Origin of the sequence: Trichocoleus sp. DQ-A2 (genome assembly GCF_039961915.1) — a bacterium.
Classification (GTDB): Bacteria; Cyanobacteriota; Cyanobacteriia; order Cyanobacteriales; family FACHB-T130; genus FACHB-T130.
In genome coordinates this window covers 57,672-115,342 of record NZ_JAMPKD010000017.1, presented here as the reverse complement: position 1 = coordinate 115,342, position 57,671 = coordinate 57,672, and the positions used below count along the sequence as shown (strand labels likewise).

General features: G+C 48.1%; 42 protein-coding genes and 1 pseudogene (2 of these 43 cut by a window edge). 16 read left to right on the top strand and 27 right to left on the bottom strand.

The features are described 5' to 3' along the window. The 4 genes and pseudogenes from NC997_RS17890 to NC997_RS17875 form a co-directional block, all read right to left on the bottom strand. Nucleotides 1–3,185, bottom strand: partial view of a PAS domain S-box protein gene (locus NC997_RS17890; protein WP_190528182.1) — the 5' portion only. The gene continues 808 nt to the left of window position 1, outside the view; 3,185 of the gene's 3,993 nt are visible here — the first part of the coding sequence; it begins with the start codon at nucleotides 3,183–3,185; its stop codon lies beyond the left edge, outside the window. A gap of 940 nt (nucleotides 3,186–4,125) precedes the next feature. Continuing rightward, a pseudogene (locus NC997_RS17885) lies at nucleotides 4,126–5,019 on the bottom strand (glycosyltransferase family A protein); the annotation flags it as partial. Between the two features lie 175 nt (nucleotides 5,020–5,194). Then, complete coding sequence (locus NC997_RS17880) at nucleotides 5,195–6,715, bottom strand: carotenoid oxygenase family protein (RefSeq protein WP_190528178.1); 1,521 nt, start codon at nucleotides 6,713–6,715, stop codon at nucleotides 5,195–5,197. 273 nt (nucleotides 6,716–6,988) lie between these two features. Then, complete coding sequence (locus NC997_RS17875) at nucleotides 6,989–8,437, bottom strand: folate/biopterin family MFS transporter (protein ID WP_190414685.1); 1,449 nt, start codon at nucleotides 8,435–8,437, stop codon at nucleotides 6,989–6,991. A gap of 514 nt (nucleotides 8,438–8,951) precedes the next feature. On the opposite strand from NC997_RS17875, the gene NC997_RS17870 reads away from it, so the two are divergent. Together NC997_RS17870 and NC997_RS17865 are read left to right on the top strand one after the other, a co-directional pair. Continuing rightward, nucleotides 8,952–10,922, top strand: coding sequence for an adenylate/guanylate cyclase domain-containing protein (locus NC997_RS17870; protein WP_242031403.1), 1,971 nt, complete (start codon nucleotides 8,952–8,954; stop codon nucleotides 10,920–10,922). A 292-nt stretch (nucleotides 10,923–11,214) separates the two neighbouring features. Next, nucleotides 11,215–12,060: a universal stress protein gene (locus NC997_RS17865; RefSeq protein ID WP_190414684.1), complete on the top strand. Its 846-nt coding sequence runs from the start codon at nucleotides 11,215–11,217 to the stop codon at nucleotides 12,058–12,060. Nucleotides 12,061–12,171: 111 nt separating this feature from the next. Here NC997_RS17865 and psbM read toward each other — a convergent pair whose 3' ends face one another. Continuing rightward, entirely contained in the window at nucleotides 12,172–12,288 is a 117-nt protein-coding gene (gene psbM, locus NC997_RS17860; protein WP_190414683.1) for a photosystem II reaction center protein PsbM, read from the bottom strand. A 70-nt stretch (nucleotides 12,289–12,358) separates the two neighbouring features. Between psbM and NC997_RS17855 the strand changes: the two genes are divergently transcribed. Continuing rightward, nucleotides 12,359–12,730 (top strand): hypothetical protein, encoded by a 372-nt coding sequence (locus NC997_RS17855; protein WP_347276126.1) that lies wholly within the window; start codon nucleotides 12,359–12,361, stop codon nucleotides 12,728–12,730. 283 nt (nucleotides 12,731–13,013) lie between these two features. On the opposite strand, the gene NC997_RS17850 is transcribed toward NC997_RS17855, so the two are convergent. From NC997_RS17850 to NC997_RS17840, 3 genes are all read right to left on the bottom strand, one after another. Continuing rightward, entirely contained in the window at nucleotides 13,014–13,313 is a 300-nt protein-coding gene (locus NC997_RS17850) for a 2Fe-2S iron-sulfur cluster-binding protein (protein WP_190414681.1), read from the bottom strand. A gap of 127 nt (nucleotides 13,314–13,440) precedes the next feature. Next, on the bottom strand, nucleotides 13,441–15,132 hold the full coding sequence (locus tag NC997_RS17845) for a TolC family protein (protein WP_242031402.1): 1,692 nt from the start codon (nucleotides 15,130–15,132) through the stop codon (nucleotides 13,441–13,443). 259 nt (nucleotides 15,133–15,391) lie between these two features. After that, a complete protein-coding gene (locus tag NC997_RS17840) occupies nucleotides 15,392–15,958 on the bottom strand; it encodes a PadR family transcriptional regulator (protein WP_190528174.1) in 567 nt (188 codons plus the stop codon). A gap of 229 nt (nucleotides 15,959–16,187) precedes the next feature. On the opposite strand from NC997_RS17840, the gene NC997_RS17835 reads away from it, so the two are divergent. Both NC997_RS17835 and NC997_RS17830 read left to right on the top strand, forming a co-directional pair. Then, entirely contained in the window at nucleotides 16,188–17,573 is a 1,386-nt protein-coding gene (locus NC997_RS17835) for an efflux RND transporter periplasmic adaptor subunit (RefSeq protein WP_190429053.1), read from the top strand. A 109-nt stretch (nucleotides 17,574–17,682) separates the two neighbouring features. Next, nucleotides 17,683–20,874: an efflux RND transporter permease subunit gene (locus NC997_RS17830; RefSeq protein ID WP_190528172.1), complete on the top strand. Its 3,192-nt coding sequence runs from the start codon at nucleotides 17,683–17,685 to the stop codon at nucleotides 20,872–20,874. Between the two features lie 154 nt (nucleotides 20,875–21,028). Here NC997_RS17830 and NC997_RS17825 read toward each other — a convergent pair whose 3' ends face one another. The 3 genes from NC997_RS17825 to NC997_RS17815 form a co-directional block, all read right to left on the bottom strand. Beyond that, nucleotides 21,029–22,858 carry a ribonuclease J gene (locus NC997_RS17825; protein WP_190429051.1) on the bottom strand — a complete coding sequence of 610 codons (1,830 nt, stop codon included), beginning with the start codon at nucleotides 22,856–22,858 and terminating at the stop codon, nucleotides 21,029–21,031. 204 nt (nucleotides 22,859–23,062) lie between these two features. Then, nucleotides 23,063–23,947, bottom strand: a complete 885-nt coding sequence (gene dapA, locus NC997_RS17820; RefSeq protein ID WP_190528170.1) for a 4-hydroxy-tetrahydrodipicolinate synthase — start codon at nucleotides 23,945–23,947, stop codon at nucleotides 23,063–23,065. Nucleotides 23,948–24,053: 106 nt separating this feature from the next. Then, nucleotides 24,054–25,097, bottom strand: a complete 1,044-nt coding sequence (locus NC997_RS17815) for an aspartate-semialdehyde dehydrogenase (protein WP_190528167.1) — start codon at nucleotides 25,095–25,097, stop codon at nucleotides 24,054–24,056. Nucleotides 25,098–25,545: 448 nt separating this feature from the next. Here NC997_RS17815 and tig point away from each other — a divergent pair, with 448 nt between their 5' ends. From tig to NC997_RS17795, 4 genes are all read left to right on the top strand, one after another. Further along, on the top strand, nucleotides 25,546–27,000 hold the full coding sequence (gene tig / locus NC997_RS17810; RefSeq protein WP_190414674.1) for a trigger factor: 1,455 nt from the start codon (nucleotides 25,546–25,548) through the stop codon (nucleotides 26,998–27,000). 157 nt (nucleotides 27,001–27,157) lie between these two features. Further along, nucleotides 27,158–27,850: an ATP-dependent Clp endopeptidase proteolytic subunit ClpP gene (gene clpP, locus NC997_RS17805; protein ID WP_190528165.1), complete on the top strand. Its 693-nt coding sequence runs from the start codon at nucleotides 27,158–27,160 to the stop codon at nucleotides 27,848–27,850. A 9-nt stretch (nucleotides 27,851–27,859) separates the two neighbouring features. Further along, entirely contained in the window at nucleotides 27,860–29,200 is a 1,341-nt protein-coding gene (clpX, locus tag NC997_RS17800; RefSeq protein ID WP_190414672.1) for an ATP-dependent protease ATP-binding subunit ClpX, read from the top strand. Nucleotides 29,201–29,314: 114 nt separating this feature from the next. Next, entirely contained in the window at nucleotides 29,315–30,232 is a 918-nt protein-coding gene (locus NC997_RS17795; RefSeq protein WP_190528163.1) for an alpha/beta hydrolase, read from the top strand. A 73-nt stretch (nucleotides 30,233–30,305) separates the two neighbouring features. Here the strand turns inward: NC997_RS17795 and NC997_RS17790 are convergent, their stop codons facing one another. The 3 genes from NC997_RS17790 to NC997_RS17780 all read right to left on the bottom strand — a co-directional run bounded on the left by NC997_RS17790 (nucleotide 30,306) and on the right by NC997_RS17780 (nucleotide 32,798). Further along, nucleotides 30,306–30,548, bottom strand: a complete 243-nt coding sequence (locus NC997_RS17790; RefSeq protein WP_339380768.1) for a glutathione binding-like protein — start codon at nucleotides 30,546–30,548, stop codon at nucleotides 30,306–30,308. Nucleotides 30,549–30,874: 326 nt separating this feature from the next. Further along, nucleotides 30,875–31,489: a hypothetical protein gene (locus tag NC997_RS17785; protein ID WP_190414670.1), complete on the bottom strand. Its 615-nt coding sequence runs from the start codon at nucleotides 31,487–31,489 to the stop codon at nucleotides 30,875–30,877. Between the two features lie 43 nt (nucleotides 31,490–31,532). Further along, complete coding sequence (locus tag NC997_RS17780; protein ID WP_199306224.1) at nucleotides 31,533–32,798, bottom strand: glycoside hydrolase family 10 protein; 1,266 nt, start codon at nucleotides 32,796–32,798, stop codon at nucleotides 31,533–31,535. A 367-nt stretch (nucleotides 32,799–33,165) separates the two neighbouring features. On the opposite strand from NC997_RS17780, the gene NC997_RS17775 reads away from it, so the two are divergent. Further along, a complete protein-coding gene (locus NC997_RS17775) occupies nucleotides 33,166–33,663 on the top strand; it encodes a pentapeptide repeat-containing protein (RefSeq protein WP_190528218.1) in 498 nt (165 codons plus the stop codon). A gap of 122 nt (nucleotides 33,664–33,785) precedes the next feature. Here the strand turns inward: NC997_RS17775 and ftsY are convergent, their stop codons facing one another. From ftsY to NC997_RS17745, 6 genes are all read right to left on the bottom strand, one after another. Continuing rightward, entirely contained in the window at nucleotides 33,786–35,666 is a 1,881-nt protein-coding gene (gene ftsY, locus NC997_RS17770; RefSeq protein WP_190528161.1) for a signal recognition particle-docking protein FtsY, read from the bottom strand. Nucleotides 35,667–35,729: 63 nt separating this feature from the next. Next, nucleotides 35,730–36,368, bottom strand: coding sequence for a transcription antitermination factor NusB (gene nusB / locus NC997_RS17765; protein ID WP_190434112.1), 639 nt, complete (start codon nucleotides 36,366–36,368; stop codon nucleotides 35,730–35,732). A gap of 168 nt (nucleotides 36,369–36,536) precedes the next feature. Next, nucleotides 36,537–37,259 (bottom strand): DUF502 domain-containing protein, encoded by a 723-nt coding sequence (locus NC997_RS17760; protein ID WP_190414695.1) that lies wholly within the window; start codon nucleotides 37,257–37,259, stop codon nucleotides 36,537–36,539. A gap of 305 nt (nucleotides 37,260–37,564) precedes the next feature. Continuing rightward, nucleotides 37,565–38,464: a glycosyltransferase family 2 protein gene (locus NC997_RS17755; protein ID WP_190528159.1), complete on the bottom strand. Its 900-nt coding sequence runs from the start codon at nucleotides 38,462–38,464 to the stop codon at nucleotides 37,565–37,567. 272 nt (nucleotides 38,465–38,736) lie between these two features. Next, entirely contained in the window at nucleotides 38,737–39,543 is an 807-nt protein-coding gene (locus tag NC997_RS17750) for an HpsJ family protein (protein ID WP_206753364.1), read from the bottom strand. A gap of 587 nt (nucleotides 39,544–40,130) precedes the next feature. Next, a complete protein-coding gene (locus NC997_RS17745) occupies nucleotides 40,131–41,237 on the bottom strand; it encodes an adenylate/guanylate cyclase domain-containing protein (protein WP_190528157.1) in 1,107 nt (368 codons plus the stop codon). Nucleotides 41,238–41,464: 227 nt separating this feature from the next. Here NC997_RS17745 and dnaG point away from each other — a divergent pair, with 227 nt between their 5' ends. Beyond that, nucleotides 41,465–43,474, top strand: a complete 2,010-nt coding sequence (gene dnaG / locus NC997_RS17740; protein WP_190528154.1) for a DNA primase — start codon at nucleotides 41,465–41,467, stop codon at nucleotides 43,472–43,474. Between the two features lie 68 nt (nucleotides 43,475–43,542). On the opposite strand, the gene NC997_RS17735 is transcribed toward dnaG, so the two are convergent. Next, nucleotides 43,543–44,784, bottom strand: coding sequence for an FtsX-like permease family protein (locus NC997_RS17735; protein WP_190528152.1), 1,242 nt, complete (start codon nucleotides 44,782–44,784; stop codon nucleotides 43,543–43,545). A gap of 59 nt (nucleotides 44,785–44,843) precedes the next feature. Here NC997_RS17735 and NC997_RS17730 point away from each other — a divergent pair, with 59 nt between their 5' ends. Further along, complete coding sequence (locus NC997_RS17730; protein ID WP_190528150.1) at nucleotides 44,844–45,605, top strand: ABC transporter ATP-binding protein; 762 nt, start codon at nucleotides 44,844–44,846, stop codon at nucleotides 45,603–45,605. A 17-nt stretch (nucleotides 45,606–45,622) separates the two neighbouring features. Here the strand turns inward: NC997_RS17730 and NC997_RS17725 are convergent, their stop codons facing one another. The 5 genes from NC997_RS17725 to NC997_RS17705 all read right to left on the bottom strand — a co-directional run bounded on the left by NC997_RS17725 (nucleotide 45,623) and on the right by NC997_RS17705 (nucleotide 52,160). Continuing rightward, a complete protein-coding gene (locus NC997_RS17725; RefSeq protein WP_190528148.1) occupies nucleotides 45,623–46,594 on the bottom strand; it encodes an NAD-dependent epimerase/dehydratase family protein in 972 nt (323 codons plus the stop codon). Further along, nucleotides 46,591–47,742: a hypothetical protein gene (locus NC997_RS17720; RefSeq protein WP_190528146.1), complete on the bottom strand. Its 1,152-nt coding sequence runs from the start codon at nucleotides 47,740–47,742 to the stop codon at nucleotides 46,591–46,593. The genes NC997_RS17725 and NC997_RS17720 overlap by 4 nt, the downstream gene beginning before the upstream one ends. An 82-nt stretch (nucleotides 47,743–47,824) precedes the next feature. Next, a complete protein-coding gene (locus NC997_RS17715; RefSeq protein WP_190528144.1) occupies nucleotides 47,825–49,402 on the bottom strand; it encodes a B12-binding domain-containing radical SAM protein in 1,578 nt (525 codons plus the stop codon). A 69-nt stretch (nucleotides 49,403–49,471) separates the two neighbouring features. Further along, nucleotides 49,472–50,752: an aminotransferase class I/II-fold pyridoxal phosphate-dependent enzyme gene (locus tag NC997_RS17710; protein ID WP_190414659.1), complete on the bottom strand. Its 1,281-nt coding sequence runs from the start codon at nucleotides 50,750–50,752 to the stop codon at nucleotides 49,472–49,474. A 208-nt stretch (nucleotides 50,753–50,960) separates the two neighbouring features. After that, the gene (locus NC997_RS17705; RefSeq protein WP_190528215.1) at nucleotides 50,961–52,160 is read right to left on the bottom strand and encodes an aromatic ring-hydroxylating dioxygenase subunit alpha; all 1,200 of its coding nucleotides are present in this window, start codon (nucleotides 52,158–52,160) and stop codon (nucleotides 50,961–50,963) included. A gap of 189 nt (nucleotides 52,161–52,349) precedes the next feature. Between NC997_RS17705 and NC997_RS17700 the strand changes: the two genes are divergently transcribed. After that, nucleotides 52,350–53,531 carry an MFS transporter gene (locus tag NC997_RS17700; protein ID WP_190528142.1) on the top strand — a complete coding sequence of 394 codons (1,182 nt, stop codon included), beginning with the start codon at nucleotides 52,350–52,352 and terminating at the stop codon, nucleotides 53,529–53,531. Here the strand turns inward: NC997_RS17700 and NC997_RS17695 are convergent. Next, a complete protein-coding gene (locus tag NC997_RS17695; RefSeq protein ID WP_190528140.1) occupies nucleotides 53,506–55,191 on the bottom strand; it encodes a GH3 auxin-responsive promoter family protein in 1,686 nt (561 codons plus the stop codon). The two genes, NC997_RS17700 and NC997_RS17695, sit on opposite strands and share 26 nt — an antisense overlap. A gap of 356 nt (nucleotides 55,192–55,547) precedes the next feature. Between NC997_RS17695 and NC997_RS17690 the strand changes: the two genes are divergently transcribed. From NC997_RS17690 to NC997_RS17680, 3 genes are all read left to right on the top strand, one after another. Next, on the top strand, nucleotides 55,548–56,522 hold the full coding sequence (locus tag NC997_RS17690) for a cupin-like domain-containing protein (protein ID WP_190528138.1): 975 nt from the start codon (nucleotides 55,548–55,550) through the stop codon (nucleotides 56,520–56,522). A gap of 78 nt (nucleotides 56,523–56,600) precedes the next feature. Then, entirely contained in the window at nucleotides 56,601–57,104 is a 504-nt protein-coding gene (locus NC997_RS17685; protein WP_190528136.1) for a sterol desaturase family protein, read from the top strand. Nucleotides 57,105–57,420: 316 nt separating this feature from the next. Next, nucleotides 57,421–57,671 carry the 5' portion of an Mpo1-like protein gene (locus tag NC997_RS17680; protein ID WP_190528134.1) on the top strand. 73 nt of this gene lie beyond the right edge of the window, so 251 of the gene's 324 nt are visible here — the first part of the coding sequence; its start codon is at nucleotides 57,421–57,423; the stop codon falls past the right edge of the window.

Sequence of the window (57,671 nt, the reverse complement as noted above, 5' to 3'; positions counted from 1 at the left end):
TTTTCTGTAATGTCGGTGCAGGTGCCGATCCACTCTCGCACCTCACGGTCTTTTGATAATACTGGAACCCCACGGACATTGAAGTAGCGGTAAATACCATCAGCACGCCGCAGCCGAAACTCAGTGTCATAGAGGCTTTTCGTTTGGATAGCGTTAGACCACTGCTCGGCAATGCGATCGCGATCGCCTGGATGAACGGCATCTAGCCAGCGCCAGCCTAGTATTTCTGCCTCGCTTTGACCCGTATAAACTCTCCAATCCGGTTGATTGGTCACAACCTCACCTTGGGGGTTGCAAGTCCAAACCATCTGCGAGGTGGCGCGTGCCAAAGAACGATATCGTTCCTCACTCTGCCGCAACGCCTCCTCAGCCGCTTTCCGTTCGGTGATGTTGCTGACTAAGGCAATAAATCCTTTGACTTCACCGTGTTCTCCAAAATGTGGCAGATAAGTGGCATTGACCCAACGCATCCCTCCATATTCATAGGGTATAGGGCTTTCGTAGGTTACTTCCTGCCCGGACAATGCTGCCTCGACATACGGCTGAATTACCTGATAAGCCAAGTCCCCTAAAATTTTTCTAATGGGCTGTCCGGTGACTTCCGCCTGAGATTTGCCGAACCATTGTTGGTAAGCCTGATTGCTAAAGCGATAGCACTGTTCCGAATCAACATAAGCAATCAGCACCGGCAAAGCATCTGTAATCAGGCGCAGTTGCTCTTCACTCTGTTGCAATGCTGCCTCTGCTTGCTGGCGTTCCAGAGCAATCCCCGCCATTTGGGTAGCAATCTCGGTCAGATATAACTCATCCCGATTCGGTCGCCTCGCTTCGGGGTGATACATTACAAAAACGCCCAATACCTTACCGTTACTAGAAAAAATAGGCGTAGACCAACAGCTTTGTAGTTGATGGCTTAATGCCAAATCTCGGAAATCCGCCCAAAGGCGATCGCTCTCAATATCTGAGACAATCACGGGTTTACCGAAATACGCTGCCTTACTACAGCAACCAAAACCAGGACCAATCGCGATACCATCAATCGCCTGAGTGTAGCTTTCGGGAAGGCTAGGAGCGACTCCATGTCGTAACTTGTTCTCTTTTTCGTCAACTAGCAGAAGCGAACAAAAGCCCTCACCGGATTGGGTCTCGATAAACCGAGCCAAAACATCCAGAACATCACCCAGTGCTGCGCCGGTGGCAATCATTTCGAGTACCTGTTTTTGCCCTGCGATCAGCGCCTCAGCTTGCTTGCGTAGCGTAGCGTGCCGCAGGCTTTCGCTGATGTCTATCATCGCGCCGATCATCCGCACTGGATTCCCCTTATCGTCATGGACGATAAATCCCCGATCGCTCGCTAAGGCATAAGAGTTATCGGCGCGACGGTAGCGGTATTCATCCGACCAGATTTGTCTTCCACTGTCAATTGCAGCATGAATCCCACTGACAACCCGCTCTCTGTCTTCTGGATGGATATTTTCGCACCACCAACTGGCATCAAAACCCACTTCGGTTTCCGCATAGCCGAAGAGTTTTTGCAGGGATTCGTTCCACTCTACGCGGTTTGTCAGCAAATCCCAGTCCCAGATTGCATCGTTGCTGGCTTTAGCGACGAGGCGGTAACGGGTTTCGCTTTCCCGCAGCGCTTCCAGAGCGCGATTGCGTAGCGTAGCGTGCCGCAGGCTTTCGCTAATATTGGCGAGGATGCCAATGCTGCCGATAATCTTGCCATTGACATCTTGCAGCAGGGCTGTCCAGAGGCTAACGTCAATCAAGGTGCCGTCTTTCTTTTGGCTGCAAAATTCCCTGCTACCGCTACCATGATGTCCCTCGCCCTGCAAGTCAGCCTGAAGCAAGGCATGAAACGCTTCCTGTTGATCCGGGGGGAAAATCGGCAACGGATAGCCGACAACTTCTGCCGATTTCCAGTCAAAAAGACGCTCAGCCTCTGGATTCCACAGGGTGACGTTCCGATTAACATCGAGCGTTACGATCGCTAACGGTGAAGTTTCAATCAGCGCTTGCAGCGTTTGATGTGTGGTTAACAGGGCTTCTTGTGCCTGTTTTTGCTCCGTAATGTCGCTCAGGGTGCCGGACGTACCGATAATTGTCCCGTCGGGAGCCAATGTTAATTTGGCGTGTCCTTCCAGCCAGCGATAGTCGCCGTTTGCACTCAGATATCTCGCCTGATACCGATAAAATTCTTGCTGGCGTTCAATGAGGGAGCGAAATTCTTCGCGGTGTTGTGGGCGATCGCTTGGATGAACAAAATCGATTAAATTCTTACCGATACTTTCTTCGAGGGCGAAGCCGGTAATTTCTTTCCAGGCGGGATTGAGAAATGTCCAATATCCAGCTTCATCAGTCTGGAATAGCACCTGTGGCAGGCTGTTCACCAAGGAGCGATATTTTTCCTCTTGCTCTTGCAAGGAGGTTTCTGCCGACTGGCGATCGCGCTCAGAACGTTCTAGCGACGCCGCCATCGTGTCAAAAGCACCCGCCAATTCCCTGACTCCGAAACCGTGAGTCACCCCGCTACGAACGCTCAAATCGCCTTCTGAGAGCTGCTGCATTGCCTTCAGGAGCGCCTTCACCCGACGCAACATCAACACCTCGCTACCCACCCAAGTGGCAGCGATCGCTAACACGGCGACTAATCCCATGCCTGCTAGGTTGCGGTACAACTGCCGATCGGCAGCAGTAAAGGCGACGGTTTTGGGGATGCCCACTGACACGTAGAGGTTGCAGCGATCGCCCTGATTCCTACAAGTGCCCTCCAAGGGCGCGATCGCATACAAGCTCGTTACACCATCCACGCCGGAAGCCTCCACCATGCCAGCCCTTTTTTGCGTCAGCATCGTTTTAACCAAAGGTGCTTCCGGTGCGGCTTGCCCGACCCAGGTTCCGGGGTTAGGATAGCGAGCTAAAATTATCCCTTTGCTGCCAATCAAGCGCTCTTGGTTAGCGGTAGCCACCCTAGCCATCTGTAGCACCTCTGCCTGAATTTGAGTTGTTTGGTGTCGGCGTTCCTCAAAGTTTGTGTACATCAACGCCAATACCAGGACAACAACCAGCAGTACTAGGTAGGTGAGGTGCGATCGCAGTGAAACTGCGTATGTTTTTGCTTTTCGCAAACCCGGTTCAACAGAGTTCGGTAATTTTGATTGCGATCGCTTACGCCAGCCCATTCTTCAACAATTTCCTTTTATGCAGGAGCAAGGCTATACCCCAGTGAATGGCTGCCGCTTCGCTAAGGGCTTTTTAAAGAGTGGGGTGCGATGAAACCTAATATAGCAATCCTATTTTAGTTGTGAGATGCTAGTGTTTCAGCTATCCAACTTTTTTAAAAAAGTCGGGCATCTCGCTTCACAAATTATTTAGGACAACACTATATCAAGCTCAAAAAGCGATTCAAGCAATATTCTTTAGAAAAAAAAGCGATTGAGGCAAAGGAACCGAGAAAAGTAATATTTTCACAAGTCTGGGAAGGTGCTATCTTCCCATTCAATCCTTATTTTTGCCTTCTGGTAATCTGTATAGCACTAACCGGCGAATTAAGGGTTCTTTACTATGGCGTTGCCGCAATAAAATAACTTTTACTAATAGCTTCCATGCAGCAAAGGAAAATATAGCGGGAAATACTATTTGAGACGCGATCGCTAATTTTCCTTGCCGAATCGCTAAAAATCCTGCACGCAGTTTGAAATAAGCTTGCCACTCTTGAAGGTTGGAAATAGTAGATTGGTGTTTTTCACTAACTAAAGCATAGATTTTTTCCATCACTAGAATATTTCTATCTAGTAAATGATTTTGGTTCTGGAGCTTTTTGTTAAGAGATTGATGAAAATCCGTTATCCCAAAAAGCTTCCATCCAACTAGCGAAACGACACCATTTCCAGCCATTTTGATAGCGCTAAAAAATTCTCCTTGCTTGAAAGCAATCCGGCTACAGCGGAATTTCAGAGAAATGCGTAATTCTTGAAGTTGTGCTGTTTTAGGCCGATTTTTTGGAACAATAGAGTTATGAATAGATTCCGAATAAGGAATCGATTTAGACAGCGAGTCATCGGTATCAGCTTGCTTTTGAGGCAAGAATAATTGCTGAGGATGCGATAGATTGTTAATTGCTAAAAGCTTCCATGCACTCAGTGAAAAAACTGCGGGAAATGCCATTTTGATTGCACTCAAGATTTTTCCTTGCTTAAGTGCCACCAGACTCCAATGTAGTTTAAGATAATCTTGAATATTTTTAATGGGGGGAGTTTTAGAACGGTGAGTTTCACTCACCAAAGCATAAATTTTCTCCTTCATTAAAATATTAGTATCCATCCTAATTTTAAGAGGAAATTTTTGATTATAAGCTCCAGGCCAAATTGTGCGATAAGCAAGGCACTGATTTACAAAAACAGCATCTCCAAACTGGGCAATTTTGATCCAAGAATCAATGTCATCAAAGTTCGCATCTAAGCTAGAATCCCAGCCGCCGGATTTCAGAAAAGCCCAACGAGCGAAGACAACTTGAATGGGAGTGCCAAAAGGGATAAGTTCTAGTAGCATCCCAAAATGAAGGTCTTCTTGGGGAATAGAGAAAGCTTTGCCGGGACCAATTTGTCGGGTTCTGTAAAGTTCGACCTCGTTGACATCAACCTGCGCCGCCTGACAAGAGGCAATGACAGCGTTTGGACACAGCGCGATCGCCCGATTCATTTCCTCTAGAAAATTCGGTGCTAAATAGTCATCATCATCAACCGGCTTAATCCACTCGCCTTTAGCAAGCTGCACTCCAGCGTTCATCGTCGCCGAGTGACCCAGGTTAATCTGATTGCGGTGATAAACGAGGCGTTCGTCACCTTTGGCACGAAGCGCTGCCACTAAACCGCTTACATAGGCTTGGGTGCCATCCGAGGAGCAGTCATCCGCAACAATGACTTCACAGGAGAATGTTTGGGCAAGAGAAGTGTCAATTGCCCGTTTTAGCAAGGAAAGGCGATTATAAGTCGTAATAACGATGCTGAATTTCATCCCAGCTCCGCTTGGGATACTTCAGCCAAAGGTATCCTATCTTGATGCAAAAGAGAAGGTGGAGATTACTAGGTTTGCAAAGATTTATAGTACAGCGGTCAGCGAATTTTAGCTTTTAGAGGAGCGATCGCTCCTCCATAACCGCTTTAAAATCCAAAATTGGCTGACTAGATATCTAGTGGCTGGGCGCAAAGCAGTGGGACGTAAAGTTGCCATGCAACCCATAAGGGATATGATGCTTCAAGTGCAATCGCGCCACCGGGCCTCGATCGACGTGGGCGGCATCTAAAATAACGACATCAGAGCGGTGGTGAGTAGAGTCGTAAACTAACGTCAGCACCCAACCCTCATCTTCACGGGTAGCACCCGGACGAGGGACAAAGATCGGTTCGCTAACATAGCCTTGGGGTGCTGCACTCCAGAGTTGGCGACAATCTGATTCTAAATCCACCTTGAGGATAGCTTGGAGAGGCGCATTGCCTTGGGCAGCATGAGCTGCACCCAGATATAGATACTGATAAGGGCGTCCGACTCGTTCGGGATGAACGAAGGGAAACTCGCAGCAACGGCTTTCTAAAAGCCTCCGCCGTACCGTTTTATCTTTATCCTTTAAATTAAACTGGAACCGCCACATTTGTCCGGGGGATAGTGCCTGAAAGTCTACCTCCCGATAGTCTGATTCCGGCTCAACCTCTGGGAAAGACTCATAGCAAATTGAGTCAATACAAATTTCGTCCCCTTGCTCAAAGGCATTGGCATGGTGGAAGACAAAACCCGACTGAGTTTCAAAAATTTGCATTTTTTCCCCTGGTTGGGGGTTGCGGGGAATCACCACAATCCGAGTGAGTTGCTCCGGCTGGAACTTGACACACTCACCAGCACCCCGAAATCCCAGCAGGAAAGGCACCGGGTTGAAGGAAACCGGATTTTGGAAGAAGATGCAGTAATTGGGCGTAATCGCAAAATCGTGAATGAAGGCGAAGCCAGGAACGCTGTGAGAGTTCTGCTGCACAACTTTGCCAGCCGCGTCTAATTCATAGATGATGATGGTGCTGGAAAGACCCGGTTTAATGGCAAAGTTCACCAGGCAAGGGGCACCAGCCTGGCGATCGCATCTAGGATCAATGCGAGGATGGGCGGCAAAGGCGTCACCATTTTGCAAAACCCCGTCCAAATATTCTTTCCCCAGGGTTTCCAAGGTGTTGGGGTCTAAAAGATGAGGTTCGGCAGCTTCCCAAAGCGCCAGGAGTTTGCCCCCCCAGTAAATGACGTTGGTGTTGGCAATATTTTTGAGTTTCACATCAAAAGCATTGGCTAGCCAACCACCGGGCTTCTGGGTGCCAAAGACGCCGCGATAGAGAATTTTACCGGCTTTCTGTTCTTCCACATAGCCCTGTGTGCGGACAAAGCGATTGCGAAAGTGGGCGCGACCTTCTGAAAAGGCGATCTTGGCAATCATGCCATCTCCATCAAATGGGTGATGGATGCGTTGACCCTTGACATCTAGCAACCCGGGGCCATTCCGAAACAGCGTTCCTTCTAGTTCTGCGGGAATCTCCCCTTCAATGTCATCAATCCAATAATCGAATTCTTGCGGCAAAGATTCATAGCCCTTTTGCCACTTTTTAATGTGGTAGGGAAGTTGATCGGGCACCTCTGTGGGCACCGGAAAGCGTTCTGGTGTGGGTATTTGCATATTAAACGATTCGGCTTAGAAAAACTCGTGACGCGATCGTGAACTAGGACAGACGTGTTAGCGCCGCTGCACGTTAAGTCGCACGGATGAATGATTTGTCGGATGGGATAGCGATCGCTACCCTATGCAGGTGTTGGGTTTCCTGGCGTCCCAACCGACGAAAATCTTCAATTTAATTGCATCCGCCTAGTGAGTGCAGCAGCTTTCTGATTCTCGTTTCCAGTCTGAAACGGGAAGCGGAATCAGCACTGCCTACTCTCGATCCTTCCTCTTTTAGTCGGCGGGTTCTTCTACTGTGGGGATGAGTTCTGGAAGAAAGTCAGGAACAAAAGACCGTTCCCGATGCTGAATGGGGGCTGACTGAATATGTATGGCTGATGACGGTTGCAAGCTTGGCATCTCGCCAGATGGCTCGGTTTCCGGTTTGCCTGCGGGTAGCCAACCAATCAGTGGCAGCGGCAAAAGGGTTGATAGATTCGTAATCACGACCAACTGCCAGAGATGGTCAAAATTCCTTTCGGTGATGCCCAGCCAATAGGTGAGGACGGCTCCCAGTTCGTGGGACAATAACCCTGCCATATTTGTCACCGACATCAGCAGCGCAAACAAGGTTGCTTCTACTCCAGGCGGACATAGCCGCGCCGCGAGTACCAACAAGGGCATATAGGCAATCTGTCCCATAACGGTCAGAATCAGACTGTCTCCCAGGCTGAACCAGCGATCGTCGATGCCTAAAGAGCGGTTGGTATGAGTCACCAGCAGCAGCGTGGTCATTCCAAGTGCCGCTGCGATGATCGTTGTCCAGGTGAAAATGGTGCGAAAGGGGACGGCTTTGAGAAATCGTTGAAAAATTGCAATTCCGAGCAGGGAGGCGAGACTGGTGACGAGACGTACCCGTCCCAAAAATTCTGGCTCAAACCCTAGTTCGTTGGTAGTGAAGTAGAAAAAGGCACTATCTGCGGTCGGTGTGGCTTGCAAAAGGAACAGAAAGGCGGTTGGTAGCCAGATTGATTTTTGGCTAACCGCTTTTCCCAGTTGTTTGATCTGGTTGGCAACGGTGGAGACATCCGGGCGATCGCTAATTGGCTCTTCTGCAATTAACCAAGCAACCGCTGACACAATTAAGGGGAAACCAGCGGTAATGGCAAAAATAGTATGGCTCCCGAAGTGTTGCAAAAGGAAACCGCTAAAATACGCAGTTACCAAGCCTCCCAGCGATGAGGCACCCCAGGAGAGGGATTGCAGGGAACCGGCATCACTCTGAGACTCTGCCCTGGCTCGTTCTACCACCAGCGAGTCTACAATTACATCGCTAACCGCTACCGAGAGGGACGAAAGCGCGATCGCCACTGTCGCCGCCCAAGCTGTATGCACAATCGTTGCCAGACTAAACCAGGAAATCGCTCCCAATAGTCCAGATAAAATCAGATAGGGTCGCCGCCGGTAGCCAAACACCGGTAGACCATCTGACAGAAAACCAAATAACGGCTTTACCACCCAAGGAATGGCAGCAATGCCCATCAAAGCCGAAACTTGAGCCGGACTTAGCGACAGTTCATCTTTGAGAAAAAAGCTGACTGCTAGACGCGCTAAACCCAAGATTCCCTGCACCAAATAGACCGTTAGAATGGCGCATAACTCAGGAGTCGGCTCATGACCAAAGAACACCTTTTTGATCGCGGAGTTCTTGATTTCGGACATACCAGAGGGGGAAAACTGCATTGATAACTTTTTTTAAGAAATATCAACATTCACCCTATGATAACCTCCCACTTTGGATGTGTTGTCTGTCCAAAGCCGGGATGATGCAGTGGTTGGTAGCCCTTAATTCCTTCCTCTCAAGAGAGTACAGATTAGGCAGGATAGGAACTTCAGAGGCTTCTGGGGAGAATGTGGAAATAACTGCATTCGGTAATCTTGTTGTGGGAAAGAAGTCGTCTATAAACATTGACTTATATAGGGTTGGCGATATTTGTCAGTTGCTTTCCCCTCTCGATCGAACCTATTTCTAGAAATTAGCGATTTTTTCTTTTTCCATGATTCCTGACTGTTTACTAAGAATGAGGGGTGTAGCCCATCATTATCTAAATGCCATAATGTGGTAATGCCAAATCAGCAGTCGGTAAATTTACCAGTTTTCAATTCCCGAAATTAGCCCAAAAGCTACAGTAGAAAATGCTATGGCTCTGTCTTTGCCTCTGTTTCTCCCCATGTTAGCTGCGCTAAGGCTAGGGCGATGATGAAAGGCTTTTTTAAGTCCCAAACATCCACGCTATTAGATCTAAGCGATCGCCTCAAGATTGCGTTGTCGGAATTCACGGGTGTGCGAGTGGTAGCGATCGCTAGTCTTGTTGTGAGCGGGTTCGTTTTAGGAGTGCGTCATTTGGGCGGTCTACAACCTCTAGAACTCGTCGCTTTAGACCAACTGGTGCGGTTACATTCCGATCCAGGTCCCGACCCTCGGCTCTTAGTTGTGGGCATTACAGAAGGCGACATTCGCACTCAGAAACAATGGCCTTTATCCGACCGGACAATGGCGCAGCTATTGGCAAAGTTGCAATCATTGCAGCCTCAAGTAATTGGCTTAGATGTGTATCGGGAAATCCCGCAACAACCAGGAAATGCCGAACTTAAGGTGCAACTCCGGGAAAAAAATATCTTTGCCATTAAGAAATTTGGCGATACGGAGCTGGAACTGGTGTCGCCGCCGCCGGGCTTTCCAGAGGATCGAGTTGGTTTTAACGATTTGCTGCTCGATCCGGATGGCGTTGTCCGTCGCAATCTATTGTTTGTCTCGGATGATACAAGCACTTATTTCTCGTTTTCCCTACGGCTAGCGATCGCTTACTTAGAAAGTGTAGGCATCACACCAGAGTCCAGCCAACAAAATCCCGATTATATTCAACTGGCAAAAGCGGTATTTGTCCCGCTCCAACAAAACTCTGGCGGGTATCACAACATCGATCCGCGGGGATACCAAGTTCTGCTAAGTTACCGATCCTCAAACGTGGCGCGGCAAGTTACGCTCACCCAAGTATTAAAGGGACAGATTGACCCGAACTGGGTGAAAAACAAGATTGTGCTGATTGGCACAACGGCACCCAGCGCCAAAGATACTTTCTCAACCCCCTACAGCCCAGCCGAGAAGGAAACCGCCAAGATGCCCGGCGTCTTGGTTCATGCCCAGATGGTCAGCCAATTCCTTGACGCTGCCACGGGGGAGCGTCCCCTATTTTGGTTCTGGGATGAACGGATAGAGGTGTTATGGATTGTCGGATGGACGCTGCTGGGAGCGATCGCGGCTTGGTGGTTGCGGCATCCCGTTGTCTTAATTTTGGGCTGCGGCGTTGGGTTGGGGGTTTTGTTGGGCACCTGCTTCTATCTGTTTACTCTGCAAGGATGGGTGCCTCTGTCGGCTCCCGTACTGGGATTTATCCTCACCAGCGGGGTAGTTATCACCTACCGCTCTTATGATGCACAGCAGCAGCAACAAATTATCATGAAGCTTTTGGGACAGAATACTTCACCGGAAGTTGCCAAAGCTCTCTGGAAAGGACGCGATCGCTTGATCAAATCTGGGAAATTACCAGGAATTAAGCTAATCGCAACCATGATGTTTGCAGATATCAAAGATTTCAGTACCATTGCCGAACAAATGCCTCCGGAAGCTTTGCTGGAATGGTTAAATGAAATGCTGGATGTCGTCACCCACGAAATCATCGGCCATGAAGGCATTATCAACAAGTTTACCGGGGATGGCTTCATGGCTGTGTTTGGCGTGCCGATGGATCGCATCCACAAGGAGGAAGTCGCTCTTGATGCCCAGCGCTCGATAGAATGCGCTCTAGCAATCGGCGAAATTCTGGAGGAATTGAACCAAAACTGGAAAACTCGTGGCTTGCCAGTCATCCAGATGCGAATTGGAATTTTTACGGGTCCCGTCGTCGTTGGCAGTTTAGGAGGCAAAGACCGCCTAGAATATGGCGTCATTGGGGACAGCGTTAATACTGCCGCTCGCTTGGAAAGTTGCGAGAAACACCGCCAACCAAGCAACTGCCGCGTCCTGATCGGCAAGGAAACCCTGGTTCATCTTGATAACCAGTTTCTGGTTGAATCTTGGGGACCATTGCCACTGAAGGGCAAACAGCAAATGGTTGATGTCTATCTTGTGGTGGGGCGTCAAAGGGCAAGAGCGTCAGAAGTTTGATGACTAGCAAATTTTCTAAGATACAGCGAGTGTAGATGCTCCTTTGACGTGTTCCGATTAATTAGGTTACAAAAATTAATGAATATTTTTTGCGCTTATTAAAGCAGTGTCATAAATCGTTAAAAATTAACGTCACTATCAGAAGTATGCTGAATGATGAAAAACTCACTTCCCAGATAAATCGGTTACTGTTGTTAGCAGTTATCACACTTTCATCAACATCTACTTCCCGATTCATTGGGTCAGAAAGCAATAAAAACAGAGCGATTTTTTCTGATAAAGAGGCATTTCGATGATTGAAAAAATTTTGTTAGCAGACTCTGGAACTGGACATTCTGAAGAGATGCTCAAGGCTTTGATAGAACTGCCTTCGATCCAACGGGCAGCGGTCACTATCTTGCACGTCGTTCCTTCTCAAATTACCACTGAGTCCATGACTTCAAAGTGGGAAGAGGGAGGCAGGATTCTCGCTACAGCCATCCAGACTCTGAACCTAGACCCAAATCACGTTAACACCATGCTGAGGCAGGGCGATCCGAAGGATACGGTTTGCCAGGTAGCAGAAGAAATAAATGCTGATTTGATCATTATGGGTTCGCGGGGGTTGAAGCGCCTGGAATCCATTTTAGAAAATTCGGTCAGCCAATATGTTTTCCAATTGTCTTCCCGCCCAATGTTGTTGGTGAAAGACGATATTTACGTCAAGAAAATCAACCGCATCATGGTTGCAATGGACGGCTCAGAATCGGCACAACAATGCTTAAATCTGGCTTTGTTTCTGTTGCGAGATAAAAAGGGTGGGCAGTTGGTTCTGGTTCACGTCAACAAAGCTCGGACAGGTTTTGAAGAAGCCGCTAACGCTGAAAAAGATCCTGTACTTGCTCCTGCGATCGCTGCCGCTAAAAAACAAGGCATCTCTTATAAGTGTGTCACCGGAAATGGGAAGGCAGGCCCAGAAATCTGTCGTTTGGCAGAGGAATCAAATGTTGATTTGTTAATGCTGGGTTCTCCCGATCGCCGTCCTTCGATTGCCAAAGGTTTACCAGATTTGGATCGCTTGCTGGGAACCTCGCTATCCGACTACGTGCGAGTCTATGCAAATTGTCCCGTTCTCTTAGGACGCACAGCGACTACCTAAGAAACGCCAAACCTAAGCCAAGCCTAACCATAAAAAAATTCCCCTCGCCAGAAGGACATGGCAAGAGCCTTGTCCGTACTACAGCGGGGGGATTTTGTTCGATACAGATGATTAAGGATTCTTGTTGCTTTCGCGGCTAGCAGTTTGGATGTACAGAATCAACAAGAAAACTGTGGGAACCAGCACAAACAGGATGCTGGCGACAAAACCAAGATCGTTAACTTGCATTGAACCCAGCCTCTAATTAACTTTAAAGCACCACCCTTAAGCATATCATCCGGTGTCTGTCTTGAGGAGAGTGCGATCCCAAGAAGCCAAAATAGCGATCGCATTTTCCCATGCAAGCGCGATCGCTCTCCTGGAGCAGACATTGAGGCGATCGCGCTCTCACCAATATAAAAAGCGAACCGACAGGTCGGCCCTTCGCGATCGCGCTTTATTCTTAAAGGAAAGAGAAAAGCGATCGCATATTTTACGCAACAACCTTACTCAGACTCGTCACCCAAATAAGCTTGGCGACTGTGCCGAACATGAAGAACGGCTACGACATCTTGTTCGACCACAAATAGAATGGGATATTTCCTTGGTTTTCCGACCCACAATTGCCGAATTTCACGACCAATCATCGGCGCTTCTGGTGCTGCTGTGCATCGGTTGGGTAAAGTTCTGAAACGATGCGATGCGATCTCAAGATGTTCCCTTATTTTTAGGTACGACTTTTTAGGTACGACTGGGTATGCTCACATCTAACCGGGAAGATTCCAATTTATCAAAAGATCAACCAAGAATTTCTCAAGCTAGTGCCGCTAGGAGGATAGTTCTAGGCAGTAGAGCGAGAAAACTTAAACGCAGAGGATGCAAAGGAATCGCAGAGTCCGGCAGAGAATTTATCATTGCCTTTGCGTAACTTTGCGAAATCCTTGCGATCTTTGCGTTAATAAACCTTCAATTTTTTATCGCGGCTTTGTTTTCACACTTGTTGGGCCATTTACAAGAGTTTGACAAGCTAAGCGATAGGTTTCTGGCTTTTTCTTCAGTTTGCGATTTTCCACCTCAGTGCGAGGCGAAAGATTTTCCATACCTTCCACAATTTCCACAATGCAGGTACCGCATTGACCGTAGCCCCCGCAGTTCATCATCTTTCCCCTAAAGGTATAGATATCAATGCCGTTCTGGAGGGCTTTTTCTCTTAAGTTAGCCCCATCCGCTGCGATCGCTTCTTGATTTTCATTGACAAATGTAATATTAGCCATCCGCCTTTTAACTCACCTCGCTTCTATTAACAAATCTTAAGAAATTATACAAATTTAGCAAAGCCCATCTCTACTGAAATGCCAGTGGTGTTTTGAGACACCGTAGGATCGATTTACTTTGATCACCCTATTGGGGCTGATCGAAAAGTTGACTATCTGGGAGATTGCTGATCGCCCGTTCGAGAGCTGCCAGAGAGCGATTGTAATCCAGAACCGCTGTAAGACGGTTTACTCTAGCACGAGTTAGCTCGGTTTGAGCGCTAATGACATCTGTCTGGGTACCAACGCCAGATCTAAATCGTAACTCTGCCAGACGCAAGCTTTCTTCTGCCTGGGTAACGGCAAAAAAGGCAGTTTGAATATTCTCGGCATTCGACCTTAAGTTGAAATAAGCTTGTTCCACCTCCAAGCGAATTTGGTTGCGCTGGTCGGCAAATTGAGTTTCAGCGATCGCTATGTTCGTTTCTTCCTGACTGGCTCTCGCTCTGGCGGCTCCCCCATCGTAAAAATCCCATCGGAATTGCGCCCCCAGGGTTAAACCATCGGCTGGCCCGATATCGTCATTTAATACCCCTAAAACGCTGTAGTTGGCAACGAGGTTGACTTGCGGTCTGGTTGCCGCCAGGGCAATGCGCCTTTGCTCTTGGCTGATGTTCCGTCGAGCCAAGAGCTGTTCTAGCTCGGCGCGATTCTTCACGGCGAGGATAATACTCTGTTCTAGTGTTAGATTCCATTCACCAGCGACCTCAATTTCATCTGCTGCCGCCACCTCAACGGTTTCCCCTAGACTCAACAGCCTCGTTAATTGCCTGCGGGCAATGCTCTGCTGACTCCGGCTGCGAGTGAGATCCTGCACGGCATTTGCCAGCTGCACCTGCGCCCGCAGTACGTCAAATCGCGTTCCAAGTCCAGCTTGTTCTAGCAATTGAGCATCCCGGAGACTCCTGGCGGCATCTGTCACTGCTGCTTGGGAAATCTCAGTTTGGGAATCGGCTTCTTGCAGATCGTAGTAAGCATTGCTGACATCCAGGCGTAGTTGCTCGGACTGGCGTTCTACTTCTAACTGATCGAATCGCAGCTGTTCTTCTGCCGCCCGGATACGTGCCCCGCGCCGCCCGGAGGTGTAGAGTTCGTAACTCACTTGCAGGCCGGTGTCAAAGGATGTCGAAACAGTATTATCGTCGTCATTCCCCAAGAATGGGTTTAATGGCGATGACTGTTGTCGCCGATTTTGTAGCTCAGCATTCGGGGAATCTGACCTAGTAAAATTTGATTCTACGCCGATTGTTGGAAACTCAGCCGCCCGAAATTCTCGCACGGATGCCCGCGATCGCTCTAGGGTAAGAATTGCCACTTGTAAATCCCGATTGTTGCGCCGTGCCAGCTCCAGAGCTTGTTGTAGGGTAATTCGTTGGAAGTTTTGAATTTGCACTTCCTCAGATCTGGTCGGAAATTGTAGGGGATTAGCGCTGGGGTTGAGATATTCAGGGGGTAGGCTTTCCAGCGTGGTGGGTGCTTGTGGCGATTGTGCTGGAGCCGACTGGGAAACGTCTGTCTTGCCTCCCGTTGCATTTGGAGGGCTAGCTCCATCTCGGCTAACGGCTTCCTTTAGCGTCTGGGAAGAGATTGCGGGAAGCGCTGGGGTAGGGGCAACCGACGGGGTTCCCTTACTTTCAGCGGAAGTAGGATTTGGCTGAGTAAGCGGAGGCTTTTCTTGTGCAACACTGACTTTTGCACAGCTCATGGCGATCGCTGCACTCGCACCCACAGCCATGAAACCAGTTCCTACCCAGTGAAACGGATGACTAGAATTTGGCATAAGTTTTTGAATTTGGTCTGCGCTGTTAGAAAAACTTCTTTTCTTTAGCTCAAGCACCTTAAGAAGGATACTGGGTTGCGAATGTGCTTGGCAAACGAATTTTTGTGAATTGGGGCAAGAACCTGAAAATGCAGAACCCTAAGCCTGATATTGGTGCATTCTGCCAGAAATAATTGATTTCCTTAGCCCTAAAGCAGATAGCCCCTGTATTTCCCTTGACATGGCTTTGCCATTATTTGATTGCAGTATTCGATGTCTCTCAAGTGGCGATGATTCCCGCCTCTACCTGGCTTTGCCCCGAACTTCCCAGAGGGGGTTCGCTTCGTTCAGACGCCAGTCGTTCGTTCAACCATTCGATTTCGCTTTGAATCACTGCTTTACATCTGTGCCAAACTTCTGCCTGGTAAGGTTCTGCTGGCAGCGATTCTCTTTCTTGGCTTTCCAGGCGCAGCCGACAAACCATCAAGCGATGCTCCAGCAACTTAATCCGTTTGGCAGGTTCTAAGTGACCAAAAAAGAAAAACTTGATCGTGAAGCGAGAGCGAGCATTCACCCAGCTTTCATGGGGATATTCCATCATTTTGTGCATCCATCGCTCGCGCCCTCGATCCGTAATGCTGTAAATCTTGCGGAGCGAACCTGCGTCTCCTTCCTCCTCTACCAGCACTGATATTGCACCCCGTTCTTCCAGGCGCTTCAAGAGTGGATAAATAGCTCCATAGTTGACGCTGATACAACCACTCATGAACAGCTCTAGTTGCTGTTTTAAGCGGTAGCCATGTAGCGGTTCGCGTTGTAGTAGACCTAAAGTAGCTAATTCCAGCATTTATATCAAACTGATACAATTAATTGTTGCATTTGATTTTAATATATGTAGATATTATCTTGCTGTCTCTCTTTCGCAATCATCCGGCTGAGGTGGGGTGGCGATGAGCGCAAGCCGATTAAGAAAACTATATAAGCCAATCGCGACGTTGTTAAAAGTCGTTTAAGTACCGCTTTGTAAGCGTAGAGCGGTTTGCTATCAAACTTAAGTAAAAGGAGAGGAAACGACAATGCCCGATCCTGATTCCCCGTCTCCAGTTCCAATTGACGCAGAACCGTCTGCGATCGCAGACGATCGTCAGGCTCTAGAAAACGATGAGTCTGCGTATCAACCAAGGAAAAGACAGCGTTGGTCTGTGGCGCTGGGAATTATCCTTTTAATTGTCGGTGCAGGTTTTGGTTGGCGGTGGTGGCATAGCCGTGCTAATGATGCACCGAATGCGACTGCGGCGGCGGCGGGTCAACCTCAAGGAGTTCCTGTCAAGCTATCAACGATAGAGACAGCGACAATTCAGGAAAGTTCCGAGTTTGTCGGTGCTTTAGAAGCGCAACGTTCAGTGGTATTAAAGCCTGAAATTGACGGACGAGTCAGTCAGATTTTTGTTGCTGAAGGCGATCGCGTTCCGGCTGGGAAGCCCTTAGTCCAACTCAGCCGCGAAAAGAGACAAGCAGAATTAGCTGGCGTCCTCCAGGCTGTTAACGCCGCCCGCGCCACCCGTGCCAATGCCGCCTCGCAAATTAAAGCCTTAGAAGCAGAACGGGCTTCTCGTGTCGCTGAAGTGGAACTACAACAGGAAAACCTCCGCCGCACTTCCACCCTCGTACAGCAAGGCGCGTTGCCCAGAGCGCAACTAGACCAAGTTACCCGCGATATCCGCGCCGCCCAAGCCGCCTTAAATGCTAGCAACCAAGGCATTCAGGCAGCTCAAGCCAGCCTTTCCGAAGCGCAAGCAGGGGTACGGCAAGCTGAAGCCAACGCCAATCTTTCCAATGAAGAACTGAAAGATGCCACAATTATCGCCCCCATCGCTGGCGTTGTCGGACTTATCCCAGTCAAGTTAGGGGACTACGTTAAGAGTGGCGATACGATTGCCACGGTTACTCAAAACCAAGCGCTAGACCTGCGGTTATCTATCCCGCTAGAACGAGGGCCAGATTTACGCTTGGGGCAGAGAGTTGAAGGGAAGGATTCTCAAGGAAAGGTGCTAGGTACAGGTCAAATTAGCTTCATTTCGCCTAGAGTAACGAGCAATTCTCAAAGCATCCAAGCAAAAGCTAGCTTTGACAATTCACAAGGACAACTGCGGGATGGACAATTTATCAAAGCTAATCTGATTTGGCAAGAACGGCCGGGAGTTTTAATCCCAACTAGCGCTATTTCTCGCTTGGGTGGAGCAACTTTTGTTTTTGTGGCGCAAACACAACAACCTCAACCAGGACAACCAGAACAATCAGGACAACCCAAACTTGTGGCTAAGCAAAAGCCCGTGAAATTGGGTCAGATCCAGAAAAATAACTATCAAGTGCTAGAAGGATTAGAACCGGGAGAAAAAGTTATCATCTCAGGCCTTCAGAATTTGTCGGATGGCGCTCCCATTCTTCCTGAGTCTAAGTAATCAGTAATGGGTAATAGGTAATGGGTAGGATAATGGAGAATCTTCTCCACAAATCTCTAATATCTAATACTTAATACCCACTAATTACCAATTACCAATTACCAACAATATGTTTGCCGATTTCTTCATTAAGCGACCAGTCTTTGCTACAGTCTGCGCCATAGTTATTTTGCTAGTGGGAGGAATTAGTATTCCCACTCTACCTATCGCCCAGTTTCCAGAAATTAGCCCGACTCAAATCAACGTTACGGCTAACTACAGCGGAGCTAGTGCTGAAGTCGTAGAAAACGCTGTGACCAACATTTTAGAAAGGCAAATTAATGGAGTCGAGGGATTAAAATATCTGAGTTCGAGCAGCAGTAACGATGGCACCAGTACAATTACAGCTACCTTTGACTCATCCCGGAACAAAGATATCGCCGCAGTCGATATTCAAAATAGAGTTTCCGTCGCCCAACCGCAGCTACCACAAGCCGTACAACAAACTGGGGTCACGGTAACAAAACAGTCCAGCAACATCCTCTTAGCAATTGGTTTGTACGCCGGAAATAAAGAGTACGACAACATATTTTTAAGCAATTACGCAGACCTCTATTTAACAGATTCTCTGAAAAGATTAAAGGGCGTTGGTGACGTGCAAATTTTCGGCGAACGCCGATATTCTATGCGTTTATGGCTAGACCCGAATCGGCTTGCTAGTCGTAGTTTAACGGCTCAAGATGTAGTCAACGCACTCCAAGAACAGAACTTACAAGTCGGTGCTGGGCGAATCGGTCAGGAACCTGCTCCAGAAGGGCAAATGTATCAAATTGACCTGCGTGCAGTCAGCCGGCTGACAGAAGCTTCTGAATTTGAGGAAATTGTCTTAAAAACGGATACTGACGGCACGCTTGTCAAACTTAAGGATGTGGGGAGAGCAGAATTAGGAGCGGAAAATTACAGCTCTTTTCTGCGATTTCGAGGCAATGATGCTGTAGGTTTGGGTATTTTTCAGCTTCCCGGTAGTAATGCTTTGGATGTTGCTAGAGCCGTGAAAGCAGAAATGGCAAAACTGGCTACTCGCTTTCCGCCTGGTTTGCAATATCGGGTGGCGTTTGACACAACTTTGTATGTTGAACAATCGCTCAAAGAAGTAGTTAAAACACTATTTGAAGCGATTGTTTTGGTCGTCTTGGTTATCTTTGTTTTTTTGCAAGATTGGCGAACAACTCTGATTCCCGCGGTGACAATTCCCATTTCCTTGATAGGAACTTTTGCTTTTATCAAGGTATTCGGGTTTTCGATTAATAGCTTGTCTCTGTTTGGTATTACATTAGCTACTGGCTTGGTGGTTGATGATGCGATCGTTGTAGTTGAGGATATCGATCGCTTGATCCAGCAAAAGGGGATGACTCCTCGTGCAGCTGCAAGTGAAGCGATGCGGGAACTTTTTAGCGCCTTAATTGCAACTTCACTGGTGCTAATGGCGGTGTTTGTTCCAGTTGCATTTTTTCCCGGAACAACGGGAGCGCTGTACAAGCAATTTGCCTTAACAATTGCTTTTTCAGTTGGTATTTCTACCTTTATTGCTATTACACTGACTCCATCTCTTTCAGCTTTGTTATTGCGTCAGGGACAAAAGCCTGGAGGATGGCTTGGCTGGATTTTTGACCGAATTAATGGAGCGATCGACTGGACGCGGCGAGGATACAAGCGATCGCTTAACTTCCTGACACGCTTTCGAGGCTTCGTAGTCGGGTTGTTTATCGTTTCTTTGGGAATAACTGCTTGGCTTTATCTGAGCGTACCTACAGCGTTTCTTCCCGAAGAAGATCAGGGTTATTTCATCACGCTTGTCCAAGGGCCAGAAGGCGTTTCCCTGCAATATACAGGCGAAGTTATGGACAAGGTAGAAAAAGAAATTCTTAAAAACCCTGAAGTAGTCGGAACTTTCGTAGTAGGTGGCTTTAGTTTTAGTGGTAATACTTCTAACAATGGGATTATATTTACTACTCTCAAACCTTGGGAAGAACGCCATAAAAAAGAGCAATCAGTGCAAGCGATTATTGGCAGTTTATTTGGTACGCTATCAGGTATCACCGAAGCAAGAGTCTTCCCCGTTAATCCTCCATCAATTCAAGGTTTGGGCAGTTTTGGCGGCTTCCAATATCAGTTGCAAGACCAACGCGGTAATAGTCCCCTAGAGTCTTTGGTTCAGTCAATGGGTCAACTATTAGGTCGTGCTAACCAGACACCTGGATTGCAACAAGTATTTAGCACTTTTGCTGCAAATACGCCACAGCTACTAATCGAAGTTGACCGCAACAAAGCTAAGGCGTTGCAAGTTTCGGTAGACGATATTTTTAATACACTGCAAACATTCTTGGGTTCGCAATATGTAAATGATTTCAATTTACAGCAAAGAAATTATCGGGTGTACGTGCAAGCAGACAAACAGTTTCGCTCTAACCCGGAAAATATTGGTAATCTGTACGTCCGCTCCCAACAAAATCAGATGATTCCTTTGAGCAATTTGGTAAAAGTTACTCCAACGACTGGAGCGCAAACTATTAATCACTACAATCTATATCGCTCCATTGAAATCACTGGTTCTGCTGCTCCTGGCTATAGCTCAGGACAAGCAATTAAGACAATGGAGCAGGTATCCAAAGAGGTTTTACCAGCTGGCTTAGGTTATGAATGGTCGGGGACTTCACTAGAAGAAATTGAGTCTGGCGGTCAAGCACCAATAATTTTTGGTTTGGGACTTATTTTTGTGTTCTTGGTGCTGGCTGCTCAGTATGAAAATTATGTTGACCCCTTCATTATTCTGCTTTCAGTTCCGCTGGCAATTTTAGGGGCATTGTTAGCTCAATCGATGCGCGGGTTGTCTAATGATGTTTATTGCCAAATTGGTCTAGTAATGTTGATTGGTTTGGCGAGTAAAAATGCAATTTTAATTGTAGAATTTGCCAACCAACTCCGAGAAAGCGGGATGTCAGCAACCAAGGCGGTGGTTGAAGCTTCCCAAGAGCGTTTGCGACCAATTCTGATGACTACTTTCGCCTTTGTCTTGGGTATTGCTCCTCTGGTAAATCCCGAAGGAGCAGGAGCCGCCAGCCGACGTTCTCTAGGAACTGCGATCGCAGGCGGTACCATTGTCTCCACTGTCTTAAGTTTATTCATTGTGCCAGTTCTGTATATCGTAATTGTGACGGCACGCGATCGCTTAAAAGGTGGTGGAAAAAAACCCGGTGGAAAGTCTAAACTAACTAAAAAACCAGAACCGAGTCGAGAAGCTGATATTTTGCACCATCACTAAGCGCACAAATTCAAACTGGCGATCCAGAAAGGATCGCCAGTTCTAAGGGAATTTTATTCCCAACTACAATTTTGCACTGTTATCTTTTCTAGCGTTAGGGAAGCTCTGCGCGATCGCCCTACATTAACGATCCTCAAGCTCCCTATCTGCCTGATTAGGATGCGACCTTCGCAGTCGAACGGCGGCGGCGTCTTCCGGCAGCCTTCGCAGGTGGCTCTTCTTCCGGAGTTTGCAGTAAGAAGACGAGCAACGGGCGAGAAGACTGGAATTCGCGGCGGATCAATCGCTGGAGGGCAGACTCCATTTGAGTTTGCAGCCCTATCCAGTCAACTTCTAAAAGTTCATCATCCAAGGTGCGGGCGAATTCTGACCAGCGATCGCTCAAAAGAGATTCTAGGGTTTCGCGGACAATTCCCTGTAGGCGATCGCGTTCCATTGATGTCACAACACCGCGCAGGTGAACTTCCGGCTTAGCACTCAGTTTGCCTTCCCAGTTCACTGCTGCTGCAATCGTGACAATTCCATCCTCAGCCAACTGCTGCCGTTCCTTCAGCACATTGGCTTTCACTACGCCAGAATTATCTACCAGCTCAATGCCAGAAGGAACTTTACCTTTGACGCGGATGCCATCTTCCGACACCTCCACGACATCCCCATTGTCAATAATCACCATATTTTCCGCAGGGATGCTCATGCTCTGGGCAGTCTTGGAGTGCTGAATCAACATCCGATGCTCGCCGTGAACTGGCAAGAAGAATTTCGGACGAGTCAAAGCAATCATCAGCTTTTGGTCTTCCTGACAGCCGTGACCGGAAACGTGAATCCCCTTATCACGACCATAGATGACATTCGCACCTTGCATCATCAGCTTATCAATGGTGTTAACCACTGCAACGGTATTTCCCGGAATCGGGTTTGCCGAGAAGATCACCGTATCACCCTTACGGACTTTAATTTGTCGGTGTTCGCCGTTGGCAATCCGCGTCATTGCTGACATTGGCTCCCCCTGCGAACCTGTAGTTAGAACGAGCACTTTGTCTTCAGGCAGCTGATGAATCGACTGCAAAGGTTGGAAGAGATTGTCCGAACACTTGATATAACCCAAATTGCGTGCTTGGGCAATCACATTCAGCATCGAACGACCCACAACGGATACCACCCGTCCGTGTTTTTGGGCGATTTCCAAAACCATATTGATCCGGTGGACGGACGAAGCGAAAGTCGTCAATAGCACCCGTCCCTTTGCTTGACTGATAAAGCGCTCAAGATTGGGATAAACTGAGCGCTCAGAAGGGGTGAACCCTGGTACTTCCGAGTTTGTAGAGTCGCTAATCAGGCATAAAACGCCTTTTTCGCCGTATTCAGCCAGCCTCTGTAAATCAAAAAACTCGCCATCTACGGGTGTGTGGTCAATCTTAAAGTCACCCGTATGGATGACGACGCCAGCTGGAGTATGGATAGCGACGGTGAAGCTATCCGCGATGGAGTGAGTGTTGCGGATAAATTCGACGAAGAAGGAAGCGCCTATTCGCACCATGTCGCGGGGCCCTACCCGTTTGAGCGTGGTGCGGTTTAAAACGCCCGCTTCTTCTAACTTGCCTTCTAGCAACGCCATTGCAAGGCGGGGACCATAGATGACTGGAATATCAAATTGTTTGAGGTGATATGCAATTCCCCCAATGTGGTCTTCATGACCGTGGGTGACGATCATGCCCTTAATCTTGTGGCGATTTTCTCGCAGATAAGTCATATCGGGCAGGACGATATTGACGCCGTGCATGGAATCGCTAGGGAAAGCCAATCCAGCATCTAATAGAACAATTTCGTCGTTGTATTCAAAAACACAAGTATTCTTTCCAATTTCATGCAGACCGCCCAGGGGAATCACTTTCAGGGCGGGTGCGGATGATTCGTTCTTATTTAGGATGGGTGCGGATGATTCGTTCTTATTCAGGATGGGTGCAGATACTTCGTTCTTAGTCATTTGTTTCCTTCTATTAAGTCAATCAATGTCAATCAATACAAAATCGTTGAAAATTTGCATAAGATAGGGCAGCTTTGGCACGTAAAAAGCCCCAAGTAAAAAGAGAAGGTTCTGTCTTTGGTCTTTTTACTTTGTCTTTTTTTGCCGTTTGCCTTTCTACTCTTGCCTTTGTGGACGTATTCAGTTTTTCAAAAAACCGTCGCCTTACATCAAAGCCACCTGAGTCATTACAGCCTCTACCATTTGCCTATCTGACTCTGAGAGATGGCACAGGGGTGGACGAGTGGCACCTACATCCCAACCTTGCAGTTGTAGAGCCGCCTTGACCGGAATAGGATTGGTTGAACAAAACAAAACTTTAAATAAGGGAAAAAGTTTCAGGTGAATCTCGGTTGCTACCTGAGGTTGACCGTTTTCAAAGGCTTGGATCATCTGTTGGAGCTGAGTCCCTACCAGATGGCTGGCAACGCTAATAACTCCAGCAGCCCCAATGGCTAATAAAGGCAGCGTCAGGGAATCATCCCCAGCGTATATCTGAAACTCTGCGGGGGTGGTGCGTCGAATTTGACTCGCTTGGTCTAAGTTGCCACTGGCCTCCTTGATTGCCACAATATTCGGAATCTCTGCTAAACGAGTCACGGTTTCTGGCTGGAGATTCTGTCCGGTGCGACCGGGTATGTTGTAGAGGATCAGGGGCAGGTCTGGGCAGGATTGGGCGACGCGGAGGAAGTGCTGATACAACCCTTCTTGCGGGGGCTTGTTGTAGTAGGGAACAACTTGTAAAGATCCATCTAATCCTAGTTTAGCGGCTTTTTCGGTGGCTGCGATCGCTTCTTTGGTTGAATTTGACCCCGTACCTGCGATTACCTTCGCTTTGCCAGCTACCGCCCGCTGCACTACCTGAAATAACTCGTATTCCTCATCCCAAGTTAGCGTCGGAGATTCCCCCGTCGTGCCGCATACTACTAAGGCATCGCTGCCATTTTGAGCCAAATGAGCCGCCAGTTGCTCTGCAACAGCGTAATTCACACTGCCATCTTCTTTAAACGGCGTCACCATTGCGGTGAGAACGCGCCCAAAATTTACCACACTCTTTGAACTCCTCCCTGTTTTCGTGATTAGTTTTGTGATGGGTTGTTTGTTGGTAGGGGTATACAACGACTGTGCCCCCTACTGTTGTAAATCGCTTAAAAAACTATTTAGAAAAAGCTGGGGTTGTTGGTTTCAGTAGATGCCGTTCTACCAATAATTCGGCAATCTGGATGGCATTAAGAGCCGCTCCCTTGCGAATTTGGTCTCCACTCAGCCACAGTTCTAACCCACAAGGATGAGAAATATCTTGCCGAATCCGACCCACTAACACTTCATCCCGACCGCTGGCTTCAATGGGCATCGGGAAATAATTGGTCTGCCAGTTTTCGACCAACTTAACGCCAGGAGCATTCGCTAACACTTCCTTTGCCTTTGCTACCGGGAAGGGTTGTTCAAATTCTAGGTTAATCGCTTCTGAATGGGCGCGGAGTACGGGAACCCGCACGCAGGTTGCTGTCACTCGCAGATCGGGCGCACCGAAAATCTTGCGCGTCTCGTTAAGCATTTTCAGCTCTTCCTCACAATAACCCAGATCGGTCATCGGGGAATTATGGGGAAACAAATTAAACGCTAAGGTGTAGGGAAAAATGCCTGGTTTCGGGTCTTCTCCCCGTAAAATTGCTGAAGTGTGGGTTTTTACTTCTTCCATTGCCCTCGCCCCCGCACCGCTTGCCGATTGGTACGTAGCGGCAACAATGCGTTTGACTGGCTGCACTTGATGCAGGGGCCAAACCGCCACTGCCAACAAAATCGTCGTGCAGTTGGGATTGGCAATGATTCCTTGATGAGTTGCTGCTGCTTCTGGATTTACCTCTGGAACCACGAGAGGCACCCCAGGATCGAGTCGAAAGGCGCTGGAGTTATCAATCACCACTGCCCCAGCGTCTACTGCTTTCGCTGCCCAAGCTTTAGAAGTAGACCCACCGGCAGAAGCTAGCACGACATCCACATTATCAAACGAGCGATCGCCCACTGCCTCTACAGGCAAATCTTCGCCTAAAAATTGCAAAGTTCGACCGGCGGAACGGGGAGAAGCCAAGAGTTTCAACTCAGCAACCGGAAAGTTACGGGATTCTAGGAGTTCTAGCAACTCCGTACCCACCGCACCCGTTGCTCCCAGAATGGCAACGCGATAGGAATCAGACAAAGATGGTTCCTCCTCTTGAATACATAGTAGGTGTCAAAAGCTTTAATGAGAGTGAGCCAAAACAGTTAAATATTTTTTTTCGTGAAATTTGAGCTTGTACGGGAAGACGCTTTTTATTGACTGTTGCTTGTTATATAACGAATATCTCTAAAGAAATTTTACACAGCTTAGCACCGACTTTGTCGAAGTTTCCAGTCCCGAACAAGCTAAATTGAATTCGCAACAGAGCGATGGCTTAGTCAATGTACTATCATCAAATATGTCAACGAGAGGGATAGGTAAGGTTTTATTTACCAAAGCTCCAACTGTTGCAAAACTAGGATATCACGGGGTTGAGACAGAAATTGTATCCATTTGGCTTGAACCGACCATCCGAAAACGTCTGCAATACCCGCCCTCTCGAATTGTTATCAACCTTGTCGCTCTGAGTTTTGAGAGAAGTTAACTGATGAAAGTTACCCAGGAAAAGCTTCCCGCCAGCAAGATTGGCTTGGAAATTGAAATTCCAGCCGATATGTCAAAAAATGCCTACGAGCAGGTGATTCAAAAGCTCGCACGCTCAGCCAATATTCCTGGGTTTCGCAAAGGAAAGGTGCCTCGCCAGATCCTGCTACAGCAACTGGGAACGACCCGAATTAAAGCAACTGCTTTGGAAGAACTGATTCAAGATGGTCTCCAGCAGGCTCTCAAGCAAGAAGCAATTGAGGCGCTTGGTAACTATGAGCTGCGTTCTGACTTCGAGGAATTAGTCAGCCAGTTTAAACCTGGAGAACCTATCACTTTCTTAGCTGCGGTAGATGTCCAACCGCAGGTGCAGCTAAGCGATTACAACAACCTCTCTATCACAGCCGAAGAAGTCCCCTATGACTCCAGTGCGATAGAGAAGTTTTTAGAAGAGCGTCGCGTCGAGCAAGCTACGTTAATTCCAGTGGCAGGTCGTCCGGCACAGATGGGAGATGTGGCGGTAGTCGATTATACCAGCCGCTTTGTCAGCGAACAAGAAGATGAAGCACAGGAAGAAATTAGTGGGGGTCAGGCAGAAGACGCTCAAATAGAGCTGTTAGAAGGGCGGTTCTTGAGGGAATTTATCGATGGGATTGTGGGAATGAATCCCGGAGACAGCAAAGAAGTAGAAGTAAAGTTTCCGGAAGATTATCGCCAAGATTTAGCCGGTCGCACAGCGATGTTTACCATCACGCTCAAAGACCTCAAGGAAAAAGAGTTACCGGCGGTGGATGATGACTTTGCCCAAGAAGTCAGCGAGTTTGAAACCCTGGCTGAATTGCAAGCTGACTTAGAGAAGAAATTCCGAGAGAAGGCCGATCAAGAAATGTCAGCCAATAAAGAGCAAGCACTTGTCAAGGAACTTTTGAAAAGAGTTGAAATTGACCTGCCGGAAACCCTGATTCAGCGGGAAGTTGAAACCATGCTTCGTCAAACCATCATCCAGATGGGGCAGATGGGGATGGATGTCAAGAAAGTGTTTACTCCCGACATGGTAAAACAAATGGGCGTGCGATCGCGTCCGGAAGCCATCGAGCGGATCAAACAAACTCTGGCACTTGAGGAGATTGCTCAGCGCGAATCCCTCAAAACCGAACCGCAGGAGGTGACAGACAGAGTCAATGAGCTACTCCAGCAGTTCCCCGATCAAGAGATCGACCTAGAACGGTTGCGTACCATTGTCGAAGGCGATTTGCTCAAAGAAAAAGCGATTAAGTGGCTGGAAGAACACGCCACGATTGAACTGGTTCCCCAAGGCTCTCTCGCACCTGAGGAGACGGAGGAACAGGCTGAAACAAACACTCCAGAAGCAATAGAAGCGGCACAAGCGGAAGATTCGGAAGTAGAAGCAACCGCTACTGAATCCGTACTAGAAGCTGAGGTGTCTGAGGTTGAATAAACCTTGTGTCGGGGCAATTTTTAAATTGCCCCAACATCTGCACACGCAGTCCTGAATGGTCAAATACAGCGGATTCGGATATAACGGAAGTATGTGGTGACAAGCCACTCGCCAGTTCACCTGATAGTGCAGCGTTTAAATATAAGTTTCGCTCGTTATGGATTTATCTCTGTCCCGGAATTACGAAATCACAAACCTGAGGAAGAGTAATATTTACTCGCAACTCCCCAGCAACGTCGTCCCTATGGTGGTGGAACAGTCCGGAATGGGGGAACGGGCGTTTGATATCTACTCGCGGCTGTTGCGAGAGCGCATCATTTTCTTGGGGACGCCGGTTGATGATAATGTGGCTGACTCGATTGTGGCTCAGATGCTCTTTTTAGACGCCGAAGATCCAGAAAAAGATATTCAGCTATACATCAACTCCCCCGGTGGCTCAGTGACAGCTGGGATGGCGATCTATGACACGATGCAACAAATACGCCCTGATGTTGCTACCATATGCTATGGTTTAGCAGCCAGTATGGGTGCGTTTTTGCTAGCAGGTGGAGCGCAGGGTAAGCGTATGGCTTTGCCCAGTTCCAGGATTATGATTCACCAGCCCCTGGGAGGCGCTCAGGGACAAGCGGTTGATATAGAAATTCAAGCAAGAGAAATTCTCTATCATAAGCAAAAGCTGAACGAGCTACTAGCTCAAAATACTGGTCAGCCGTTTGATAAAATTTCGGCAGATACCGAACGCGACTTCTTCATGTCATCTGCTGAAGCAAAAGATTACGGTTTGATCGATCAGGTCATCTCCAGACAGAACCTTCCCCACTCGGAAGCAACTGTTACTTCACTCAGGTAAGAGGCAAGTATGTCTAAGTACGACTCCCATCTAAAATGCTCATTTTGCGGCAAGTCTCAAGAACAGGTACGCAAGTTAATTGCAGGGCCGGGAGTCTACATCTGTGATGAATGCGTTGACCTATGTAATGAAATTTTAGATGAGGAGTTGCTGGACTCTGGGGCACCCGCACCCCAACCAGTACCTCGCGCCGAACCTCCCCAGAAGCGTCGAACCCGTTCGGGGAATATTTCTTTAAGTCAAATTCCCAAACCGAGAGAACTGAAAAAGTATCTCGATGAACACGTCATTGGTCAGGATGAAGCCAAAAAAGTGCTTTCTGTAGCGGTGTACAACCATTACAAGCGCTTGAGTTTTATCCAGTCTAAAGGCAGTGGCAAAGGTGGGCAGGAAGATCAAGTAGAGCTGCAAAAATCTAACATTCTTCTGATTGGCCCGACGGGATGCGGGAAAACTCTGCTGGCGCAAACGCTGGCGAGTATTCTGGATGTGCCCTTTGCAGTAGCGGATGCTACCACGCTTACAGAAGCGGGGTATGTGGGGGAAGATGTAGAAAATATCCTACTGCGACTGCTACAGGTGGCAGACCTCGACGTTGAGGAAGCCCAGCGGGGGATTATTTACATAGATGAAATTGATAAGATTGCCCGAAAGAGCGAGAACCCCTCAATTACGCGGGATGTTTCCGGTGAGGGCGTTCAGCAAGCTTTGCTGAAGATGTTGGAAGGGACGATTGCGAATGTGCCGCCGCAGGGTGGACGCAAGCATCCCTACCAGGACTGCATCCAGATTGACACCAGCAACATCATGTTTATTTGTGGTGGTGCTTTTGTTGGGCTGGAAAAAGTAGTAGAGCAGAGAACGGGGAAAAAGTCAATAGGCTTTGTCCAAGGTGGGGAAGGGCAACCGCGAGAAAAGCGGACAGCAGATATTGTGCGGAACCTGGAGCCGGACGACTTGGTGAAGTTTGGGATGATCCCAGAGTTTATCGGTCGGGTGCCTGTGGTGGCGGTCGTCGATCCACTGGATGAAGAGGCGCTGATGGCAATTCTGACAGAGCCTCGGAATGCTTTGGCGAAGCAGTATCAGAAGCTGCTGAAGATGGATAACGTGCAACTGGAGTTTAAGCCGGATGCGCTGCGAGCGATCGCCCAAGAAGCGTATCGGCGGAAAACAGGCGCACGGGCACTGCGCGGCATTGTTGAAGAACTGATGCTGGATGTGATGTATGAGTTGCCGTCCCGCAAGGATGTGACTCGCTGCATGATTACGCGGGAGATGGTCGAGAAGCGATCGACTGCCGAACTCATCGTACATCCCTCCTCGATGCCAAAGCCCGAATCTGCCTAAAGCTTGTATTCGCCCTAGGGACAAAAAAGCTGAAAATAATATAGAAACCCGTTTTCTTTCTCGAAGACGGGTTTTTTACATAATAAGCATCACTCAAAACTCAAAAATTTCAACATGGCTCATATTCAAGTTCGCGGCATCGCCCATTATTACGAGTGGATTAAGACACCCAGCGAGGAAGGTAAAAATAAGCCGGTGATGGTCTTCGTACACGGCTGGGGGGGATCTTCTCGATACTGGGAAAGTCCTGCAAAAGGCCTTTCAGATACGTTTGACTGTTTGCTGTACGATATGCGAGGATTCGGGCGATCGCGTAAACTTTCGCCTGTGGGGAACGGTAGCGCCTTAGCAGAAGAAATTTCGTCTCCACTAGCAGACGAACCTGCGACAGCGGAAGAGTTTACTTACGAAATGGAAGAATACGCAGATGACCTAGCAGGCTTATTAGATGCCTTAGAACTGGAGCGCGTATACATCAATGCTCATTCTATGGGCGCATCTGTCGGCGTCTTTTTTCTAAACAGCTACCCAGAACGAGTATTCAAGGCAATCTTAACCTGTAGCGGCGTTTTTGAATACGACGAAAAATCATTTAAAGCCTTTCATAAATTTGGCGGTTACGTCGTCAAATTCCGTCCCCGTTGGCTGTATCAACTTCCGTTTGTTGACCGAATGTTTATGGCGCGATTCTTACATCGCCCCCTACCTAGTGCTATCAGTCGTGCTTTCTTAGACGATTTTCTCATGGCAGATTACCAAGCTGCTGTAGGCACCATGATTACCTCAGTTAGCGAAAAAGCTTCTGAAGTGATGCCTAATGAGTTCGTCAAGCTTACCATTCCAACACTTTTAGTTGCTGGCGAATACGACATTATCATTCCCGCAGCAATGGGGCGACAAGCAGCAGGATTAAGTGAGAAAGTCGAGTATGTTGAGATTCCCGATACCGCTCACTTCCCCATGCTAGAGGCACCGGAAGCTTACCTGAAGGTAGTGCGAGAGTTTCTGGGAACCCCAGCTTTAAATGAATAGAACACGCATTCTGTCTTTTTGGCGATCGCAGGAGATGATTTTGAACAGTTTACCTTAATTTTCAAACTGCATTCTACTGTGCCATTCGCTCTGCCATGCGAGACTTGAACGCTTCCATTAGCTCTGGTGTAGCCTCAGTCGCTTGCCACGTCTCTCGTGCGATTAGGCGATCGCACCAAGCACTCAGCTTTGGATAGTCACTCAAGGATACGCCCCCTCTCGGCAACCAGGGTATTACACTTCCAGCAACAACCTCGGCTAGAGTTAGGTTTGGACTACCAAAGTAAGAGCGATCGCCAGCATGAGAAAACCTCACAGCTTTATGAGTAGGGCTGGCATTGCCAATCTTACACCCTATACTCAATTGAATTGTTATAAAAGTGTCTCAACACTGACGTTTCAATTCAGGAGAGCCAAAATTATTGCCTGTGCCAGTTGAAAGAGCGCGTGTGTAGGTTGAAAATTCACAGCAGGTTGTACTTCATTACGTCGCAACCTGCTGTAGTTGCTGATAAAAACTACTTTCTTCCTAGTATTAGATTACCAACATTTAGTAGGCACTTTTGAGAAACGAAAGAAAGCAAAAAAAGTTAAGTTAACCGCTTTTAATTATTTAATCTACGGATACAGATTCTAGAAAACTCAGCCAGGTTTAAAGCGCAGCAAGCCAATTAGGGCAACGCCTGTAATGGCAGCGACAACAAGCCATGCCACGGCTAAACCGACTACCTCACTAACGAATAAGCGCGTCGCTTCGCGCAATAGTCCGCCAACAGCCCAACCCATTCCTAGCCCCATCGCCCAGCTGACAGAACTGACCAAGATCCATATCCAAGCTTTTTGCGCCTGCTCAAACAGGACAAGCCCTTGCAGCAGTCCCAGCAAAGCGCCTGCCAGTGCCCCATTTAGGATTCCAAAGATTATCCTGGCTTCAAATAGTAAGGTTTTGGGTGCCACCCAGCCGATGGCTCCGATACCACTGCCGCCAATGAAGCCCCAACTCAGTACGCTAGTGAGTACCCACCAACCCGCGATCGCTTTTGGCATCGCTTTACTCACCTCAACTCGCTGTCTGAGAACTAACCCTTGTGCCAAACCAACCGCAACCCCGCCGATTGCACCCTCTACAACGCCAATATCGGGTCTTTCACCCACCTCGATCCACAACAAACTGACTAAAAATCCCACGAGGGTGACAAATACCCACTGGAACCAGAAAATGTAGTAATTGGTAATTGGCGATTGGTCATTGGTCATTGGTCACATTGCTAATTGCTCATGGTTCATCACCGATTACCCTTTACCGATTACCGGATGGCAAAACCTGGGGTCGTGTAGCGCTGGCAGGAAAAAGTGCCCGGAATGCCTCTCGGCGTCGCTTTGGTGGCTCTGGAGACATATAACCCCACAAGCTTTCCCAGTAGAAGAAGGATACCCCACTAAAACCGCGATCGCGCACCGCCTGAACTTGCTGCTGAATCTGCTTCATGTCAACCGGACGACTCACTAAGCCCGATAAGATCCCGACACCCACTGGAATCTGACGACGCGCCATCTGCACAGAGGGTTGCGACAATTCAGCCAAAAAACTTTTTAGGTCATCTCGATACACTTGCACTACCAACTCCTCCACCAAACCCCGTTGTACCCAAGTCTGCCAATCTTGAAGATAGAATCTGTAGGCAAAAGAGTAGGGGTTAGGAGACAAAGACACCAAGCAGCCAGGTTTGACAGATTTAATAGACTGAAAGAGGCGCTGCATAAAATCAGTAATCTTGTTTGCTCTCCAGCTCATCCACTCAGCATCTTTGGGGTTGGTGGGAGGGCTTTTACCCTGGTGTTCTTGCCGATAAAGCTCGACTGTAAAAGGGTCGTAGCCAAACTCAACCGGCAAACCAAAGTGATCGTCCATCTGAATGCCAGCTACATCATACTCAGTGACGACTTCAACCATCAGATTTAGGATAAACTGCTGCACTTCTGGATGCAGGGGGTTAAGCCATACGACTTTTCTGGCAAACTGGTTGCGGATAAATTGTTCTACTTTTCGAGAAGAAGGCTGAACATTTGGCTTTGCCGGGTCGCGCAAGCCCTGTTCCAGAATCTCCGGCAAGATATTCTTGGTGCCGTCCTGACGAAGTGAGATCCAGTCTGGGTGGCGCTTCGCCAGTTCTGAACTCGCAGGAGCCATAAAACCGTACTCAAACCAAGGAATCACTCGAATTTGCTGTCGATTTCCCTGCTTGATTATCTCAGCGAGGACATCTCGCCCCAGCCCCAGAAGCTCTAACCCTTGGTCTTGAGGGCGACCCGTCTTCCGTCTTGCCACAGTGCTGGGGTAAAAAGTGTGTCCCCGATTCCAGACTACAGGGTAGACGGTATTGAAATGTAGTTGAGATAACTGGTGCATCGCCCGGTTGACTCCCCAGGGCATAAATAGCACGGAACTCGCAACATTGGTCAACCAAACGCCCCGCAATTCAGTGGAAGCTACAGAAGGCGGGGAGTTGGTTCTAAACTGAGGAGAATAAATGGAGAACGCGATCGCTAGCCCCAAACAGAGCAAAGAAATGAACCAAGTATGAATCCCCTTCCTTTTTCGGCGGCGCGACCTCCTTAAACCATTGGGCTTTGAACTTGCATAATTTCTAACCACGAAAAATACCTGCTAGATTGCTTCGGTCAATCCAACATCCAAAATGGCATAAGTTGAGTCCACCTCAGCTGAAATTTTTGTTCAAAAATTTGAAATTGAACCGCAACGCTGCCATTTGCTGAGTAAATCCGAATTTAAAATACCTGATCGGGAACTCTAATATCCAATCACCTAGCATTGAGACAGTCATGGCATGATTAATCTAATTGTCGCGAACTTGACTGTTCTCGAAACATCGTTGTAGTTTTTCAAGCGGCTCGTGAAAAATCAATCTAGTATGAAGCATTTTCTCCGACTAACAGCATTGGTTTTGGCACTCGTGCTTATCTGTTTTGCCCCTTCAGCACTCGCCGCTAGCTCTTCTTCCATTTCCCGTTCAGCTAGTCAAGGGGAACTTACGGGTAAGGATTTCTCCGGTCAAAACTTACAAGCAATTGAGTTTTCCAACGCCAACCTGGAAAATATTAACTTTAGCAATGCCGATTTACGGGGTGTGGTGTTTAATGGTTCAGTGTTGACCAAGGCGAATCTACATGGAGCAGACTTTACCAATGGAATCGCCTATTTAGCTGACTTCACGAATGCAGATTTAAGTGATGCAGTGTTTGAAGACGCGATGATGTTGCGATCGCGCTTTAACGATGCGGACATTACAGGTTCCGATTTTACTAATGCGATTTTAGATGGTGTCCAAGTAAAAAAACTGTGTGCCAGAGCAACAGGTGTTAATTCAAAGACGAAAGTGGTAACTCGCGAATCTTTAGGCTGTCGGTAAAAGGCGGTTTATCTGGATATTCGGGGCTGTCGGTTTTCATGCCCAAAGTTGCTAACAAATCAAAAACCCGTTTTCTTCGAGAAAACGGGTTTTTTAAGCTAAAAAATTAGGTTAGCAGACTATCAGCCACTCAGCAGGGCTTCTACAAATTCGTAGCTAGAAAAGGGACGTAAATCTTCTATCCCTTCCCCCGCACCGATGAAGCGGATGGGCAAGCCAAGCTGTTGCACTACGGCTAGAGCCACGCCTCCCTTCGCAGTTCCATCTAGTTTTGTCAAGACGACGCCGCTGAGTTTTGCGGCTTCTGAAAAGACTTGTGCTTGACGTAAGCCATTTTGACCGAGGGTAGCATCAAGCACCAAGAGGGCTTCTACTTGGGCGTCGGGAGCTTTTTTATCGACAATACGGCGGATTTTGCTCAGTTCGTCCATCAGATTTTTCTTGTTCTGGAGACGCCCTGCGGTGTCGATGAGGAGTAATTCTGTACCCCGTGCCTGGGCTGCCGCGATCGCGTCAAACACAACAGCAGCCGGATCGGTATTCTGCCCTGGGTTGGCAATCACCTCAACGCCACTGCGTTGTCCCCAAATCTTTACCTGTTCTACCGCAGCAGCCCGGAAGGTATCGGCAGCGCCAATTAAGCACTTATAGCCTGATTTTTGAGCTAAATGGGAAATTTTGCCAATCGTGGTTGTTTTACCTGCACCATTCACCCCAGTCATCAGCCAGATATTCAGGGTGTCTTTTGTCGGAACAAAGGTGGGGCTGTAGGATTCCTGAATGGGTTGGTCGAGTAAGTCGCGCAGGATTTGCTTGAGGTAGGCGATCGCTTGTTCTGGCGGTAACACCTCATCTCGCAGCCTCTTTTGGAGCGTATTGATGATAGAGTCTGTCGCCTCAACGCCAGCATCTGCCTGCAACAGCAGCGCCTCAATCTCCATCACCGCGTCTTGATTCAACGGCCCTTGACCGACAATTGCCTTCAGTCGGTTGATCAAGCTGCGACGAGTTTTATCCAAGCCTTGCCGCAGCCGCTTCAGCCAAGTAATTTCTTCAATTGAAACATCCTCCACCCGACGCCCTTGAGCTGCCAGCACTTGCGCTGACCACATGAAGCCCTCATCGAAGGTAAGCCCGGGTATCGATCCAGTCTCTACGGTTGCCGCGGCTGGCTGCACGGGTGCCCTGACAGGTTCTGGTTCTTGCGTCTCTATCGCTGTTGCCTTGAGGCGTTCTAGCCGCGCCTGTCGGTCTTCCCGTGCCCAGAAAGGCACCGGGGTAGTGGCAGTCTCATCTGTCTGGGATTCAGTCGCTGCTGGCTCTGGTGATGCCTCTGAGGGTACAGCTTCTAAATCGACGCCGGTTTCGGCGATCGCTGTCTTGACCTCTGGTTCCTCTGCCTCTAATTCTGGGGGGGCGGCTTCTAAATCAATCCCGGTTTGGGCGATCGCTGTCGCGACTTCTGGCTCCCCAAACTCATCTGTTGTCGGTGCTTCTGCCTCGACTACAGGTTCAGGCGTTTGAGTCGGTTCTGCTTCTGTTTCTTGGGCTGTTTCTACCGGGGATGCTTCTGCCAGTGTCGGAGTTTCAGAAGTTTCCGGTGCCTCAGCTTCAACCGTCGTTGTCGCGGGTGCTTCAACTGATTGAGCCGTTTCAGCCTCCACGTTGACTTCTGCCGTTTCTACTTCTGTCGTTTCTGCAACAGTCTCTAATTTGCTGGGTTCCGCTGCCGAAGTGGCGGGTGACTCAGTTACCGCTGGAGCCGTTTCCACCTGGGATTGTTGCTGTTTTTGCTGAATATTTTTGTAGGCTGCCTTAGCGTAGCTGAGCAGGTCTTCAGCAACCTGCTGTGACTGAGCCTCTGTTGTTGATTCTGACGTTTGGGTTTCGGCTTCCGGTTGTAGAGACGCAATATCTGGCGTCTCTACATCGGTTTTTTCCCGTTCAACTTGGGAATCACTTGTTTTATCGCTAAACTGACGACGGAACCAATTAAAAACCATTGCACCTACAAAACTCAGCAGCAATTCAGGAGCTATTACTGCTACTAACTATAGAGAACTTTTCTACGTCGTGGGCGATTGAGCCTTAAGCTGGTCAGTGACTCGGCGCAGGACGCCTTGAATAAACCGATGCCCTTCTTCATCACTGTACCGTTTAGCTAACTCTATCGCTTCATTGACGGCAACTCTGTCTGGCACGCCAATATACATAATTTCTACCACTGCCACCCGCAAGATATCTCGGTCAATCCGAGGCAGGCGGTTTAACTGCCAATTCACCATTGCTTCGTCGAGCTGTTGATCGATCTCTTCCCGCTTGGCGTTGACTTTGGTAATAATTTCTAAGGCGTAGGCGCGAACTTCCTGCTGGTTTGACAGTTGAATAAATTCTGGCAGTTCTAGCGCAGTTCCCACACGGTTGATGGCTGCCTGAGTTAGCTCAATGGCTTCGTTGATCATCGCCTTTGCACTCTGAACATCCGAGGCGCGGGTTTCGCTACTGAGCAAGCGCTCGCTGGAGCGTTGAACTTCTGCTGCGGCAACTTCTAAAGTCTCTTGAACTTCAGAGCTGAGGGCGCGGATGGCAGCAGTGACTAAGCTGGATATTTGCTGGGTCGCCAGTCGTTCTACAGTCCCACTAAGCTGGCTAAGGCTGAGGAGAGCTAATTCACGGGCAATTCGGCGGGGTTGGCGGTTTTGCATGACAAATTCTAATGGGTAATCGGGAATGGGTAATCGGTAATCGGTCGTTGGTCAAAAGCTCATTCGTCATTGGTCATTAGCCAGTAGTAACGAACCAAGGACTAAGGACTAATAACTACTAACAATTACCGATTACCGATTACCGATTACTCATTCCCTCGTGATTTTTTAATCTTCCTCTGTAGGTAAAACCTGCCATCTTCCTTCAGAAACCAGGGGTTCTAGTTGGCGATCGCTACCAGTCGGAACCGGCACTAAGGGTAAGGGATTGGGACTGACAATTCCTCCCGAAACCACGACCTTGAAGGCATCTTCAATCGACATGGAGAGGTTCAGCACTTCTTCTTCCGGGACAACCGCATACCAGCCAGTGGTTGGGTTGGGCGTGGTTGGAATAAAAACGCTGAGCATGGGACGAGTCATCTGACATTGAATTTCGCTGCTCATCACACCTGTAACAAAAGCGATCGCCCAGACTCCTCGACGAGGATACTCTACCAAAACGACGCGGCGAAACTTGCCGTTTGTATCCCTTAGAATCGTTTCTAGTAACTGTTTGAGCGTTTTATAAACCGATCCGGCTAATGGAATCGCTTGCAACAGTCGCTCCCCAAAATCTAGAAGCCACCGTCCGGCAATATTGCGTGCCATTAAGCCAATCAGCATAATACACAGCAATGGAACTGCCAGTCCCACCAGCAGATTTAGGACATTCACCAGGATGGGATGCAGGCCATCGAAGGGATTTACCTGCTTTGGAATGCGGGTCAAAAAGTTGATCACCCAGCTGGCAATTGTAATTGTCAGCCAGATTGTGGTAGCCAAAGGAATGACAACCAGGAGACCTGCAATCAGGTCATTCTTTAAGTCCTGCTTGAAGCGTTGGATCACAGATTGCCCAATCTCCTTACAACTGGCGGTGCTTTCTTTATATCGGGATACCAATCTCACTCGGTGAGTGTTGGCTGAAAAAGTTCGTCAATCAACCCCAGAAGACACGCCTGCAAAATTGGAACCGGGCATTCTCTAAAAGATTGCTGATCCTTCATGCATGACTTACCTGCCGCAACAGCGTAGGTTTGATTCTGGAATTGTTTCTTTTCTATCTTTATTTGTAAGACTTGTGAAGAATTGTTGCAACTCCCCAGGGATCTAGTATCACACTTTACACTTTAGCATTTACAAGTCCGTTACCTTTATCGAGGAGAGGAACTGACTGTCGTCGCATCCACATTCGTATCGTCTGGAGGAATTGGCTGACTTGGGTCATCCAGCGGGGACTGGGGAAGATGCTTAAGCTCCCAGACCTTGAGTAAGATGAGATATTCATAGAATGCCTGCAAAGTACACCAGGCAAATCCTCCTCGCCCGTCCAGAAAGCCACCCAGAAAGAAATACATATATACGAAGCGCACGAGCGGACGCAAGGGCAGCCTTAAAGACAAATCTTTGAGGGCGCGGCGTTTTTCTACTTCCGAACGACCCAAGAATAATTCTCGCCAGTTGACACTTCCTTTGTCTAACTGACGCAGGGTTTCAACGGCTTCGTCTGTAGAATAGCGGTTGTGCTTGTCGATCCAGCGACTCAATCCCTTACTACAGGTGTAGTGGGGATAGGTTTCTTTCAAGAAGCTGGTAGCTCCTTCGCAAACTTCCCGTTCGGTATGACCGTAGTCGCTAAACCAGACTTTGCCCGGTTTTAACAGACGCATCTGGTAGCGGGGATACTGGGTGCTGCGGCGAATCCAACTGCCCATGAACATGACGCGCTCTGCTGCATAGTAGCCGACATATTCAGTCGTTTTAATTGCTTCCAGGCATTCCTGAAACAGCTCTTTTGTCATCCGCTCATCAGCTTCGAGGATATAAATCCATTCGTGTTTGGCGGGGACTTCTTGAAGCATCCAGGTTCTTTGTCGTCCGTGACTTTCAAACCGATGCTTCACAATGCGCACATCGTAGCGACTGGCGATTTCGAGGGTGCGATCGCTACTGTACGAATCCACCACAATCACATCATCCGATAACATTGCCGACTCAATACAAGCGGCAATATCAATTTCTTCGTTATAGGTCAGGATGTAAATTGAAAACATGCGATGCCGTTCGTGAGAGGAAATAACCAATCCCTGCTTTGAGATGCACTTCAGAAAGGGAAATCCCAATCGCGTTGGGTTCCTTGGGGCGTTGTGACTTCAAAGAGTAGAAGTCTGTTCGGGGATGCTTTCTTTGCCGGATGAAGGATGAGAAATTGCAGCCTTCATCCTAGCCTACTCAACAGGCAGCAGCTTCGCCACCACTTCGCCGAGGGGAAAGCCTACAGCTTTTTCGGCAACTGAACCCCTAACCCCTCACAACTCGCGATTTCTTACCGCGCCTGAGCTTTCCGACGGCTTCCTCCCGAACCTGTCAACCCCAGTGCCGCAATGCTAAGGTAGCCAATCGCTAAGAGTAAACTGCTCAGACCATTCCGGATACTCGTCTTCAATAACTCGCCTTGAGCTTGTTTTTGGGCTTCTAGTTTGCCGCCTCGAACTTGGGTTTTAGCTGCATCGACTTGGGCGTTCAAAGCTTTTGGGTCTTGCTTTAACTTTTGTAGTTGATCTTTGAGTGCTTGCAATCTCGCCTGTTGCTCTCCTTGAACTTGACCGCTCTTGAGCGCCTGATCTAGTTCCGCAAGCTTCTTACTATCTTCAAGCAAGGCGGTAACTTGGGCTGACTGGCTGGCGATTTGAGTTTCAACTTGAGTGGCTCTTTGGTTAATTCGGGCGACCGCTTCCTGATTCAGCAGACGCAGGCTATTGATGTTCAGTAAGGGAACTGGCAGCAGGAAGCTCAAACCTAAAATAACAGAGAGTATCAACGCTCCGATTCTTACTATATCTTCCCACCCTTTTCGAGCTACTCCAGAGTTATTGTCAATCCAATATCCAGCGAACAGCAGCGCCAGACCTACCATTGGAATCACCCCTCTGTCAATTAGCTGCCCTGTCACGCCCTGTTGCCACTGTAGGAAGTTCAGCCGCCACTGTGGATCGTCCACGCCACTAGGTCTATTTGGCGGAATTAGAAAAACCGCATAGTCAACCAGTGAGGACACAATTAGGATCACTCCGACCAACTTGAGGATTTTGGAGGCAACGGAGGAAGGTTGACGGCTATTAGCTGCTTTCATGGTTTTCGTCGTGAGTTATGAATTTTTTACTTCAAACTTAACTGAATAACATACTGAGTGACCTATCTGCCCACCGGATAATTACGCATTTATCAAGGTTTAGAAGACTCAGTAAAGGAAGGGAAGTTTTCTTAGATTCACCCGTTGGCTTCAGGGAAGTTAACCCAGAGGACTTCTACTCAGTTGTGGGTACGCCGTGATTATCTTCAGTTTAAAGCTGCTGATTTTCCAGAGACTTTCTTAGCAAGTTCCACATCTTACATCAACTGGGTCTATCAGTGTTAAATAATCACAATTTGCAACTAAAAGTATAAAAATTTGTAAGCATCGCAATCTTTATGTTCATCGTCCAAAAAATTCGCGTCCAGAGCGTGAGGAACTGTTAAAAATCAGTTGTTTTGCTTTTGCTCTAATAAATCTTAGCCGTTTTTTTAAAAGATGGCTATCGAAGAATGCAAGGCTAAAAAAAATAATAATATTTCCGGAAAGCGAGTTAACAGAAAAATAAAATTAATAAGAAAAATACATTGACATCGTCAATGTAAAAATTGCTCCCGCTACTCCTTTGAGTTCGGAGAGAGAAAAGTTCAGACATCACTTGCTTTGGTGCAAATTGCCTTCATTAACTCAATCCGATAAACCAGAATCGGTGCATCCAATCCTTTAAGACTCATCGCGTTACCCAGCCGGGGGCAATCCTTGACAGCACTGGCAGCGTCTGCGTCCATGAGTACAGTTTTGGTACAAGCAATGTCGTTTCCTTGGCTTGTCGCCTGCACCCGTGCTGCTGTATTCACCGTCGTGCCGAAGTAGTCAAGCCGCTCGTTTAGGGTGACACTAATACAAGGGCCGACATCAATGCCAATTTTGAGGATGAGCCGATCTTCTGCTGTTAGTTGCAACTGTTGATTCAAAGCTTCCATCTGCTGGTGCATGGCGATCGCGCTTCTCGTTGCATCAGCAGGCGCAGTGAATGCTGCCATCACCGCATCCCCAATGGTCTTGACAACCACACCATTGTGGGAATCTACTACCTGAAACAGCAGATCGAAGTGTCGGCGTACCAGATGATAAGCCCGTGAATCTCCTCGCCTTGCGTAGAGTGCCGTCGAACCAGCCAGATCCGAAAATAAAATTGCTACCCGCCGAATCGTCAAACTCTCATTAGGCGGAATCGTCTCGCGGGGAAAAAAGTCGCGGAAAGTTTGCAGCGTCAGCATCTGGTGTCCGGAAACTACCCCATATTGAGCATCGACTTTAGCGCGGAAATTCGGATCGTCTGCTTCCCTTCCCAAGCGGCGCAATCGTTCATCAATACTAAACGTAATCCGCACCTGCTCATCAGCATCAGTGGCGTGGACAGTGTGACACTGTGGGCAGGTATGGTTTGTCCGCAGATCGTACAGACTTTTCGGCTTGAAGTCGATGCCCCGACACATGGGACATTGAATGTCCCAGTTGAGAGATAGGATGCCTTCTTTCAGAGCAGTGACTAAAACTCGCAGCGCCTCCCGTTCGCTTAAGTGCAATCGTTCGGCAATTCGGCGGGGGTTAGCATGGTAGAGTTCTCGGCTGTCGCTTTCCTGCAAAAATGCCGTCAGATGCTGCCGTACTGCTGGTTTAACCCCATAAGCTTCCAATGTAGCGGCAGCTTTGGCGATCGCGCTTTGGCGTCTAGGAAAAAAGTTAAGCACTGCCCGGTTTATCCTCTATATCGCTAGGTTGATTGAGAATTTTGGTAGCGTGCGACCCTGAGTGTAATCCCAATACAATGATGATTAGCGATTCAGTTTTAGCAAGATGAATGGGTGCCAAGAGTTATCTTAGTACCAGCTTAGAACATTACTAGGAAGACCCCTTTGTCTTTGTTTAGAAAAAAACACCAATCACAATTGGTTCTCTCAATACAAAAAACTAAGCTGTGCAAATTCCCCGGCTGCATCCAGACACGATTGAGGAAGTAAAGCAACGGGCTGACATTGTAGATGTCATCTCGGAATACGTCCTATTGCGGAAACAGGGCAAAGATTTTGTGGGTTTGTGCCCTTTTCATGAGGAAAAAAGCCCTAGTTTTAGCGTCAGTTCCAGCAAGCAGATGTATTACTGCTTTGGCTGTCAAGCTGGGGGAAATGTAATTACCTTCCTGAAGGAACATTCTAAGCGTTCTCTGGGCGAAGTCGTGCTGGATTTGGCGCGGCGCTACCAAGTGCCGGTGCAGATGCTGGAACCAGAACAGCGACAGGAATTGCAGCGCCAAATTACGCTGCGAGAGCAGCTGCATGAGATTTTGGCAGTGACTGCAAGCTTTTATCAGCACGCCCTCCGGCAAGCTCAAGGAGAGGTGGCTTTAGAGTATTTACGCTCGAAGCGGCAACTCTCGGAAGAAACCATCCAACAATTTCATCTAGGCTATGCACCAGCGGGTTGGGAAACCCTCTATCGCTACTTGGTGGAACAGAAACACCACCCGGTGCAGTTGGTAGAACAAGCGGGGTTGATTGTTCCTCGGAAGACGGGCGGCGGTTATGTAGATCGATTCCGCGATCGCTTGATGATTCCGATCCACGACAGCCAAGGGCGCGTCATTGCCTTTGGTGGCAGAACCTTGGGGGATGAGCAACCCAAGTATCTCAACTCCCCCGAAACTGAGTTATTTCATAAAGGCAAAACTTTATTTGCGTTGGATAAAGCTCGCGACGCGATTGGCAAGCAGGATCAAGCCGTCGTGGTAGAGGGATATTTTGATGCGATCGCTCTCCATGCAGCAGGCATTTCTAACGTCGTCGCTTCTCTTGGCACCGCCCTCAGCATAGAACAGGTGCGCTTGTTGCTGCGGTACACCGAATCCAAGCAGATTATCTTTAACTTCGACGCCGACGCCGCGGGGACAAAAGCAACTCAACGAGCGATTGGAGAAATTGCCAATCTCGCTTACCAAGGACAAGTTAATCTCCGAATTCTCAACCTTCCAGATGGGAAAGATGCTGATGAATTTATCCGCAAAGGCGGCACTCAAACCTATCGGGAACTGCTGCTCAATGCCCCGCTGTGGCTTGATTGGCAGATTCAGCAAATCTTAGTCGGAAAAAGCCTCAAACAAGCAGATCAATTTCAGCAAGTTACGGGAGAGTTGGTGAAGTTACTCAACAACCTCACCAACGACGATCAAATTACTTATTACATCAATCACTGTGCGGAAATCCTGAGTCAGGGGGATTCTCGGCGGGTAGGGTTGCTATCAGATAATCTTCTCAATAAAGTTGTTCGTCACTGGGAAGAACTCCTCAATCAAGATAATTCCCTACAGGTGCCGCTGCTAATTAACAATCTTCTCAAGCAAACCAAGCCTAATCAGAATAAACGTTTCCAGCCGCGCCGTACTGGTAGCAATAATAAACTCCAACAGTCATCTGTACCGGGTTCTTCGGAACGCAGTCTTTTAGAACGATCAGAAGCTTTACTCCTGCGCTTTTACGTCCATTGCCCCGAATATCGGCAGGCAGTTATTGATGTGTTAGAAGAACGAGATTTGTTCTTTAGCCTTCCCCACTACCGATTTTTATGGCTAAAAATTTTAGATATACAAAGGCATTCTGAGGCATCTAGAATAGAAGCGCCAGAACTGATATCTTCCCTACAAAACTTGTTGATTGAATTTCCTGACGATTTGGCTCAGGTATCTCCACTGTTTCATCTCGACGAGAATACACAGCAAGATATTCTTTCTCCTGAATTGATTAAATCAGCTGCCGCTTGTATGGAACGGGTAATGTGTGAAAACATCGCCCGCCGCTTTTTGGATTTATGGAAAAACCCCGACACCTCTATCGACCCTAAAAAAAGAGAATATTACTGCCAAGAATTTTATAAGGCTAAACAGCGGATCAAAGAGTTAGATGGGCAACTGCAATTTTCGTATTTTTATCGTTAATTAAGCTTGCGAAGCAAGGACGGCAACAGACGGCGTAGCTGGTATTGTCAGGTTAACGGTTCTAGGAATTACGCCTTGAAGACGATCGCGGGATCGACGCGAGTGACTTTTTGAATGGCAAAGATGGCAGAACCGACGCACATGACAACCGTGATTCCCAAGGCAGCGATCGCAGTTGCCGGAGTGATTAAAATGATGATTCCCTGACTGGAAAATGTCCAGGCTACCACTCCTAAGCAAAGAACCATGCTGGGAATATAACCTAGAATTGCCATCCACAACGCCTGCTCGATAATTGCACAGTAGATAACCCAATCGGACGCGCCCATCGCTTTGAGAGTACCAAATTCTTTGATGTGATCGGATACTGACGAGTAGAGGATCTGACCGACAACGATCGCCCCGACAATTATCCCCACCGCTGCACCAAGACCCAGAAGGAACCCAATTCCAGTTCGCTTTTGCCAGTAAGTCTGAGTCATTTCAATCATTTCGGCGTGAGTGTACGCACGGGTATCGGGTAAGGTGGCTTCTAGTCTTTGTTTAAGTACCTCTAAATCCTGACCCGGCTTGGCTTGAATCAAGACATAAGTGATGGGATCTGATGCCGCTAACGGTTTGGGTACAGAAGTAGCAGTGGGATCGAGCTTCTCATAAGTGTTAGTACACTGGATTCCCCTCGATCCCGATTGCAATCGGCAAGACAAACTAGAAGTCTGACCAGAATTTAAGTAAGCATTGGCACTCTCCAAGGAAGTAAACATATAAGCATTTGATGCAATTGAGCGATTTCTTTGGGTAAAACCCACTAACCGGGCTGGTAAAGTACCTACTTCAGCGACATCACCTATCTTTCGTACCTTTAGGGAGTCCAAGTTAGTTACATCCACCATTACGGTGTAAGGTTCTTTTAGGGCACTCACACTTCCTTGGGTAATATTTGTTGGTACAAACAATTGTCCGTTTGGGTTAAATCCGATGACTCTGACTGGAGCAATCTCACCTGAGGGATGACGCCATACGGAACCCCTGGCAATGAGTGCTTCGGCTCGCTCTACGCCCGCCACCTCTTGAGCCAGAACGACGTGCGCCTGGGGGATTGGCAACGTCAAGTCAAGGTACACCATACTCTTGGATGCCACCCAAATATCGGCTTGGGAATTGTCAATTAATTTAGCAGCGGAGCGACTAAAGCCATTGAAGATACCCGTTTGAATTGTTACCAGGCTAACGGCAAACATAATCCCTGCCTGAGCCACAAGTAAACGAGGAATGTCTTCGAGCAAGTGCTTCCGAGCTAGTGAAACCATAAGAAAAGATTTACGATTACTTGCAAGTTTGACCAAAAGTTAGGCTAAAGACTTAACGGATGAGTGCTTCTCAAATTAACTCTACTGTGTTTAAAAAGAGCCGAAGCCAGGATGATTCTACCGCAAGAGAATTTAACAATCGTCAAATGGGAGCGATTGTTGCCAAAGGAATAGAGATGGCATTCCCCTCAGGGCGACAGTCTTATCAAGTTCTTAAAGGGATTGACTTAGAAATCTGTAGGGGCGATATCCAACTCTTGATGGGGCCGTCTGGATCGGGAAAAACCACCCTGCTGTCAATCTTAGCTGGGCTGCTGACACCCTCTGCTGGAAAGGTGTACTTACTCGGAGACGAGATTACAGGAATGTCTAGGGCAAAGCTAGCACGGTTCCGACTACACAATATCGGCTTTATTTTTCAGGGTTTCAACCTGTTCGGGGCACTAACAGCATCTGAAAATATTGAAATCGTGCTGAATGTTAAAGGCATTTGGGATAGGGTCGCCCGACAGCAAGCAAAAGTTTTATTGGAACAGGTGGGATTAGGGGATAAAGCGAACCAGAAGCCGGGTGATTTGTCTGGAGGACAAAAACAGCGGGTAGCGATCGCGCGGGCTTTAGCAGGCAATCCCCAATTGATTATGGCAGATGAGCCAACCGCTGCCTTAGACTCCCATAGTGGGCATACCGTAATTGAGTTACTGCGTCAGTTGGCGAAGGAAGGCGGCTGCACGGTACTGATGGTGACGCACGATCCTCGGATTGTCGATGTTGCCGACCGAGTCGCTTATCTGGAAGATGGGGTTCTCAAGAAAGAATAGTGTAAATCGGGCAACATTCACGATGCAGCTTGCATGGTTCGGACAATCTCACTCAAGGTTTGTGATACTGAGCGGGGATGCCAACCGAGTTCCTGACAAGCTTTGGTGGCATCTACCCGGACGCAGCGGTCGTAAATGTAGTGAACGCGCTCCCGACTGAGGGGTGGCTGCCATTTGAAAAGGCGTCCGACTGGATCGAGTAAATTTCCCAAAAATCTCACGACCGGCTTAGGAGCTTCGGCGGGGACAGGAATATTGGTTTCCTGACTGAAAATCTCGAACATTTCGCGGGTAGTCAGCTCACCAGCAGAAATAATGTAGTGTTCTCCAGGTTTGCTTTTTGCTGCTGCTAGAATCATCGCCGCAGCTAAGTCGTCCACATGGACAATGCCGGTAATGCGATCGCCTCCTGCCCACACCTTTAGCCGTCCTTTGAGAAATTGTTGCATCACGGGGCCAAAATGGGGATCGTCCGCCCCAAAAATCCCAGAAGGCAGAAGACTCACAACCGGAAGCCCTTGCGTCGCAAATCGATCCACCCATTCTTGCGCTTGGTATTTGGTGCGATCGTAGGCAGAGGAAAAGTTAGTCTGTGTCCGCTTAAAAGTTTCATTTACAAGTTTGCCCCCCGTATCGCCAAACACGCCAATGGTGCTGCAATAGACGACTTTGGAGACCCCAGCAGCTTGGGCAATTTCTAAAACCGAACGGGTGCCTTCCACATTTACCCGCTCCATTTCTGCCTCATCGACGATGCCCAGTTCTACATAGGCAGCCGTGTGAAAAACTGTATCTACCCCAGCCATTGCCCTTCGTAGGGCATCCCGATCGGTGATATCTCCGTAAACCAACTGCACGTTGCAATTAGAAAGACGCGCTAGATTGCTCGATTTTCGGACTAGCCCCACCACCAAGTCGCCCTGCTGCTCTAAAGCCCGCACTAAGTGAGAACCTGTAAATCCGCTGGCTCCCGTAACTAGCACCTTCATAATGCTTTTTCGTAAATGCGATAAGTTTTATAAATCTTGCCTCCCGCTGCTTCAATTAGCTTGCGCGAGGGAAAATTATCTTCATAAACCCAGGAAAGTTCCGCTTGCTTATAGGGTTTACCTTTTTGAATTCCCCCTTGCATTCCCAAATAAATCAAGGCGAGAGGCACCATTTTTCGGCGATATTCCGGCAGCGAACAAATGGCAATTACTCGTCCTCGATCAATTTGACGGCGATACCAAAGGAACTTAAGAATTCCCAGCCAATTTAACTTTCCATTGACGTGTTTTAGAGGAATATTGTAGTCGGGTAATCCCATCCAAAACCCAATCATTTCCCCGTTATATTCGGCAATTGGAAAGACATCCGGATCTACTAAAGTCTGTAGTTCTTTCGCTTCTTCTAAAAATTCTTCCTGGCTGCGCGGGGTTGAACTCCAGTTATTAGCGAAAGCGCGGTTAAAAAGATGATAAAGGCTGATGCAATCTTGCTCAAATCCTTCTCCTTTTGTTCTTAACGGACGAAAGGTAACACCTGATTTACAAGCAATCCGATAAGCTTTCTCAAATTCTGCTGATAAGGGTTTATCTAAAGAAAAATTATAGGCGTAAGCATCCTTAGCTTTATGCCAGCCATCTTTCTCTATAAATTCTGGATAGTAGGACGGATTATAGGGCATCATCACCATTGGTGGCGAGTCAAATCCGTCTACTAAAAATAAACAATTATTGTGAGTTGAGAGGTCGATGGGACCCCGAACAACCGTCATGCCTTGCTCCCGCAACCAGTTGCAGGCAGTCTCAAATAAGGATTGCGCGATCGCAAAATCTTGGACACACTCAAAAAAACCGAATAACCCAACATTTTTCCCTTCTCGTTCAATCAACCGATGATTGACTGCGGCAACAATACGTCCTACCGCCTGAGAACTATTTGCTCCCTCAGAGATAGCAATAAACTGTTGTAGTTTCCCGTACTGAAGGAACGGATTACTAGGAGTGAACTGCTTAGCAATACTGCTGCGAATTGGCGCTACCCAGTGAGGGTCATTCGCATAAACCCGCTCCGGAACATCCAGAAACATTTTGGTTTCTTCCGGAGTTGTTACCGCTTGAATTTTAACCTTTGTTGTTTGCTCTCCCACCATTTTTATAGTTGTAAAAGTGTCTAATGAAACAACTTTTATTTAGCTTTCCGAATTCCTTGATAAAGTCAATTCATTAAATAACTTAGCTTGCCAGAACCTTTTCTTGAGGAGTTTCTGTTCCTTTGTTCGCTAGATATTCGGTAAGCTGAGCTTCGATTTCGTCGCGCACAATTTGACGGTACTCGATGAAATGCTCAATATGGGCGCAATTAATTAAATAAGACTCAAATACACCCGGATTGTGCTGGATGATAGAGAACATCTGACGCCAAAACTGGAAGCGTGTATTGCGCTTCAGCCCCTGTCGCCAACAAATAATAAATAATGCCTTGATATCTGTGAATCCCGGCATTCGGAACTTCTTCTTGTGAGGAGTCGGCTTCATTTCTAGGAAGTGTCGATGGACTCGTGCCAGATAGCGAGCTGGTTCATACAGTTCCCAGAAGCAACTGACGTATTCACGAGCCAATTCTTCTAAAGGACGACTGGGGATAAAATTGGTAAGCGTTGTCTGGTGGATATTCGCCTCTTCACTCCCCTCCAGCAAACGACCCTCTTTTTGAAGTCGATGCCACAGCGCTGTATTGGGCAAAGCCTGAAGCATACTGAACAGTGCTTGAGGAATTGCTGTCGCTTCCACAAAATCAATAATCCGACGACCTGCTCCAGCCTTTTCACCATCAAAACCAATGATGAAACCAGCCATCACGCGCAAACCCGCCCGATTGATTTTCTGAACCGATTCCATCAGGGAATTGCGCGTATTTTGGAATTTTTGAGTCAGAGCCAGACTCTCTGTGTCTGGTGTTTCGATGCCCAAAAACACTGCACTGAAGTTGGCAGCGACCATCAAATCCAGCAATTCCTCATCCTGTGCTAAGTCCACCGAGGCTTCCGTCGAAAGGCGGAAGGGGTAGCCGCGAGCCGCCATCCAGGGACCGAGTTCGCGCAGCAAGAGCTTAACGTTGCGCTTGTTGCCGATGAAGTTGTCATCAACGACAAAAATGGAGCGCCGCCAGCCCAAATCATACAGAGCTTGTAACTCAGCGAGCAGTTGCGCGGGGGTTTTCGTGCGTGGCTTGCGCCCATACAGGACAATGATGTCGCAGAACTCGCACTGAAAGGGGCAACCCCGCGAAAACTGCACCGACATATCGTTGTAGGCTGTTAGCTCCAGCAGGTCGAATCTGGGAATGGGTGTGTTCGTGACATCCGGCTTTTCGCCATTGGAACGGAATACCCCCTCGGTTTCACCCCGTTCTAAAGCCTCGACTAAGAGCGGCAGGGTAATCTCGCCTTCGTCTAAAACCAGAAAGTCTACTCCGGCTTCCTGTGCCGCATTTGGAACTGAGGTAACGTAGGGACCACCGACCGCTACCAATTTGCCGCGCTGCTTCGCTTCGCGGATCAGGTGTAGCATATCGGGTTTCTGGACAATCATCCCGGAGATGATGACGAGGTCTGCCCAAGCCCAGTCTGCTTCAGTCTCACATCGAACATTGCGGTCTATTAAGCGGAACTCCCAAGTTTGGGGCAGAATCGCTGCGACTGTAATCATTCCCAGCGGAGGAAGCGATACCTTCCGTCCGATTAGTTCTAGCGCTTTGTCAAAAGACCAGAACGATTTGGGAAATTGTGGATAGAGGAGCAGTACACGCATCACGCACTCCAAAAAAGGGGTTAAGCAAACGGCTAGTCATAGGGCAATCTCAGGTTAAGCCTGGTATTGCTATGCACTAATCGTTGGTTTATACAATAAGTCCCGAACGGCTACCATTCCTGCCACCAAACGATCCATTTCCTCGTGAGTGTGGAGAGCGTTGACGGTAATGCGGAGGCGGGGTTTGGCAATAAACCAAATCGGAGAGACCCAAAGACCGCGCTCTTGCAAAAGTTGTCTGCCAAAGACCTTGGGATTAATCTCTGACGGTAAAATGACTGGGACAACGTTGGTCTCGCCAATTGCGGCAAAATCATTTTCAGCTAAGCGCGATCGCAAGTATCGGGTATTTTCCTGTAGCTTTTGGACTCGTTCTGGCTGTTGACGAACGATACGGATGCTTTCTAAGGCAGCCGCCGTGGTTGGTGGCGGTAAAGAAATAGTTCCAATTGAGGTAGGAGAAACATTCAGCAGGGGTTTTAACTCTGCGACGTGGCTGCTAATGGCGGCTCCGGCTGAGGCGGCAAACTTAGAGAAAGTCGTCATAATCAGCGGCACGACGCCCCGCTCAATCGCATAACTGGGCAAAATGCCAAAATGCTCGTAGATCCCTCTTCCCGTGGCTCCAATGGCACCGCTGGCATGAGCTTCATCCATTACCAGCACGCTGCCCTCGTATTTTTGCAGGACACCGATCATGTCGAGCAGCGGCGCGATATCCCCATCCATTGAGAATACGGCATCGGATACAACCAGAATGCGATCGCCAGGTCGGGCATATCGATGCAGTTTCCGCGCTAAATCCTCCACATTACAATGGCGGTAAGCTTTTACACGGGTGCGGGGGCTATTGCCAAACACTTTTCCGGAACGAGTCCCCGCATTGACGACGGCTGAGACAATGCAGCCATGATTGAGGACATCGGTGAGAATTAAAGTTTCGCGAGTGTTCTGGAATCCCGGCACGGGAATTGCCAGGTGGCAGAAGGCATCCATTAAGGCTTGCATCGCCATCCAAGCGTTCAGAAATAGCTGGGTGTGGGGTAGATGCTTAAAGGCTGAAATCTCGTCCTCTAGCTGTCGATGCAGATCGATTCGACCGCTCAAGACGGAGCAGGAGCTGTTTGAGGTTCCGTATTTCAGGATGGCATCAATGGCACCTTGCTTAACGGCTTCTTCGTGAACTAACCCTAAAACATCATTGGTGCAGAAGCTGAGAACGGTTTGACGCTCACCCGTCGCCGCGTCTTCAATCTCGACGGTATTCCCCTGCTTCTGATGACAGATATATTCATCGGGGTCAAGTCCGCTCTCGTACCAATGCTGGACATATTCTTTGACAATTTGCACAAGTTGACTCCTCTCAGCTTTTACCAGATAAGCGATCGCCTCTGGCTCAACAGTATATTTGCCAGACTCGGTTTCTGCTATCCAGGTCTGACGAAACGCCCGAAGGAAGAAGACCTCATCGTGTTTATGAATACATGGCTCCAGCTCCCAAGGGAGCCGCAACCCTGAGAAAGGGCTAGAGAATACACCGCTGCTAGGAGAGTTGCCTTCATCCGATTAGATTTTCTTGGGTGAGTTCAGATGGCTCTCTGGCGTTCGCGGAGTGTGCGCGTTCCCCGGAGGGGTTGCCGAAGGCTAGCGCATTCGCCTCAGCAAAAGAAATAGACTTTTCTGACTTCCCCTGATGATTTTGCGATTGACTAGATTCTTGCACAAATTTCTCATATTGCCGGACAATTAGCCGCTGGATAGCAATAATTGCTGGGTTAATTTCTACATAACGTCGCTGGGGATCGGCTAAGTAGGTTCGCTGCTCGCTTTCGATCATCTCAATGTCTTGGGCGAGAAATTTCAACAACACAAAGCGCGGGAGCAGGATTTGCAACCAAGGCTTGAGCGGGTTGAGTACCCATTTTGGCAGGCGGACTTTGAAAAAGAAAAAGGCAAAAGATCGGCTCTCAGTTAAGCCGACGGGCAATCGCATCAAGTATAGGGCGGAAACTCCCTGGAGAACGGTATAAAAGTGTGGGTAGCGATACTGAATCGAGATCGGTAAGGTGGTGACTTGGTCAGCGCGATCGCTCAATCCGAGAAACTGAGCCATGCGACCTTTGTAGGAAACATTGTATTCGGCGCAGACTGCCGCGTCTGTCTCTCGCAGACTCGTTAACACCGGATCGAACCAACCCTGCAATTTTTGGTGCAGAAAACCATGAAAAACGTCCATCGTGTTTTCGTTGCAGATGGAAAAATGGGCTTGGAAGTGGGCATTCACGGGCACCATTAACCAATCTGGCTCATCAAATTCAGGGATATCTGGCGGCTGACAGGTGGTGGCGAGAGCGCGATCGCCAGGGAAGATCCAGATAAGATTATATTTTTCTTGCACTGGATAACTGCGGGCTTGGGCGCGGGGAAGTTTTTGGGTGTCGGGAAGATAGGGAATGCTGACACAATGACCTTCACCGTCAAATTCCCAGCCATGATAAGCACACGCTAAGTTACACCCTTGGACGGTGCCCTTGTGGAGTGCGATGCCTTTGTGAGGGCAAGCATCCTCTAAGGCATGGAGATTCCCTTGAGTATCGCGAAAAATTGCGATCGCTTGCTGCCAAATAACCACAGGCTTGATTTCACCGGGCTTCAGTTGGTCTGCCCAACCCACCGGATACCAGTGATTCCCATTGATGCCCACCTCTCGAACAGCATTCTGAACGGTCTGGCTGGTTAGCGTCGTAGCCAGTTCCATGAATTGTGCCTCTGTTGCCGGTTTCTGTGACAATATTTAGCTTCCTAGCCACCGATAAGTCAATATCAATTTGTTTTGTCTTTTAGGATTTTTCAAATGATCAATCACCCATCACCCAGAACAGCCCAAAAATAAGTTGATTTCCACCTATCTAGGTTATGATGACCAAACATTGCAGGTTTCTGGCTTATGTTGGGCGATCGCAGACTGTTAGTGCTGCTGGCAGCAGGCTCCCTGACGACCATGACGGGGGGAGTCATTGCGCCAATTTTGCCAGAAATGGTGCAACAACTTCACCTCGATCCCGCGTTTGCCGGTAACTTGGTGAGCCTCCATTGCCTGACGATTGCCCTATTCAGCCCATTGCTAGGGATTTTGGCAGATCGAGTGGGTCGATTACGGGTGCTAATTCCTTCCCTGATTCTCTACGCAGTGTTAGGCACGGCAGGAGCTTTCATGCAAACGCTGACGCCGCTGTTAGTGATGCGGGGGTTGCTGGGTATCGCCAGTGGGGGGATTGCGGCGGCGAGTCTGGGCTTGCTGGGGAATCTGTATGAAGGCGAAGCGCGCTCGCAAGCTTTAGGTTACGCGACCAGTACCCTCACCCTGACGGGTATTGCTTTCCCGCTTTTAGGGGGCTGGGTGGGTGCCACTCACTGGCAATACGCTTTTTATCTGTATGGGCTGGGGTTGCCGCTGGCGTTTTTGGTTGCTTTAATTTTGAAAGAAAAGCCACCGAAGCTTCGGGTTAAAGAACGCGCCACGGATTCAAACCAAAAGCTGGGTAAAATCATCGGACAGTCCCACGCCTTGCAGTTGTTACTGACCCTTTGCTTAGCCTCAGTGGCAATGTATGCCGTCGTTATTTACGCACCCCTTTACCTCAAGGCAACGATAGGGGCAGGAGCATCTCTCAATGGGATTGTCCTGGCATCGCGGGCAGTTGGGGCAGCTGCTGTCTCCGCTTTTGCTGCCAAGGGCCTCGCCAAGCGACTCGGTTTAAATCGAGCCACCGCAACCGGATTTGCCCTGATGGCATTAACCTTGGCAACCATCCCACTGCTGTCCCAACTCCTCTGGATTTTGATAACAGCGGTACTCTTCGGGGTGGGATTTGGGATTGTGCTACCCAACCTGTATAGCGCTTTAGCCGATCTCGCCCCCTCACAACTCCGGTCTAGCGTGCTGGCAATCGGAACGGGTGCCGGTTTCCTCGGACAGTTCCTCTCCCCGATTCTCCTAGGGCCAGCGATCAATTATGGCGGCTTGCCAGGGGTTTTTTATGGGGCAGCGAGTGTCTCGATGGTGGCAGGATTGCTGCTTTTCTTTGGTAGCAAAGACAAATTTAATCGCGATCCTCTGGAAGTCTAACCTCTTGCTCCACTTCCAGTCCAGCTAGAAAATTCCGATCTTCGCTAATATGGGGAAATTTTAGTTGAGAATCCGGAATTCCCCTTTCTACTTGACGTTGGCGAACTTTGGCAAAGCTGCCAGGAGCCAGAATTCGCAGTCGGGGAGGAGGCACCTGATCCTTGCGTTTGGATTGATAGTAAACGTTAGTTTCCTTTAGTTTACGGTCAAAGCTGGCTAAAAAAGCAAGGCGATCGCTCAAAATATGACCGTCAACGAGTTCAATATTCACTAGATAATGGGCGGGGAACTCATTTTCGGACAAAGTGATACAAAAATCCTCTAATGGCAAGCCAAATTCTTGTTGCAGGCTTTGCATCACTTGAGTGGCATGAAATTCGGTCGTCTTTTCCGTCGTGGAAGACAAAATCCCGCCTCGACGGTGACGAAATACAATCAGAGGAGCCTGCTCGTAAAAGCCCAGAACTTCTACAACATCACCAATATCGTAACGGTAGAAGCCGCTATAGTTGGTCATCAGAATCCGGTACAGTTCTCCCGCTTTCACTTCCGTGGCAAGTAAGGTTTTGGGATGCTCTTCCTCCCACTGGTCTTGCGGGATAAATTCAAAAAAGCCTGCTTCAATGGCTAAGATGCTGCCATCGTTGTTGAGGTCGTGGTAAATACTAAAGGTGCCTTCAGCGGAGGCGAAAACAGCCCCAAAGCTAGGGATGTCGTCAAAGTAGGAGGGAAATCGCTCAAAGTAAAAATCTGAGGTTCCTCCCCGCGCGGTGGCGGTAAAAGATAGCTCAGGCCATGCTAGTTTTGGGGTAAGCCGTCCCTCTGATTTTAAGATTTCCCGCAATTGAGCGGCGCGACCTGGATTTGCTGACCATTGCCGTTCCAATTTGGCTCGAAGTTCGGGTTCGAGTGTTAACCAACTGGCAATGGTTCCGGTTTCGATGTCTCGGATCAAATCTTCCGCGTAGCGCTCTAAATAGTTGCAGATTCGCAGGATGAGCATGGGAAAATTGGCTCCGATTCCGCGCATCGAGCGATCGCGCAGGGCAAATAAGAAGCAAAGATAATGGCGGGTGATACTATCCGCTGCTTGTAGGGTTTCGTAAGGATGGGCAAAGAGTTGTTCGTAGAGAAATTTGCCCATGCGGAGGACGCCTGTACCTCCCGGCCCATATTCAATCCCGCCACTGGTGCGTCCCGTGATTTGGGCGGTGTTGGTGACTAACAGTTTGCCAAATTTTCGATCTTGCGAACGCAGCGCCTCACCTAAAAAGCCGATGCAAGTCAGATTCGCCCATCCCAACGAGTTCTGAAATCGCTGAGTCACCGGGATTAATTTCTGATTTCCCGTCGAGCCACTGGTCGTATTGAGATAAACGACCGGATCTGGCGTTAAAATATTTTTTTCACCTTGGGCAATGCGTTCAGTATAGGGTTCATAGCTGCTGTAAGGCAGAATCGGAATCTGTTGTTGAAATTGCTCGATTGTTTTGATATCTCTCAGCCCATATTTGCGACCTAATTCGGTATCTTTATGAGCCTGCAATAGCTCCTTTAATAACTGCTCCTGTACAGCAGAAGTCCTGCGAGTTTTTTTCACAAAATTCGCCCTGGCACGTTCAGCAATCGTTGTCAAAACTGGTAGCAATAGATTTGCCATTAGTGCATTAGATCCATTAGCAAGAATAACTAGATGTCGATTAAAGCAGATTTTTTCTTTTTCTTCAAACTAAATGCTAAACTTCGCTAGTAGTGATTATTCATAATGTCTTTATTAATGACTAATGAGCGATGAAAACGAAGCTTTTTGGGGACAGTTATAGCAGTTCTATAGGAGTTGTAAATTTTATGAACCGCGTTGGCGAAGCCTGCGCGTTGGCGTTAGCCTCGCGTTAGCGATAGCGCTTAGACGCCAAGAGCGATAAGGAAGAGAGAAAAGAGATATCTAAGCTTTCATAAATGAATTATGATTATATATCCAACTATTATTGACTCAAAATAAGTGAGGAGATAGGTATGGAAACCAAATCGGAAAATGTCATAAAATTAGACTTGGAAAAGCGGGTCAAGCCAATCGAACGAGTGGATATTTCATCGATAACACCAGAAATATTTTTTGAAAAATATCAAAAAACCGGAACTCCTGTTATCATGACGGGCTTATTGGAAAGTGAAGGTGACTGGAATCTAGACTATTTATGTGAAAAATTTGGCAATCAAGAGTTAATGTTCCGGAATCCAGGGCGGGAAAGAGAAAAGCAGGAAAAGCGCAAATGGAAAAGCATCGGCAGTGGCGTGAATTTGCAAAGTATGCCATTCACAGAATATGCAGAGATGTTGCGTAACCATAAGGCTCATGAAAATGACATTAACCTAGGAAAATGTCCCCTCAAAAATACTCCGCTTGCAGATACCCAGTCTTTAAAAACAATTGGCTCTCGGCTGGGTTTAACGAAGCCTGCAAGCGAACTGAACATCTATGTAGCTCCGGGAGGTCATCGTTCAGGCTTACATTATGACTCAGTGGACGGCACGCTGATGCAACTGCATGGTGCCAAAAAAATAGTGTTTTTTCCACCCTCAGAGACATACAATCTCTATCCATTTCCGGTGTATATTCATTTGCGCCACGGCTTAAAATTGCGTTCTTGGTTTAGTCAGGTGGATCTGGAAAACCCCGACTTTAACTCATTGCCAAAATTCAAGGAAGCACTCCAGCATAAACGCGAAGTAATCCTTGAGCGAGGGGAAACGCTTTATATTCCTGCCGGTTGGTGGCATGAAGTCATCGGATTGGGCGATGAAATGGTGTGTGCAGTCAATCGTTTCTGGAGGATATATCCTACATCACGAGCCGTGTTCTCTTGGAGTCGATGGCGTGCAGCTTGTGGAATGATATTTGCATTACCCTATACTTTTTTAAATTTAGCGATCGCGTTAGGCAGCCGCAACAGAAAACAAAAAATTAGCAAGATTTCCCATAGGATGTAAGCGTCCTAGCCAATTAAATCGGAGCAAAAAACTTTAGGTGTGCGTCGCGATACAGAAAAACTGTGAGGAATGGAGTTTATGAGCTTATTAGCAAAGCTTTCTGTAGGAATCGCTTGTTTTACTTTGGCGTTTATCTTGGCAAGTTTAGTGGAATATTGGCTACATCGCTTGATGCACGTCTCGCCTCGGATTGGCGAACGTCATCGAGATCATCACCGTCGTAACGAAGGACAGGGGGTGTTGTGGGAGTTTCGAGACTATGTTAGGGGCAGTTTGCTGGTAATGTGTTTGATGTTTTTCTACTCGTGGGAGGCTGGAATCGGTTGGTTCCTCGGTGGCTTATTCTATGCTGCATTTTCAGCCTATGCCCATCAGCTACAGCACGAAAACCCCACCAAGTGCTTCTGGATGAAGATGCCAGTTCACTACGTGCATCACAAGTATGGAATGTGGCATCACAATTTTGGTTTGGCGGTAGATTGGTGGGATCGGGTTTTCGGCACTTACAAGCCAGTAGAATGGCTGGGCGAAGAGGAACTGAGTCAACAGCCACGGGGTTATTTGCAACTCCGGTGGCGGTAGGAATGTCCTAGCTGGAATGGGATTGACGCAGGTAGCCGGGAAATAAATTTCCGGCTTAAAGCTAAAGTAAGCTAAAGCTTACTGGGGTAAGCCATTGAACCCGTTTGAACGGGTTTTAGCTTTAAGCCCAAACTTTAGTTTAGGGCTGACTTAATGACATTCTCCTCGCTGCCATCCCAAGGGTAAAATGTCCAAACTGGGTTAAAGCAACCTAAAAAAATTCTAATTTCTCTCCCTTTCGCAAGAGACTTAGTGATATCGTTCCTACAACGCTTTGAGTTTGACAAATTCGGGTTTCAACCGCAGGAGAATTACTTTGAGCTACTTCCAGGAGGCTAAAGCCCACTTTGTTGCGAGTCATCAGCATCCCATCAACCAGTTTCTGCACCACTTGACTAATGTGCTAGCGATCGCCGCTGTGGGTTTTCTGTTTTATGATTGGCGGTTAACGCTTGTGTGTTTAGTCCTCACCCAAGTATTCGCTTTGGGCGGTCATGCTGTCTTCGAGAAGAATCACCCGGCTTTTGTCAAGTACCCCGGCATTACCATCCTGGTTTCCCTCATGTG

What these genes read in the sequence shown, in the direction of transcription:
- NC997_RS17880 (WP_190528178.1), bottom strand. Translation starts at nt 6,715, where the DNA reads ATGCAAATACCCACACCAGAACGCTTTCCGGTGCCCACAGAGGTGCCC.
- NC997_RS17875 (WP_190414685.1), bottom strand. Translation starts at nt 8,437, where the DNA reads ATGCAGTTTTCCCCCTCTGGTATGTCCGAAATCAAGAACTCCGCGATC.
- NC997_RS17870 (WP_242031403.1), top strand. Translation starts at nt 8,952, where the DNA reads ATGATGAAAGGCTTTTTTAAGTCCCAAACATCCACGCTATTAGATCTA.
- NC997_RS17865 (WP_190414684.1), top strand. Translation starts at nt 11,215, where the DNA reads ATGATTGAAAAAATTTTGTTAGCAGACTCTGGAACTGGACATTCTGAA.
- psbM (WP_190414683.1), bottom strand. Translation starts at nt 12,288, where the DNA reads ATGCAAGTTAACGATCTTGGTTTTGTCGCCAGCATCCTGTTTGTGCTG.
- NC997_RS17850 (WP_190414681.1), bottom strand. Translation starts at nt 13,313, where the DNA reads ATGGCTAATATTACATTTGTCAATGAAAATCAAGAAGCGATCGCAGCG.
- NC997_RS17845 (WP_242031402.1), bottom strand. Translation starts at nt 15,132, where the DNA reads ATGCCAAATTCTAGTCATCCGTTTCACTGGGTAGGAACTGGTTTCATG.
- NC997_RS17840 (WP_190528174.1), bottom strand. Translation starts at nt 15,958, where the DNA reads ATGCTGGAATTAGCTACTTTAGGTCTACTACAACGCGAACCGCTACAT.
- NC997_RS17835 (WP_190429053.1), top strand. Translation starts at nt 16,188, where the DNA reads ATGCCCGATCCTGATTCCCCGTCTCCAGTTCCAATTGACGCAGAACCG.
- NC997_RS17830 (WP_190528172.1), top strand. Translation starts at nt 17,683, where the DNA reads ATGTTTGCCGATTTCTTCATTAAGCGACCAGTCTTTGCTACAGTCTGC.
- NC997_RS17825 (WP_190429051.1), bottom strand. Translation starts at nt 22,858, where the DNA reads ATGACTAAGAACGAAGTATCTGCACCCATCCTGAATAAGAACGAATCA.
- tig (WP_190414674.1), top strand. Translation starts at nt 25,546, where the DNA reads ATGAAAGTTACCCAGGAAAAGCTTCCCGCCAGCAAGATTGGCTTGGAA.
- clpP (WP_190528165.1), top strand. Translation starts at nt 27,158, where the DNA reads ATGGATTTATCTCTGTCCCGGAATTACGAAATCACAAACCTGAGGAAG.
- clpX (WP_190414672.1), top strand. Translation starts at nt 27,860, where the DNA reads ATGTCTAAGTACGACTCCCATCTAAAATGCTCATTTTGCGGCAAGTCT.
- NC997_RS17795 (WP_190528163.1), top strand. Translation starts at nt 29,315, where the DNA reads ATGGCTCATATTCAAGTTCGCGGCATCGCCCATTATTACGAGTGGATT.
- NC997_RS17785 (WP_190414670.1), bottom strand. Translation starts at nt 31,489, where the DNA reads ATGACCAATGACCAATCGCCAATTACCAATTACTACATTTTCTGGTTC.
- NC997_RS17775 (WP_190528218.1), top strand. Translation starts at nt 33,166, where the DNA reads ATGAAGCATTTTCTCCGACTAACAGCATTGGTTTTGGCACTCGTGCTT.
- ftsY (WP_190528161.1), bottom strand. Translation starts at nt 35,666, where the DNA reads ATGGTTTTTAATTGGTTCCGTCGTCAGTTTAGCGATAAAACAAGTGAT.
- nusB (WP_190434112.1), bottom strand. Translation starts at nt 36,368, where the DNA reads ATGCAAAACCGCCAACCCCGCCGAATTGCCCGTGAATTAGCTCTCCTC.
- NC997_RS17755 (WP_190528159.1), bottom strand. Translation starts at nt 38,464, where the DNA reads ATGTTTTCAATTTACATCCTGACCTATAACGAAGAAATTGATATTGCC.
- NC997_RS17750 (WP_206753364.1), bottom strand. Translation starts at nt 39,543, where the DNA reads ATGAAAGCAGCTAATAGCCGTCAACCTTCCTCCGTTGCCTCCAAAATC.
- NC997_RS17735 (WP_190528152.1), bottom strand. Translation starts at nt 44,784, where the DNA reads ATGGTTTCACTAGCTCGGAAGCACTTGCTCGAAGACATTCCTCGTTTA.
- NC997_RS17730 (WP_190528150.1), top strand. Translation starts at nt 44,844, where the DNA reads ATGAGTGCTTCTCAAATTAACTCTACTGTGTTTAAAAAGAGCCGAAGC.
- NC997_RS17725 (WP_190528148.1), bottom strand. Translation starts at nt 46,594, where the DNA reads ATGAAGGTGCTAGTTACGGGAGCCAGCGGATTTACAGGTTCTCACTTA.
- NC997_RS17720 (WP_190528146.1), bottom strand. Translation starts at nt 47,742, where the DNA reads ATGGTGGGAGAGCAAACAACAAAGGTTAAAATTCAAGCGGTAACAACT.
- NC997_RS17715 (WP_190528144.1), bottom strand. Translation starts at nt 49,402, where the DNA reads ATGCGTGTACTGCTCCTCTATCCACAATTTCCCAAATCGTTCTGGTCT.
- NC997_RS17705 (WP_190528215.1), bottom strand. Translation starts at nt 52,160, where the DNA reads ATGGAACTGGCTACGACGCTAACCAGCCAGACCGTTCAGAATGCTGTT.
- NC997_RS17700 (WP_190528142.1), top strand. Translation starts at nt 52,350, where the DNA reads ATGTTGGGCGATCGCAGACTGTTAGTGCTGCTGGCAGCAGGCTCCCTG.
- NC997_RS17695 (WP_190528140.1), bottom strand. Translation starts at nt 55,191, where the DNA reads ATGGCAAATCTATTGCTACCAGTTTTGACAACGATTGCTGAACGTGCC.
- NC997_RS17690 (WP_190528138.1), top strand. Translation starts at nt 55,548, where the DNA reads ATGGAAACCAAATCGGAAAATGTCATAAAATTAGACTTGGAAAAGCGG.
- NC997_RS17685 (WP_190528136.1), top strand. Translation starts at nt 56,601, where the DNA reads ATGAGCTTATTAGCAAAGCTTTCTGTAGGAATCGCTTGTTTTACTTTG.